Here is a 57671-nt window from a genome sequence, read left to right as displayed (position 1 = left end):
TCGACCACCCACACAAAAAGAACAATTGGCCCATGCGCTCATCCTCGATTTTGAAGTAGCTAATCTTCAACCGAAGCTCATCGTAACATTGGGCAATATCGGGTTGCAGCGATTGCTAGGAAAACATGCGAAGGTTACGGCTCTTCATGGACAAATATTGACGCAACCTGTGCAATATTTAGCGGAATTAGAAGATAAACAATATAGTTTAACGGATGAATCATACACTATAATACCGACGTTCCATCCAGCTTCAGTGTTTTATCGTCCATCCCTTAGACCTGATTTGGAGGCCGATTGGCATCGCATTGGTGAATATCTTCAAAGGCAAATGCAACATCCGTTTGAATGAGATAGAAAAGAGGAAACACCATGAATGATCAAGTAAAACCTAAAGGATCCGTAAAAAACTTTATGAGTCTGGTCAAGACATTGCGCTGGCCAGTTGCTGTGACAATCTTTGCACTGGTGCTATCTCTCGTTGAAACAGCCGCAGGACTAGCTGTGCCGTTGATTACCAAAGATTTAGTGGACTCCTTCACAAGTGAATTATTGAACTGGAAAACGGGCGTTTTTCTGCTCGTTTTATTCGTAGTGCAAGCAATTGCTGGAGGTTTCTCCTATTACATGTTGGCCTTTATTGGTGAGACGGTAGTGGCGGATTTACGTAATCAATTATGGCAAAAAGTATTGCGTTTACCTGTGCCATATTTTGATCGAAATGAAACGGGCGAAACGATGAGTCGCATTACACAAGATACGACTGTATTAAAATCACTTGTTTCAGAGCATCTAGTATCGTTCATCTCGGGTATGATCTCAATTATTGGAGCGGTCATTATTCTATTGGTGCTCGATTGGAAAATGACGATTATCCTGTTAATTAGTGTGCCTGTTAGTATGGCGATCTTGTATCCGCTTGGACGTTTAATGCACAAGGTAGCGAAAGCGACACAGGCTGAAATGGCAAAGTTCTCGGGACATCTCGGCCGTGTACTTGGAGATATCCGGTTAGTGAAAGCATATCGCGCAGAATCTACTGAAGGGGAGAAAGGCAAAGTAGCCATTCAATCGCTATTTCGATATGGGCTGAAAGAAGCAAAAATACAGGCTGTTATTTCACCTATCATGATGTTGACAATGATGGGTATCTTAGTAGTGATTCTCGGATATGGAGGAGCACAAGTTGCAAAAGGTGCATTATCTGCAGGAACGTTAGTTGCAATTATTTTCTTGCTATTTCAGATCATCGTACCGTTCGCGCAAATGGCTCAATTTTTCACTTCATTCCAAAAAGCAGTAGGGGCGACAGAAAGAATTCAAGGCATTCTGCGGATGGATTCAGAGTCCGCAGACGGTGAACGTACATCGAAAACAGAAGGAGCCATCGTATTTTCAAATGTTCATTTTTCATATGAAGAGGGGAAGAATGTAGTGAACGGAATTTCATTCACTGCAGAGCGAGGAACTGTAACGGCATTCGTCGGACCAAGCGGTGGAGGAAAGACCACAATCTTTTCATTGATGGAGAGATTTTATCAACCGACTTCTGGAGAAATACGGCTTGGAGCAGATCCGATTCAGATGATTCCGTTATCGGATTGGCGCCGGCGTATAGGCTACGTCTCACAGGAAAGCCCGTTATTGAGTGGAACAATCTTAGATAACATTGCGTACGGTCTTGAAAAGAGACCACCTCTTGAACAAGTTATTGAAGCGGCAAAAGCGGCCAATGCGTATACATTCATAAAAGATATGCCGGATCAATTCGATACGATGGTGGGAGAGCGCGGTATGAAGTTGTCAGGTGGTCAGCGTCAACGTATTGCAATCGCGCGTGCATTATTGCATAACCCAGAGATTTTATTATTGGATGAAGCGACGTCGAATTTAGATAGCGGATCGGAAACGCATGTCCAAGAAGCATTGCGCCACTTGATGCAAGGTAGAACTACGCTTATTATTGCACACCGATTGGCAACTGTACTGCATGCAGATCAATTACTCTTTTTAGAGAATGGTCAGATTACCGGTAGAGGAAATCACACCGAACTATTGAAAACACATAAACTCTATCGTGAGTTTGCAGAAGGTCAAGGATTGGCATGAGAACGGAAAGGAGAAGATTGTATGTATGAACCGATTGATTCATCTTTCTTCAATGTACCTGTACTAGAGCTTGCCCGTAATTTGGTCGGTCAATATATTGTCCATGAGGAACCCGAAGGACTATCAGTGGTTAGAATTGTGGAAACTGAAGCGTATCATGGAGCTGAGGACCGTGCTGCGCATAGTTATGGTAATCGTAGAACAAAGCGTACAGAAATTATGTTCGGTAAGCCGGGTTCCGTCTATACATATCAAATGCACACGCACACACTAATGAATGTGGTCTGTGCACAAGAGGGGACACCGCATGCTGTATTACTGCGAGCAGGTGAACCAATAGAAGGAGTACGTCATATGCAACAACGTCGTGGCATACACATTAAGAAAGAGACCGATCTTACAAATGGACCCGGGAAGCTCTCCAAAGCTCTTGGCGTGACGATGTCATACTACGGCCATCATTGGACACAGAAGCCTCTCTATATAGCAGAAGGCTTGCCTCAGGCTGAAATAGAAACGGGTCCTCGGGTCGGGATTGGCAACACTGGTGAAGCCGTGCATTATCCTTGGCGTTTCTTTGAAAAAGACAACCCATTCGTCTCTAAATATAGAAAATAGATGAATGAACATCTCGAATTTGCTTGGTTACAGAGAAGAATAGGGGAAATTATGAAGAAAATATTGAAAATGGGCAGTGCATTTATTGGGATTATCGTAGGGGCGGGATTTGCTTCCGGTAATGAAATTATGACGTATTTTACGAGTTTCGGTTACTTAGGCATGATTGGCGCAGTGATTTGTACGGCGCTGTTCGCTTACTTAGGAATGACATTAACGCGTCTTGGAAGTCGAATGCGAACACCTTCACACAAAGACGTAATCTACAAAATCAGTGGGCGCTATTTAGGTGTAATAGTGGATGGTATTATCATCTTTACATTATTTGGCGTGGGTGTGGTGATGCTGGCGGGTGCCGGTGCTAACTTACATCAGCAATTTGGCTTACCGACATTTGTAGGCAGTTTGCTTATGATGATTTTAGTGTTCTTGACGATATTATTAAACGTAGATAAAGTAGTTGCTGTAATAGGGAGTATAACACCCTTTTTAATTATTACAGTAGTTGTCGTATCTGTTTACAGTATCGTCACGATGGATACAACATTCGCGGTTCTAGACCCTGTCGCACAAGCATTGCCTACGACATTGCCTAACTGGTTCATATCTGCCATTAACTATGTGTCATTTAATATTGCGGTAGGTGCTTCGATGGCAATTGTTATGGGCGGTGCGGAAAGAGATGAAAAGATTGCAGCACGAGGTGGATTCGTAGGTGGTCTTGGATTAGGTATTTTAATACTGTTAAGTCACTTGGCGATTTTTTCACAGGTGGAAAATGTTGCAGGAGCAGATTTGCCGATGCTTGCAATTATCAATAATATTTCACCGATCTTTGCAATCTTCATGGCAGTTATTTTATACGGTATGATCTTCAATACAGCGGTCAGTATGTTCTATGCGTTTGGTGCTCGATTCATCCAAAGTGGAACGATGAAATTTAAGTTATTCATAGCATTTTCATTAGTAATTGGCTATGCATTGAGCTTTTTTGGATTCACGAAATTGGTCAATACACTATATCCGGTCGTCGGTTATTTAGGTCTATTTTTAGTAGCTGCACTCATTATGTCTTCAATCCGTATGCCTAATAAAGTATAAAAATACCCCCGCGAATTATTCACATTCGCGGGGGTTGTTTATGGTTAAACAGATTGTAATTGAAGTGCTACAGCTGGGCCGAAGAATTCGAAGTGAATTTTATCTTCTGGAATTCCCATTGCGTGAAGTTGTTGAATAACGAACTCCATGAAACCAGTTGGTCCACATACATAGACATCACTGTCTGCAATAACGTTTTCTTCTAAGAACTGACGTGTGAACATGCCGTCTCCCTCTTCTGAATATAGAGCTTTGTACGTAGAGTTTGGCAGTTTTGCATTTATATGCTCTAATTTATTCGCAAATGCTTGTTGACTACGTGTACGTGCAGAGTGCAAGAATGCTACTTCACGTTCTGGAGACAAGTCTGCAATAGTTGAATACATAGCTTTCATTGGTGTAATACCAACCCCACCGCTGATTAAAGTAACAGGTGCTGTGCCAGTAGGATCTAAGTAGAAGTCGCCTGCTGGAGCACTTACTTCGATGATGTCGCCTACACTTGCATTTTCATGCAAGTAGCAAGAAACTACGCCGTTTGGTGTTAATGTATCTTCACGTTTAACTGAGATACGGAAAGTCTCGTCATTTGATTTTTGAGACAAGCTGTACTGACGGTTGACAATATTTTTTGCGCCTGGGATTTCCAAACGAATCGTAATGTATTGTCCCGGTAAATAGTATGGCAATTTTTTGCCATCAACAGGTTTTAAGTAGAATGAAGTAATGACATCACTTTCTTCTACTTTGTCGACGATCTCGAAGTCTTTGAATAAGTGCCATCCGCCATCGGCTTTTTCTGTATTCTCATACATATCTTTTTCTACACCGATGAATGCGCCAGCGATTACACCGTAAGCGGCTTCCCATGCATCCATAATTTCAGGAGTCGCTGCATCACCAAGTACTTCTTTGATAGCTTTTAACAGATACTCTCCGACAATTGGATAATGTTCCGGCAAGATTCCAAGAGATACGTGCTTGTGCGCGATTTGTACAACAACCGGTAGAATGGCTTCTAGGTTATCGATATGTTGCGCAGCTGCGTATACTGTGTTTGCAAGAGCTGTCTGCTGACGTCCTTGCGACTGATTAGCGTGGTTGAAAATGTCTAGTAATTCCGGATGAGCCACGAACATATTTTTGTAGAACGCCGTAGTAATGGCTGTTCCGTGTTCCTCTAGTACTGGTACTGTGGATTTGATAATGTCGATAGTTTTTTGATCTAACATTGTGAATACACAACCTCTCCGTATTTGATATCTCTATCATAAATCATTTAGAATCTAAAAGATATATTTAAAATACATGTTTAAAAATAAAATGTGAATGTTGTCACATTCTATTCAAAAAGTAGCTAAGCTTATAAGTGTAACGCTCAGTGTCAATCAATGATTTTTCGATTGAAAATGCTATAATAAGGTGAGAGTAGAAAGTGGTGATATTATGCGTTTAACGATGTATACAGATTATTCGCTGCGTGTTCTGATTTTTTTAGCTTCCAAGCAATCGGATGAACTATCTACAGTTCAAGAAATCTCGGATGCTTATCAAATCTCGAAAAATCACCTCACCAAAATAGTCCATGAGTTAGGAAAACTGGAACTGATTGTAACCACTCGTGGTCGTGGTGGTGGAATCCGTCTCAGTGTAGATCCACATAGCATAAATGTAGGCGAACTAGTTCGAAAAACAGAAGACGATTTTCACTTAGTCGAATGTTTTGATCCGAGTAAAAATATGTGTGTGTTGTCTCAAGCCTGCCAGCTAAGAGGTGTATTATACGAAGCGCTTCAAGCTTACTTTGAAGTGCTAGACCGTTACACGATTGCAGATTTCCTTCATAATAAGGAAGAAATACAATCTTTACTATTTCCCACTAGTCAATCTTGAATAGTGTGGTAGAATATAGTCAGTAAACATAGTGAAATAGGAGGAATTAACAAATGTCAAAAGTGTTAGTTATTGGGCATAAAAACCCGGATACCGATTCCATTGCATCTGCGATTACGTATGCTTATCTTAAACAACAAATCGGAGTGGATGCAGAAGCTGTTCGTCTAGGTAATATTACAAAAGAAACAGCGTATGCGCTTGAAACTTTCGGTTTTGAAGCACCACGCTTAATTGAAAAAGCGGCACCTGAGACATCTCAAGTCATCTTAGTCGATCATAATGAGAAACAACAAAGTGTGGATGACTTGGATGATGTACAAGTGTTGGAAGTGATTGATCATCACCGTATCGCGAACTTCCAGACAAACGATCCATTGTATTATCGTGCGGAGCCAGTAGGCTGTACGGCAACGATTTTGAACAAATTATTCAAAGAGCATGGCGTTGAAATTCCAAAGAACATTGCGGGCTTAATGCTTTCTGCGATCGTATCAGATTCATTATTATTCAAATCACCAACATTTACAGATCAAGACCAGGCAGCAGCTGAAGAACTGGCTGCAATTGCAGAAGTAGATGCTGCTGTTTACGGTTTGGACATGTTGAAAGCTGGAGCGGACTTAAGCTCGGTATCTGTAAAGGATTTAGCTAATCTGGATTCGAAGGAATTTATTTTCGGCGATGTGAAAATGGTAATTGCACAAGTAAATGCAGTAGACTTGCAAGATATCCTTGGCCGACAAGATGAACTGGAAGCGGAATTAAATAATGTAATCAAGCAAAAAGAGCTAGACTTATTCCTGTTTGTTGTGACGGATATCATCAATAGCGATTCCGTAATCATTGCACTCGGAAAAGAAGCTGAACGTGCAGGATCTGCATTTAATGTAGCGTTCAATAATAATACGGCTTTGTTAAAAGGTATCGTTTCACGTAAGAAGCAAATTGTACCTGTATTGACTGAAGCACTTTCATAAACACCAGACTGTCACGGAAATCGGTAGCCCGATCTTCTGTGACAGTTTTTTTATCCTAAATCTAGGGGTTGTGTGGCAGGACCTTCCAACACGGTTCCATCTGCACGAAAACGGGATCCGTGACATGGACAGTCCCACGTTTGGTCTCCTTTATTCCAGCGGGTACGGCACCCCATATGCGTACAGATCGGCGAGTCGGTCCGGGCGATATGTCCTCCGGCAAATTCCTTTACGGTACGTCCAGCTAATAGTAGAGCACGGCTGGATAAAGAGCCGAAATCTGTTCTGCTAGGAGAAAATAATTCGCTTGCGGCATTCGATCGACCGACAATCGCATCCGAGATGATTTCCGCACAAGCTAAGGAATTAGATAGTCCCCATTTCCGATAGCCTGTACTAATATAGACGTCTGGCGACGAGTTTGAAATAGCTCCTGCATAAGGCACCAAATCAGGTGTGGACGGATCCTGAGCCGACCATTTGTAGACAACATCGGGATGCCCCAATGTCGTTTTAATATCCTCTGTCAAGCTGTCGTAATGAAGTTGTGTTTCTTTTTCCGAGCCCGCAGGATGAGATTGAGCGCATAGTAATAAGTAAGACTGGTCATCGATTGTCGCTGTCCGTATCGAGCGCTTCGGCTCATCTACCGAGATAAATTGATGATCAAATGGAGTCTCCGTTTTTGCCGCAGCAATATAGGAGCGCTCGACGTCCAGTTTAAGAATTTGCATGCCTTCTAGGGCCTCAATTGGATAATGTGAGCAGATAACTAGTTGTCGATAACTGACTACTTTAGATGAAGAGAGTTTGACAAAATGACGATCAGTATCCAATGCCGCTACTTGTGCATGTTCAAAGATGCGTGCACCTTCTTTCACAGCGAGCTGTGCTAATCGTTGTCCAAAACGCACTGGATGTATTTGTGCTTCGTCTTCAATCAGTAAAGTATGGGCTGTTTCAAAAGGTAAGTAGGAAGCACTGCCCGCAAGTATAAAAGGAATCCCAATCGCTTCATATGCCTTTTTCTCTGCCAGTAATCGTTCTGTACCTTCTGCCGTTTGGGAATATAGCGCGGAGTGTGCGGTTTGCAGCTGGTCTGACTCTGCAATGGATCGCGCAAAATCAACAGCTTGTTCATTTACATCGAAATATTGTTTTGCGCTCTCTACACCAAACTGTTCGATCATGTCCGCATATACCAAGTCATGTTGGGCAGTTAATTTACCTGTAGAATTTCCGGTTGCTCCATGCAACAAACTATTTTTCTCAAGCAACACAACGCTCTTTCCTTGCTTAGCCAAAAAATAAGCATTTGCTATCCCGCTCAGTCCGCCTCCTATGATTAATACATCGCAAGTTACATCATCATCTACTGTTGGATAGGTAGACTTCGGATAAGCGGTGGCAAGCCATAGAGATTCATTCATTCCGACACCTCATTCTGTATAATTATATAATCCAAGCATTAACATTGTTGCCAACTTTACTTGAATCTAAAATAGAGAATAGAAAGGTGGGGCAAAAAAATGAAAATTGAAGTATGGTCAGATTATGTTTGTCCGTTTTGCTATATTGGAAAAAGACGTTTAGAGCATGCCTTGAAACAATTAAGGCTGGAAGAAAAGTCGGAGGTTATATTCAAGGCGTATCAGCTAGATCCGAATACACCAGTAGCTTCAGACCAATCGGTAGTGGAAAGGTTAGCAGGAAAGTACAATGTCAGCAAAACAGAAGCGAAAAACATGCTGAATAATATAGAAGAGCAAGCAAAATCGGTTGATCTTCACTATCAAGTGGATAAAATGAAAACGTCTAATACGCTGGATGCACATCGTCTATCGAAATTCGCGGAGAAGCACGGTGTGGAAAAGGAAGTAACAGAGCGTCTCTTGCATGGCTACTTCGTGGAGGGAGAGCGCATTGATACGGAAGAAGTACTCGTAGCGATCGCGACAGAAGCTGGATTAGATGCAAAGAAAACTAGTGAGATGCTTCATAGTAATAATTTCGAGGATGAAGTAAAAATTGATATCAAAGAAGCGCAGGAAATTGGTGTCCAAGGCGTGCCATTCTTCGTAATTAATCGTAAATATGCTATAAGTGGAGCGCAGCCTACAGAGGCATTTGTTGAAGCGCTTGAAAAAATAGCTGAAGAAGAGGGTATGGCCAAACCTAAGTTACAAGTACTTGGTACAAATGATGGTGGGCAGTGTGATGATGAGACTTGTGATATCTAAATAATTGAGCTGTTTTATAGGACTGAAGAAAACTCTATAGAATTACGAGGCGTTTCGTCTTCAGTCTTTTATTTCATTTTGAAACAGTACGTTAGTGAATTGTTAATAGGGCACTTTCGTTACGAACGTCAATTCACGATGCTCCCGTTATTTTTCACCTTTGCAAATTACAACCGACATCTTAATATTTATCACCTCTCCAACCATCACACCGCCAGCTTCGATTGCCCGATTCCACATTAATCCGAAATCTTTTCGTTTGATCTCACCCTCAACAAAATATGTAGCTCCGAATACAGTCACTTCTTGAGGAGTGATGCAAAATATTGCTCTTTTGGTCGTATGTTTAACAGTCAAGTCTCCGGACATTTGATATCTACCGTCTGTATCGTTATAAATTGCACGAGAAGAGAATGTCATTTCAGGGAAAGTTTCAGCATCAAAAAAGTCCACCGAGCATAGATGTAGATCACGGTCTCTATTCTTTGTCTGGATTGAAGCGACGATTACTTGAAAACTAATCTTGGTTTTCGTCAGATCGGCTATGTTTCCTTGTAATTCTCCTGAAAATTCTTCAAACGTTCCCGTGACAGTTGATACCATCATATGTGGAACGGAAAAGCCGACAGTGGACGCACTCTTATCTACCTTCCATGTATTCACTTTCACTCCTCCTAATGGAAATTTAGTTAGCTAAACTGTAATTGAAAAAAGGTTGAAAGTCAAAATGAAAAACCTTGTCAAAAAGACGGATTGCAAGCATACTAATAGATGGATAAGATTGTTTCCGTAAAACTGGGGACACGTATACTGAAAGGACTTGATGTAGATGTCAAAACATCGATGGTTTGAAGATCTTCAAAAGAATATACAAAGCGGTTGGTTATTACTTGATGAGCCACTAAACAAATATACGAAAACACGTCTAGGTGGTAAAGCAGATGTTGTCGCGGCGCCTGGCACAATAGAAGAAGTGCAAGCCGTTGTTAGCTATGCTTTTACTAATGAAATTCCGATTTTATTACTGGGGAACGGTTCGAATATGGTCGTTCGTGACGGTGGTGTTCGTGGGATTGTAATGTATATGGCAAACCTCAACAATATTAAGATTGATGGTAATAGAATGATAGCGGAAGCTGGCGCGAATATTATTGACGCTTCCAAACAAGCGGCAATAGCTTGTTTAACTGGTCTGGAGTTTGCTTGTGGAATACCGGGTTCAATTGGCGGTGCAATGGCAATGAACGCTGGAGCGTACGGTGGAGAAATTAAAGATATTATTCATCATGCGACTGTAATGGATACTACTGGAAAAATTTTCGTGCTTTCAAAAGATGAATTAGAACTAGGATATCGTAAAAGCATTATTACTACAGAAGGCTACTATGTCCTATCTGCAGAATTCTGGCTCACTCAAGGTGAACAGTGTGATATCGATGCGGCAGTTGCCGACTTAACGTTCCAACGTGAATCCAAACAGCCACTTGAATATCCATCGGCAGGTAGTGTGTTCAAACGTCCGCCGGGCTATTTCGCTGGAAAATTGATCCAGGATAGCGGCTTGCAGGGTAAAGGGTTTGGTGGAGCAGAAGTGTCTACTAAACACGCGGGGTTCATCGTCAATAAAAATAATGCCACGGCGGCAGATTATATTCAGACGATTGAGATGGTCAAAGCGGAAGTGAAGAAGAATTTCGGTATTGATCTGGAGATGGAAGTGAAGATTGTAGGGGAAGAACTTTCTGAATAACAGAGGCGATAGAAATTGTCTGCGAAGTCATTATTTTCATGACCTCTCGGGATAACTCTTTTTTTTGATGTGAAAAGTTGGATATAGAGGCTGGCAGGGTGTTGGTGGTGAGGATTAGAACTACGGAGGGGACGCTTTCATTCCCCTCGTACTTACCACGTAACTCCCATTGTATAAATTCTTGGATCTTGAACTTACATACATACAAAAAGAGAGATGCCCCGTTCCGGGACATCTCTCGTAGTGTTAATTTTGTATCTTGCATTGAATCTTACTTGAGTCGAGCACTTGGTCGTCTTCTATTTGCACTTGGCATATCTTACTATTCTGCATGAACTTAAAAACCCCGTTGTTGAAGTCGGTCCCAATTTCCTTAAAGAAGATTCCTTCATATTGGGCGTGCTTCGAAAGCGTGAAGTTGATACGGAAGCTATCTCCATCTGGAATTAAATACGCGCGTACGCCTTTTTCAAACGATCCTTCTGTCTCACTCTTTATCGCCCGATCAACTGACACGACATGGAAATCAACAAATGGAATTTCTCTCAACAAGACGTTCATGAAAGAGCCTTTTGTTATTTCCTCCCAGCGACTTTGCGCGGTTTGTCCGATGATGATTTGTGTAATGCCGTATTGGTGAGCCACTTCTTTAATCACTTTTGCGGTTGGGCGCTTTTCATCGTCGCGAATAATGAACGCTTCCACGTCTAATTCTTCCGCAAGCTCTTTCCAACGATCAATATACTCAGACTTATCCACGTCGAAATCATCGAGTGGCGCAGGATCAACGGTCAAGATATAGAGCGGACAATCCATGATGGTTGCAATTTTATATCCTCTATTAATGAGACGTTCACCATTTGGACCGTAATACACACAAACGAGAATTCCCTCGTCCATACGGCTTTTCATTTTGCCCATAATGACTCATCACCTCTTCGAATTCTATGAATTAGTACTAACTGGTTCAAACTTCAGGGGAATGCTTTCCGCTGCAATTCCGCCAGAGAACCTCATCCTATATAGGATTCCGAACTTGGCCTTACAGTATGCTGACCGCGCTTTTTATGCGGTTTTTGATAAAGTAGTGTATACTTTCGAGTAGAGATTGTACTCTACGCTTAGAGTCCCATTATGCATAACGTACTGTATACAGTCAAGAGGCTCTACGCATTCTATTGACACTTATAATCAATTGATTCTGGGAGGTGTTAGATTGATAACCGTCTTACTAGCAATATTCATTCCTTTTATAGCCGCGTGTTTAGTTCCGTTCATACACAAAATTTTGACTGGAAGACGGATTGGCTGGTTTGTAATTACCATTCCACTGTTCTTGTTTATCTTACTGATTCGTCTTGTTCCTTCGCTTTCGAATGGGGCGTCTTATTTATATACGTTTCCTTGGATACCTTCTGCAGATGTCTATTTTTCCACACATTTAGATGGATTGAGTATGATTTTTGCGTTGCTGATCACGGGAATCGGTAGTTTAGTTGTATTGTATTCAATCTACTACCTTTCTGAACGGGAAGCGATTGGTCGATTTTATACATATTTACTATTGTTCATGGGGGCTATGCTTGGTGTTGTATTATCCGATAACCTAATCGTCCTGTATGTATTCTGGGAATTGACGAGTATTTCTTCCTTCTTACTAATTGCCTTCTGGTATCACCGAAAACAGTCAAGATACGGAGCGAAGAAATCGATGTTGATTACCGTCACAGGCGGTATTTTCATGTTAGTTGGATTTTTAATGCTTTATACAATAACAGGAACGTTCAATTTACAGGAACTAATTTCTATGCGGGAAGTGATTGCAGCGGATTCACTGTTCATACCTGCCATGTTGCTTGTTTTGATTGGCGCGTTCACTAAGTCTGCTCAGTTTCCATTCCATATTTGGCTACCTGACGCGATGGAAGCACCTACGCCTGTCAGTGCCTACTTACACTCCGCCACGATGGTTAAAGCGGGTATTTATTTAGTAGCGCGGTTTACCCCAGTCTTCGCAGGTGATACCACATGGTTTTATGTCGTATCTTGTGTAGGGTTACTGACGATGTTGTGGGGATCGGTTAACGCGGTGAAGCAAACGGATCTGAAAGCGTTGCTCGCGTTCTCTACAGTGAGTCAACTGGGAATGATCATGAGCCTGCTTGGTATCGGCTCATTAGCATTTGCTTCTTCTGAAAGTACACAGATTGCGTTATTTACCGCCGCTACATTCGCTGCATTATTTCATTTGATTAACCATTCTACCTTCAAAGGATCTTTATTTATGGTCGTCGGTATTTTAGATCATGAGCTAGGAACACGTAATATTAAACGACTTGGTGGCTTGGCAACCATCATGCCTATCACATTTACCATTGCACTGATTGGCAGTTTTTCCATGGCAGGACTGCCGCCATTTAACGGCTTCTTAAGTAAGGAATTATTTTTTGAAGCAATGCTATCATTAAAAGAAGCCAATCTATTATCAATGGATTCGTTGGTCTTATTGTTCCCAATTATTGCGTGGGTCGGCAGTATATTCACATTCATTTATTGTATGATCATCGTGTTTCAGACGTTTTTCGGTAAAGTACACGCACCGGCTCCTGGACAACGACCTGCTCATGAAGCACCGATTCAAATGTTAATCTCACCTATGGTACTTGGTAGTCTAGTTGTACTTATTTTCATATTCCCGAATTTGCTCGGTACGTATATTTTAGGGCCAGCAATGAATGCGGTATATCCGCAATATGAGGGGATGCCTGGACTAGTACCGGAAATACACGTGTGGCATGGTTGGGAGATGCCAATCTTCATGACCATCGGTGTCATTATCATCGGAATCTTATTATATGGTTTATTACGTTACTGGAAATGGATTTACAGTGTAGGTTTTTTACAATGGACGCTTGATCGCTTATATAATGCATTGTTACAGCGAATAGAACGTGTAGCTTCTGTTGTGACAAAAACATATATGACCGGATCGGTACGAGATTATGTTGCGTATATCATGTTGTTTTTCATTGCGCTTGTCGGAATAGGCTTGCTAGGTTTCCAGCAGTTCATTTTCGACTTCTCAGATGATGCCGTGATTGAAATCAATGAAAGTATTATTATATTCGTGATGATGTGTTCCAGTGTAGCGATCTTATTTGCTAAATCTAGGATTACTGCCATTATTCTTAACGGAGTACTGGGCTATTCAATCGCCATTCTATTTGTCGTATTCCGTGCCCCGGATCTGGCGTTGACGCAAATAATTGTCGAGACGGTTACAACGGTGCTGTTTTTACTGTGCTTCTACTATTTACCGGAGTGGAAAAACGAGTATAAGTCCGTTTCTATGCGAATACGCAATGGACTGATCGCGGTTGCGTCCGGGGTAGCTGTTACCGTTATCGCTTTGCTTGTGCAAGGCCATTCCATGTATCCGTCTATTTCTATCTATTATGAGACAGCGTCACGGCTTGCAGGCGGCTTGAATGTAGTGAATACAATACTCGGTGACTTCCGTGCATTCGATACGATGCTTGAAGTACTGGTATTGTTCATCGCAGGTCTTGGCGTTTATTCATTAGTCAAGCTGCGTCGCAAGAAGGGGGTGGATCACCCTGAAGAAAAATGATGTGATCTTACAGACGGTGACGAAGATTGTGTTTTTCATCATCTTGACGTTTGGTGTGGAGCTGTTTATATCGGGACATAATAATCCGGGGGGCGGCTTCATTGGTGGACTTGTGCTCTCTTCTGCGTTTGTATTATTGTATTTAGTTTATGACATAGAAACGGTTCACCGGGGAACGCCGTTTGATTTTAAGCGGGTGGCGGCACTTGGCGTGTTGCTTGCGGTAGGTACAGGAATGTTGTCAATATTGTTTGGTGAGTCCTTTCTTTCACAGACGACATGGCTTGTAGATTTACCGGTTTTTGGTGAAACAGAACTTGGAACGATGACGATTTTCGAAGCGGGAGTCGCACTGACTGTCCTCGGTGTTGTCGTGACGATTATTTTGGGAATCAGTGAGGATGTGGAGTAATGGAGACATTAATTACCCTTCTGGTTGGTGTGCTAGTGGCAGTAGGCGTTTATTTACTCTTATCAAAAGAGATGTTGCGAATTATTTTAGGGACAGCAATCCTGTCGCATGCCATTCATTTATTATTATTGACGATGGGCGGATTAAAAAAAGGCGATGTGCCTTTGCTTACGGAGACAGCTGCGGAATATACAGACGCCCTCCCGCAAGCACTTATTCTGACGGCGATTGTCATCAGCTTCGCGGTGACGGCATTTTTACTCGTACTATCTTACCGTGTGTACCAAGAGTCTGGCCGTGGACCTAGATTGCGAGGGCGACAAGATGAATAATATATTGGTATTGCCTATGATCCTGCCTGTTTTGGTAGGTGTGATTTTAGTATTCTTACGTCCATATATTCGCGTGCAACGTGTGCTTAGTGTACTAACGACGATGGCTTCTGCTGCTGTAGCTGCCTATTGTCTCCATCACATTCATCTAAATGGCATCATGCGCTTAGACTTTGGAGATTGGTTACCGCCGCACGGTATTTTGTTTGTAGGCGATTCATTTGCGATGTTACTCGTACTGGTTGCATGCGCCGTTTCCAGTATTATTTTGCTATATGCATTCGCTACGACAGGGATTGAGACAGAGACGATGTTCTTCTATCCATTCATCCTGTTTTTGGTAGCAGGAGTCAATGGCTCATTTCTGACTGGCGATTTATTTAACCTATTTGTTTGTTTTGAAGTCATGTTACTAGCTTCCTATGTGCTGCTGACTCTTGGAGGACGCAAAACACAGTTAAAGGAAGGTATTACGTATGTATTGATTAATGTGTTAGCATCTTGGTTCTTTTTGTTGGGCATCGCGTATATATACGGTGTACTGGGTACGTTAAACATGGCACATATCGCTGTACGTGTAGCAGAAACGGGACAAGGACCGCTACTGACGTTGATCGCAATTATTTTCTTGATTGTCTTTAGTTTGAAAGCGGGCTTACTACTTTATTTCTGGTTGCCAGGTTCTTATTCAGCACCACCTACTGCGGTCGCTGCACTGTTTGGCGCATTACTGACGAAAGTCGGTATTTATGCGTTGTATCGCATGTTTACATTAATATTTATACATGATCCAGTTATTTATAAAATCATTGGCGTCTTAGCCATTGTCACAATGGTTGCGGGTTGTCTCGGAGCTATAGCCTATTCAGATATACGTCAGATTGTCTCGTATAATGTCATCATTTCCGTTGGCTTTGTGTTGACAGGTCTGGCAATTGCTACGAATATTGCTTTCCAAGGTGCGAGCTATTATTTGATTCACGACATGATTAGTAAGGCATTGCTGTTTCTATTGGCAGGTACTGTCGTATATTTGACGGGACGTTCGAAGTTCAATGAGATCAGCGGCCTGATCCGAAACTACCCGCTAGTCGGTTGGTTATTTTTCTTGACGATGCTTGCAATTGCCGGAATTCCGCCATTCAGCGGATTTATTGGAAAAGTATATATAGGGTTAGGTGCAATTGAGACGGGATCTTACGTGTTGCTCGCTGTGTCGTTTTTATCAAGTATTGGCGTATTATATTCACTTCTTCGTGTTTTCCTCAATAGTTTTTGGGGAGAAACGATAATTAGTGAAGATGATCAGAAGCCATTTCAAAAGAAAATCGGATTGCCACTCGTATTGCTTGCGGTACTCATAGTTGGATTAGGTATAGGTGCAGAACTGCTGTCACCTTATATTCAGGATGCAGCAGATACATTAGCAGATCCCAAACAGTATATACGCGCTGTGATAGGCGACGATTTAGAGTAGGGAGGGGGAGACGACATGCCATTACAGCTTCTGCTGAATTTATTTATCGCCTTTTTATGGATGACACTGATTGATGAAGATGAACTATTATTCACAACGTTTTTCATGGGATTTTTAGTCGGACTCGGCATTATATTTGTCATGAGCCGTTTTTTCGATACGCATTTCTATTTACGCAGAGTATATGCTTCCTGCAAGCTCTTGTTAATCTTTATCAGGGAACTGACGCAGTCGAGCATTGTGGTCATCTCCCAAATCGTGCGGCCTACACTGCGTATCAAGCCGGGAATCTTTAAATACGAGACTATCTTGACGAGTGATGTGGAAGTGACCATGCTGTCTATGCTACTTACCTTAACACCGGGATCAGTCGTGATGGAAGTATCCGCTGAGGGCAATGAGTTATATATTCACGCAATGGACGTCGAAGAATCGCGCGACGGATTGATTAAGCAACTGAAGAATTTTGAGAAAGCGATTATGGAGGTGACGCGATGATAGCAGGTATGCTGACAATATCGGTCATACTATTCGCATTGACTATTTTGGTGGCCGTCATCCGAATTATCCTAGGTCCTTCGCTTCCAGATCGTGTGGTGGCACTCGATGTAATCGGAGTAAATTTAATTGCTACAATTGCCGTCGTGTCGGTGATTTTAAATACAAAAGCATTTTTGGAAGCGATCTTGATTCTGGGTATTCTTTCTTTTATTGGGACGATCGCATTTTCCAAATTTATCGAGAGGGGGAAAATAGTTGAACGTAAGCGAGATCGGTGAATTTGTAGGAGCTTTATTAATTTTGACAGGTGCTATTGCAAGTATCTTGAGTGTCTTTGGATTAATCCGCTTACCGGATGTCTACACTCGGTCACACGCTGCGACGAAAAGTTCGACACTAGCAGTATTATTGACACTATCCGGTGCGTTCGTCTATTTTCTTTTCTCCGAAAACTTTATCAGTGTACGGTTGCTTCTCGGTATTGGCTTTGTTTTTTTGACAGCACCAGTTGCTGGCCATGTAATTATCCGTGCTGCTTATCGATCGAAAGTGAAGCTAGCCGATATTTCTACGGAAGATGAATTATATGAAAAAATTCACGGAGAACATACAGATAAAATGTAGCAATGGTTGATTCAAATGAACATTAGAGTCAATTGATTTTTCAACTTCTTATCTATATAATTACCGTAATCTATAGTCGAATGAATGGGGTGAGAAAGTGGTAAATCAAGATGCTTGTGAAGTAACCATAGTGCACGAAGATGTAGTTCGTAAAATTCGGAAAGAGCTTCCTGATGTAACGGAGATGGTACAAATATTCAAAGCATTGGCTGATGAAACACGTTTAAGAATTGCTTATTCACTAACATTGGAATCGGAAATGTGCGTCTGTGATGTAGCGGCAGTGATTCAATCTTCATCTGCTACCGCTTCCCATCATTTACGTTACTTGCGGGATCATTCATTAGCTAAATCAGAAAGACGTGGAAAAATGGTATACTACTCTTTAGCAGACGAACATGTTGCGGACTTAGTGAAAATTGCATACGAACATGCAATTGAAGCACAGCAAAAGATGTAATATCACGTCAGGCGCTTGCATACGGGCAGACATGATGGAGGAGTTTTAATGCGCTTACAAGAATGGACGATAGAAGAACAAGATTTGCTTATTCAGTTTATGACGACAAACTCATGGCCTTATCACGATAGTAGTCAGCCAGGTCGCGAATTGCTTGAAAAGTCGATTGAAGAAGGCGGTTATGCATCGGATGATGTAAAGACGTTCTGGATCGAGAATAGTGAAAATGAAAAAGTGGGAATCGTAAAAGTCTATGATTTACAAGAAGATGTCCCATTATTTGACTTGCGGATTGCCGATGATTTCAGGGGTTATGGTTATGGTTCGCGGGCGCTAAAAAAACTTACGCAATACGTGTTTGAATTACCGGAGCATAAAATTCGTATAGAAGGACATACGCGTCACGACAATGCAGCCATGCGTAAAGCTTTCGAGCGAGCTGGTTTTGTAAAGGAAGCGCATTTGCGCCAAGCGTGGTTCCTTCCAAAAGAAAATACGTATTATGATGCGGTAACATATGGAATGACGAGAGAAGATTATGAGGCGGGTACGACAACGCCTGTGCACTGGGAAGATCGGGAACGTTATGTAAAGAGCATACCTGGTTTCAAAGAGCAGCTACAATCTGAACGGCTACATATTCGAGCGCCTGAATTAAATGACTCGATGGATGTTTGGGGTGCGGTATCACATTCAATGCCTACGTTGCGAAAGTGGACTGGGTGGGCGCAGAAGGAAATAACAATTGAATCAACAGAAGAATATGTTCGTCAATCAGTTTCGGAATTCATCGGCAGAAAATCTTTGAACTTTCATCTGTTTTTAAAGGAAACAGGTGAATTTATTGGTTGCGCTGGTTTCCATCGTATCGATTGGAACATTCGTAAATTTGAAGTAGAGTATTGGCTGGACACGAAGTTTGAAGGCGAAGGCTATATGACAGAAGCGATCAAAGAGCTTGTGAAGTTTGCATTTACAGATCTATCGGCTACGCGGGTAGAATTTCTTTGTGACGAGAATCACAGTAAAGGTCGTGCAGTTGCAAAACGAACAAGTTTTGAACTGGAAGGGATTTTACGTAAAAATGCTCCTTCTGCGAATGGGCAAGACTTACGCAACACATGTGTGTATGCGATCGTTACCTAATCACAAAAGGAGCACTATAAACTAGTTTTCACTATATCGAACGTCTACCAGTTATTAATTGAATGACAAAGATAATGCCGGCAATTACTAAAAGTGTGTGGATTAAGCCACCGCCAATATTTGCTACTAAACCAATTACCCATAATGCTAGTAGAACTACAATAACAAGCCATAATATACGACCCATAGCGAATCAACTCCTTTTCATTATTATCTGCTATGTAAGTAATTTACCCATGCTTTCAAATCTTAAACTTTAAAGATAGTAATTCGTAGATGTTGACTGTCAAATGAGGAGGCGATAGTTTGGCTACACCGAGTATGGAAGATTATATTGAACAAATTTATTTACAATTAGAAGCGAGAGGTGAAGCGCGTGTGTCCGACGTGGCAGAGGCACTTTCTGTGCTTCCTTCATCTGTAACTAAAATGGCTCAGCGCCTGGATCGTGAAGGCTATGTGCACTATGAGCGATACCGGGGGTTGGCATTAACAGACCGTGGTTTGCGTTTTGGTAAAAAACTTGTGCATCGCCATGAATTACTAGAGCAATTTCTGCGTATCATTGGTGTGGAAGAAGAAAATATCTACGGAGACGTAGAAGGGATTGAACATCACCTAAGTTGGAATGCGATGGATCGTATTACTGATCTAGTGGAGACGCTCGAGTCTGATCCTGAATTCGTAAAAAAATTAAAAAGTAAAGCACTCTAGAAAGGATTATCTTATATGACATTATTACAACCAGGTACACTCGCAACACTTGAAATTCTTCGCAAAGAAGGGTCACGCTTTGTATTGGACGCTGCCGGAGAAGAAATCTATATGAATGAATCTGAAGCACCGGATGCACAAGAACAATCGACAATCGAAGTTTTTCTTTACATCAATAGAAGGGGTGAGCTGACAGGCACTGCACAAATACCGTCAGTAACCGTTCATTCATTCGGCTGGGCAAAAGTGATTCGTTTGGAAAGAAGTGAAGGGGCCTATGTAGATATCGGCGCATCCTTTGAAGTGCTGATCAATCGGGCGGACTTCCCACAAATTAAAGAATTATGGCCGCAACCAGGCGATGAGCTGTATATGACGCTTCGTTCAGATCCAGGCGGCAACTTGTTCGGACGTCTAGTGACTGAAGAAAGAATCCAGGAGCACTATACAATGGCGGAAACAGATATGTACAATCAGAATGTCAAAGCAAGAGCGTACCGCCTGCTACCAATCGGTACATTTTTATTGACTGAAGATATCCAACGTATTTTCGTTCACGAAACAGAGCGTAAAGCAGAGCCAAGATTAGGTGAAGAAGTAGATGTTCGTATTATTGAAGTCCATGATGATGGCACGATGAACGGCTCGTTATTGCCGAGAAAGCAAGATCGTTTACAGTCAGATGGTGAACAGATTTTAGCCTATTTAGAACAGTCAGGCGGTAAAATGCCGTTTACTGATAAATCCACTCCTGAAGAAATTGATGAAATGTTCCAGATGAGTAAGGGCGCTTTCAAACGGGCACTTGGCACGTTGATGAGAGAACGAAGAATTACACAACAAGACGGTTGGACAACTCTTATATTATAATAAGCGCAACTTTTCTATGAACCTCAACGTATCTATACATATAGAACAAGGAGGAGTGACTGTATGAAAAAAGGATTAGCCTCTCTATTGGCTTTTATGATGATGGTTGCAATTATAGCGCCATGTGCAGTATCAGCAGATGAAGTCATCAATGAAAAGCTTGGAGTTCCGATTGTAGTATATGGTTCAAATTTATCGGATAGTGAAAAAGCGAGTGTGAAAGAAAGTCTAAAAGTAGCTGAGGAAGCTGAAGTGGAAGAACTATCAGTAGACGGCAATGATTTGATCAAATATATCCCTGGCGGCGACCGAAATGCCCGAATGTATTCTTCGGCTAAAATCACTAGACAAGAAGAAGGCGAAGGTCTTGTCATCAATATTGTGACACCGGATCATATCACACAAGTTACGGCGGACATGTATGCAACTGCTATGATGACAGCAGGTATTGAAGACGCCGTCGTTGAAGTGGCGGCACCCAAGAAAGTAACAGGTCACTCAGCTCTCGTTGGAATCTACAAAGCGTATGAAGTGTCGGGAGAGGTTCTCGATACCGAGCGTACGGATGTAGCAAATGATGAATTGAGTCTGGCAACGAGGCTTTCAGAAAAAGCAGGCGTTGATCAAGACGAAGTAGCCAATTTGTTGACAGAGATTAAAAAACAGATCTCGGAACAAAAGCCTGCGACAAAGGAAGACGTAGAACAGATCGTCCATGATCAATTGCAAAAATTCAATATAGAGTTAAATGAAGCAGATCGTCAATTGTTAATTGACCTAATGGATCGGATCTCAAAACTGGATATTGATTTCACGAAGCTTAATGAACAACTGTCCGACATGGCATCGAAAATTAAAGAAAAGTTAGGCGATATAGATCCAAGTTTCTGGGAAAAGGTAAAAGAGTTTTTCAGAAATATGGCAGATTCACTTAAATCTTTGTTTAGTTAAGTAGTCATTGTGGTACGTTATAGTTTAGAAGTATAACTATAAAGGAGAGATATGCATGAGTGAAAACAAAGACACAGAACAGCGCGAAGGAATGAATTTTGAGCTTGTTGATCTAGGTGGAACGAAGTATGCGTATCAGTATAAAGTGGCGGGAGATGTTAAGGCAGAAATCGAGTGGACTGAAGAAAGTGGGGTCATGACGATGACACATACCTATACAGACGACTCGTTGCGTGGCCAAGGAGTCGCAAAAAAGCTACTTGACCAAGCAGCTGAAAATGCACGTGAAAAAGGATTAAAGATGAAAGCGGTCTGTTCATATGTAGTGAATGCTTTCGACCGAAGTGATGATTATAACGATGTAAAAGCATAAGTCGTATGATGGAACGGGTACGTTCTAGATGTTCCACATCACTTTTTGAAACTTTTCTCAACTCCTTGCGTATAGGTAATAGAGAAATAAACTAGCAGAAGAGGATGACGTGGAATGATTAATCGTACAGCAGAGCGTGTGCTTGGAATCATATCAGCCATTTTATTGGCGCTTGGTGTGATCGGTTCCGCCCTCGTAGCATTCATTTGGAATATGGCAAGTACGGATCCAACGTTCATGGATGAATTCCGTGAAGGCATTGTAAGTGAGGGTGTATTAAACACAGAAGAAATAGACATGTTCATGTCGTTCATGGGCTCTTTTTCGACTGTCATTTGGATCTTGGTTGCTGTAGCTTTCATAGGCCTGGTATTGAATATTATTGGTCTAGTAAAAGTTTGGAACAATAAGAGTCCAAAAACTGCCGGTATATTATTCATCATTGCCGGCCTGCTAGGTGGAATCCTATCCTTGGCATCCATCTTACTCTACATTGCAGCCATCCTTTGCTTTACAAAGAAGCCGCCAATGGCTCCAGGACCTTCACCTGATGAGTACGTCTCAACGCAGTCCAATTGGATGAGCTAAATAGCTATAAACACGCAAAGACCCTTTTCCTAAAGAAAAGGGTCTTTGCTAGTAGATCAGTATTCACACTATATTACACAAAATAATCTACTTGATTAACGGTATAAGTACAATTCTGGCTTTTTATTTCATGTATGTGCATGCTGTGTAATAGGCAATGTATAATGAAGAGTATTTACGGAAATGCCTTCGAACAACTCGGAGAACGATTCTACAAAACTAAATCCTTGTTTTGCATAGAAGTCTTGGAGCGTCATATCATTCTGGTCTACATACACATCCACGTTTACGGCATCCTGCAACGTAGCCAATGCTGCTTTCAATAACGCATCTTCATATCCGCAGTTCAGATGTGTTGGAAGCATATGAAGTGCCGTTACCTCACTTTCGCCATCCACATCAATCGGTGTATAGCTTAAATATCCTACAGGATTTTCTTGCTCATCTAACGCAAGTAAAACCATTGTTTTTTCCAGTTGTTTCTTCAACATTAAATCAGAATAGGTTCGCTCGATAAATGTCTCGATCACGTCTGCGGGTATATGTTTTGAAAATGTATGCTGCCAAGCAGTAAGGGCAATCTCTTGAACATCTTGAATATCTTCTACTGTCATTTTACGAATCATAGTGATCTCACCTCTAGTTCTCTTTCTACATAGTATAACAAAATACACTTTGCAAAACTACTATGCGCCGAAAACGAAAATTACTACGTAGGCGATTGAAAAGTAGTAAAGTATGCATTAAGCATAAACAGTAAATAAAATAGTACATTTAAATTTACAATTACTAAGTAACTAACTGAACTGAAAACGTTTGAAAGTAAGACTACGGGGTATATTAAGCAGTAGATAGAAAATCGCTACAATTACATTACGACGGAGGATGGTAAATATGGCTAAAAAATCAAATGGTTTATTATTTGCAACACTTGCTGCAGGAGCTTACGCTTTCTTTAGCAAAAAAGAAAATCGAGATAAGGCAATGGAAACAGTAGGTGTGTTGAAGGAAAAGGTAGACACATTTGTTAATAACAATAAATTAGTTGACCAAGCGACTGAAAAAGTAGGTCATTCAGATCCGACAGATTTACGAGATAACAACATGGTATCCGAGGGAGCACAGACAAGTGTTCATTATTATAACCAAGCAGTACAGGATCCAGATAAAAAGGCTGCTGAAAAAGACGGCCTTTATAAGAAAAATGAAGACAAGAGCGATAATAAGCCACTATATAACAAGGACGAAACAACTAAGGAAGCGGAAAAAGACAATAAATCTAACTAAATCTAAACACAATAAAATACTAAAAGCGCCTCTTTTTAAGGGGCGCTTTAATATATATATAGCGTTAAATACATAAGGGGTAGATAATCCTGGGGAATAAGGTAAAATAATGTACATATAGTAATGCGTCTTGCGTAGTCATATATATATAGAATGAGTGGAGGGATACTCATGACTGGCAAGATAACAGAAGCCTCTAGTTTGGACTTGATCAGTGTTATTGACAAAGAGGGAAATACAGAACGAGCGAAGTTGTTTTTTTACCTGGAGCAACAATTTCTCCTACAGATCTTTAATTTGGAGCTAGGTAGCGCACGCTCTACGCTTAAGGAAATTCAGGGAGTTTTGTATGAGTATAAACCTAGATACTCATTCGAAGTCATAAAATACTATTTCATTACCCTCTCTTCCATCATGACAAGACGATTACAGAAAGCATCTATTTGTACTGAAGAAAATGCCTTGAGATTTAATGTAGCTTGTATAGAAATGATCCATACCAATTTACATACAGAAAACGTAAAGGAAATCGGAGATGAATTAGTCGAGTTCTACTACTATATCCTCAAGGGAAAAGTAAAACCTTCCCTTTCGCATGAAACGGTCAATGAAGTGATTCAGTACATAAATGCAAACGTTGAAAAGCCATTAATCGTTGAAGAAATTGCCAAACAGTTCAATGTTAGTACTAGCCACCTTTCTCGCATATTCCGAGAACATACATCTGTCACGTTGGTGGAATATATTACCATGCGAAAAATAGAAGAAATACAATTTTATTTACGTTTTTCTAATTTAAAAATTGCGGAAATTGCAGAGAGATTTCATTTCTGTAACCAAAGTTACTTCACACGTGTGTTTAAAAAGTATACGGGCTTAACACCTCGGCGCTTTCAGAAGGATTTGGACGGAAATTACTTTCGTTTTACTATAAAAAAAGGTGATTCGCTGTAAATTTATCGCTGTTTGCTGTATACTTTTCTTTAGTTTGAGATAGCGTAGGTGAAACCATTGAAGAAAAGAATAGGGCTCGTGAGTTTATTGGCAATTACTGCTGTGTTTTTGAGCGGTTGTTCCGGTGTGGAAAACAAAACAGGTATTTTCTACAGTACATTTGTAAGACCGATGGATTGGCTACTTCATTATCTAGGAGAAGCTTTTAATGGTAATTATGGTTTTGCAATCGTACTGATAACTGTAGCGATTCGTATAGTTTTGATGCCGTTGATGTTAAAAAACTATAAATCTCAACAAGAGATGAAGGTAAAGATGGATGGACTACGACCAGAAATGGAAGATATCCAAAAGCGTATGAAAGCATCGAAGGAATCTCAGGATAAAGAAGAGCAAATGAAGTTGCAGCAGGAAATGATGGGACTGTATTCTAAACATGGTGTCAATCCATTAAATATGGGTTGTTTACCGCTTGTAATTCAAATGCCAATCATTATGGGCTTGTACTTTGCTATCCTTTATGCACCACCTGAAGTGAAAGAACATGAATTCTTATGGTTTAAACTCGGTGAACCGGATATTATTATGATGTTAGTAGCCGGAGCTGTATACTTTGTCCAAGCGCGCGTGTCATTGTGGACAATGCCTGAACAGCAACAGAAACAAATGAAGTTATTCATTTACATGTCACCTATTATGATTATGTTCATTTCGTATACTGTAATGGCTGCTTTGCCACTGTATTGGGCAGTGGGAGGATTACTGTTAATCTTCCAAACGTATCTTGGACGTAAATTTTACTTTAAACATGTTGAACCACCAGTCGCGGAAGAAAAGTAAGGTACTGAGAAAGCTGGTGCATACCAGCTTTTTTTGTTGCCAACAATGGAGAGGAAGAGTCACATGAAATTGAAATGGATCATGGGCTTGGCAATTACAGCTTCTGCAGCAGCAGCGTTGTATTTTATCATCAAGTTAAATTTAGAATACGCCATTCTGTTCATGCTGATCATGTTTACCTTTACTAATGCCGCACGAACTATTATGTATAGAAATCAAGGTCTAATGCGTGAAGCGAAATGGATGCTTTGGATGGCGTTATTTTTCGGGGTAGGTTCACTTGGAGCATTAGCGTACATCTTACTGTTTTAACAAAAAGAAAGGCCGCTTTGGAATTAGCGACCTTTCTTTTTTTCAATATCGTGAGAAATAAGCTGCTTTGTCCAAAAAAGTACAATTAGTGCACCAGTGGAACAAACGGCCATACTTAAAAATGCCAAGCGCGGGGACTGGTCGTATAAATATCCAGCAGGGAAGGTCAGAAGTGCAGTACTCAAACTCAACGCTACTGCTGCATAGACACCTTGTGCAGAAGCAATGAGATGATGTGGTAAACTTTTTGATATGTATTGAATGAATGCAAAATGTGCCATGCCGAAAGATAGGGAGTGGAGAATCTGTGTTACGATAAATACACTAGTTATAGGGAAGAGGAAGATGGAAATCCAACGAATGGTAGAACCGGCTGCCGCTACTATGAATAAAGTCGACGTTTTGGCTCCTGAAAGCAACCGGTCTGCCTGCGTGAAAAATATGATTTCAAACAGTACAGCGATATTAAGGATCACCCCGACATAAAAACCGTTGATTCCCATCTCATCCAAAAAAATAAAACCATAGTTATAATAAGAAGCATGCGAGCCTTGAAGTAATATCGCAATACATAGCACGGTGACATAAGGTTTATTCGCAAACAAAGCCCGCAATTGACCCTTTTGGGCAACCGAACCTGTAACGGGGTGTTGTTGTAACACGGCTGGAGCAGATTGAAAGAAAAATATCAATCCCACACCGAGACCGATCATCATCATATACAAAATGGCTTGTTCATTCCAAATTGCCGTTACCGTACCGATCAATAGTAAGGCGACAGTGTAGCCGATTGAACCGAATGAGCGACTCTTACCGTAATGGATTCGCTCATGTTGCATCAATAATGAAGCGCCACTCTCAGCGCTTGGGAGAATGATAGGATATATGGCACTAAATAAAACCGTTAATACAAATAGGATCCCAAAGGGACTTTCCGGAAGATAAGCAAGCGCGAGAATGAAAGATAAAAAAGTAGTCCAACGTATAACGCGCAGAAGTGATATCTTTCGTGTAGCGTACGGAAATAGAAAAAACGTTGAAAAAGACCTAGCGATCATACCAACACCCATTATGAAGCTAGCTTGTGTCACGGATAGACCTTTTGATGAAGTCAACCAACCTGTCCAATAAGGTAAGAAGATGCCCCATGTAAAGAAAAATACGAAAAAGCTCATCGAGAGCCAACGTTGATTATTCAAATGCAAGACCTCACAATAATGACTGAATCTTTAGTTACGTAAATACTAGCATAAACAGACGTAAAAGAAAAATGGTGATACACTAGAATACGTAGTTTAAAACAGACTGTAAAATGTATATAAAAGAGAGTAGCAATTTAATAAGCGAGTCAGAAAGAAAGCAGGGTATAGCATGAGAAATAAAAAGGATGAATCGTTTGCCAGAAAGCGCAGAGGGAATAATAGATGGATAGATGGAGTTATTGTTCTACTCTTTATTATCCTTGTGGGCAGTGTGATATGGATCGGAACGAACGGGTGGAGTATGCAAAAGGCCGTTGACACTATTCGAAATGAAGCAGACCCGACGGCTGACTTTGCAGAAATAGAAAAGCCTTCGGATTCAGATAGTGCGGATACAACAGAACGTAGTGAAGAAAACACATCCTCATCTGACGTTTCAAGTGAAGAGCGACTTCGAGAGGTAGAAAAACCATTAATTGAAGAAGAACAGGAGGAAGAGGCAGTACAAGAAGAAAAGTCTCAAGGGAAAGCAGTGCCGCCAAATTCAGTGAAACCTTCTAATCCCACTAGCTATATAAAAGGACAAAAATTACCTGAAGAACCGAAGCTTGTTCAAGGTATATTGCTAGTCAATAAACAATACCCTTTGCCGGAGGACTATGCACCTGGAGAAAGCGAAGAAGCGAGAGAAGCGTTCAATGAATTAGCAGCATCGGCCGTTACATCGGGCATTAATTTGCAGGCATTCAGTACGTATCGTTCGTATGACTATCAAGTCACCTTATATAACCGATACGTGGAAAGAGACGGGCAAGAAGCGGCTGATCGTTATAGTGCGCGTCCTGGTTACTCAGAGCATCAAACCGGTCTTGCATTTGATATCGGCGAAGTTAATCATGAAAAACATTGGGCGTCGAATTCATTCGGTGATACTGAAGCAGCTAAGTGGCTTGCTGCCAATGCCCATCAATACGGATTTATCCTTCGTTACCCTGAAGGAAAAGAAGATAAGACTGGGTATATGCATGAATCTTGGCATTATCGTTATGTAGGAAAAGATAAGGCAGAACACATATTTAAACAAAATATTACTTTAGAAGAGTATTTAGGTGTACGATAAAAACGGTCGACAGAAGATAAATCTTCTGCCGGCCGTTTTGGTCTATAAGATGGGTGAAAGTAAGCGAGAGATGGATTCCTTTATTTTAATCAATCGTTCACGCTCCAAATAAGCATCCAGTGTCAGCTCGGTTGAAATTTGGATATCTTGCTCAAAAATTTCTGCCAACTCATGTGATTTTTCTCGATCATAGATGAAAGCATTCACTTCAAAATTCAAGCGAAAACTACGAACGTCTATATTCGCTGTTCCAACAGACGATACTTGATCATCCACTACAATTTGCTTGGCATGGATGAAACCATTTTCATAAATGTATACTCTTGCACCAGCTTTTAATAGAATGCCGACGTTCGAATAGGTTGCCCAGTAAACGAACATATGATCCGGTTTGTTGGGAATCATTATTCGTACGTCTACGCCTGATAGACATGCGATCCGAAGCGCATCCAACATACTTGTATCAGGAATAAAATAAGGTGTCTGAATATAGATGTAGTCTTTTGCCAGAAATATCATTTTCAAATAGCCATCTTTAATATCTTCCCACTCGGAATCAGGTCCGCTAGATACAATTTGCAAGCCGACATCTCCTTTGCGAGGAATGGCTGGGAAGAATCGTTCATTGTATTGAATATTCGTTTTAGGTGATGCTTGATTCCAATCGAGTATAAAGCGAGTCTGTAATGGATGAACCGCACTTCCTTCGATTCGGAGATGCGTGTCGCGCCAGTATCCGAACTTCTTACTGAGCCCCAAATATTCATCCCCGACGTTAAATCCTCCGATGTAACCAATTCGCCCGTCGATAATGACGATTTTCCGATGGTTTCGGTAATTTAAGCGAGGATTGATTAATGGTAGCAAGGCGGGGAAGAACGCAGCTACTTCACCACCGCTCTCCATCAATTTATGAAAGTTTTTCACATGCAAACCACGTGAACCAATATCGTCAAACAGCATCCGTACTTTCACACCTGATTTTGCTTTATTGATTAGAATCTCTTCAATCTGCTTTCCTATACCGTCTAGTCGGAATATATAATACTGAATATGGATATGATCACGAGCGTGTTCCAAGTCTTCAAGCAATGCGTCAAATTTATCGCGACCGTCCGTATATACTTGCACATCATTATCTTGTGTTAGTACGGAATGATTATTGCGTAAATGCAAATAAATCATATCATCATATTCTTCTGTGTCATTTTTTAGAAACTCAAACGTCTCGTTTTCTATGGCCTCGAGCTGATAATTAATCAGTTTCTCAATACCGATCTTATTTCTACCTTCCCAGCGGAATAAGTGTTTTTGACGTAATTGCCGACCGAGTAATAGATAGATAATGAAACCTAAAATAGGAATAAAAAACAGCACAAGCAACCATGCCCAAGTACTTGTAGGATCCCGACGCTCTAAAAATATTAAAGCAATCGCGAGAAATATGTTAATAATCAACGTGCTTGTGATAATCAAACTTATTACTTGCGTCATATGCTTCCTCCCGTAGGGTATATACTATTCCTTTACTATAGCGGAGTTGACGATAATAACCTATTTATAAAGGAAGGTGAAGTATCTTTTGCTCTATTTCAAGCAATTGCATCTGGTATATTTCGCAGAGAGCGAGGGGATTTCCGGAAAATAAATACCAGCCCTATGGATAGTAGCGCTATGATAGCGGAAACAAAGTACATATTACCTGCTTGCATTGTGAATACCCAGGTAAATAACAAGGGTCCAATAATACGCCCCATATTATCCATCGAGTATGAGAGACCTGCTGCGGTGCCATACATACCACCTGATTCTTTAGTTGTGAGAGATACGAGTACGGTCCGGACGAGTGCGTTACCAGCAGTGAACACGCTCATCGCAAAACCTGCCCAAAGTAAGCTTGTGGAAAATGGAATGAGTATGAGGCCAATTGCCGTAACGACCTGCGCAACGATAATCCACGAAGTTTCGGTACCATTTTTCACCCGTCGTACTACACCGCCTTGAATTGCTGCATCTACAAGACCGCTAGCCATAAACAAATACCCAAGTTGCAATGGTGTAATTTGAATTTTATCGATTTGGAAGAGTTGGAATGTCGCTTCTACACCGGCAAGTAAAAATGTGATTATGAATGAAGTAATAAATAGATAACGTATACGATACGTCCACAATGTAGAGGCGCCTTTCGGAATAATCGCCCGTTTATTTCCTTCACTATGACGATTAGGCTCTTTCAAAATAATCATAGCGTATACTGTTAATAATAATGTTAAAGTCCCAGAAGTGATGAATGGTAATTGTAAATGAACATCGCCCAGAATGCCGCCAATGGCTGGGCCGAAAATGAAGCCAAGACCAATTGACATACCGAGCAGACCCATATACTTATTTCGATTTTCCTCTGTCGTGATATCAGCGACAAAACCAGTTACGGCCGTATACAGCGCACCTGAGAAGATCCCACCTACTACGCGTGAAACATACAGCAATACAATATGGTGCATGAATGCCGCGAATAAAAAGAAGCTGACGCTGAAGCCGAGCAACCCGATCATAATTAACTTCTTTCTGCCAGTGCGGTCAGATAGCGCGCCCCATAATGGTGCAGTGAAAAACGAAGACAATGCATAAATCGTTAGCAAGCCACCGACATGTACTTCTGAAAAACCTTCGGCGAGGATAACCTCAGGTAAAATGGGAATGATGATGCCGAAGCCAAGATAAACGAAGAACTGAACGGACATTAGTAATAAGATCGTTTTCTTCATATGTAACCTGCTTTCTGAATGAATAGTTTCTTTCTCATCGTACGATGAATAAGGTCAGCATTCAAGTCTTAGCGGAGAATAGGGAGCTAGTATCGACGAGGGGATTGCACCTCCAGCAGAGAACACTTTCCGATAGGCGTGGCTTACCATATGTAGTTTATGAAAGCAAAGCGCAAGCTCCTAAAGCTTCGACTTTACTCGCAAAAGCTCTCCTTAGCTACGTCTCTCGTTGATCCATCGAAAGTCGCCGCTAACTTCCACTTCATTCCTAACTTCAAAGTGCAACGACGCAGATTACTCACTAACAATTGTGTGTCATTACAGTTGTCTTTGAACTTAGTTAAGGTCAAGTGCGTTTCAAGCTCATGAGCAAATTCAGAACAAACTACACCCCTAACTTTAATGTACAACAATAAGAAATCCCCACCCCGACACCACTGCCAGCTTTCCCATATATTATAGGGCAAGAACTCCAGCAAGGAAAAAACTGCCCCAAGAAGTCATGAATGACTCCCAGGACAGCCTAATACTTTTCTTAATGCAACTTCACACGCTGCAAACGTAAAGCGTTCAACACAACAGACACCGAACTAAACGCCATCGCAGCGCCTGCTAGCCATGGGGCCAACAAACCGACTGCCGCAATCGGAATACCAATTGAGTTATACGCCAACGCCCAGAACAAGTTCTGCTTTATATTCCGGACCGTCAACTTACTCATTTTCACCGTATCAACTACACGCAACAAATCACCATGCATGAGCGTCACGTCAGCCGCTTCCATCGCGACCGCCGTTCCAGTCCCCATTGCCATACCAATATCGGCTACCGCAAGAGCGGGCGCATCGTTAATACCGTCACCGACCATAGCTACACGCTTACCCTCAGCCTGTAAGGAGCGGATGACCTCCGCTTTACTGTCTGGCAATACGCCTGCAATGACTTGATCGATGCCTGCGGTATGTGCAATTGCTTGCGCTGTCATATGCTGATCTCCTGTTAACATGATGACATCAAGGTCCATCGCACGAAGCTCGGCAATTGCTTGCTTCGACGTATCTTTAATTGTGTCTGCGACTGCAATGATTGCTTCGTGTACGCCATCCACCGCCATGAACATAACGGTCTTGCCGTCGCCTTCCATTTGTTCTACAGAAGCAATCGTAGAATCAAATTCCACATTATGGTGAGAAAGTAGATTTCTTGTTCCTAGCAAAATATTTTGTCCGTCAATTACTGTTTGAATTCCGTAACCAGGAATCGCTTCGAATGACTCCACAGTAGGCAATGTAGAAAACTGTTGTAATCCGTGAGCCGTAATGGCTTTTGCAACGGGATGCTCGGAGTCACTTTCAGCCGCAGCAGCAAGGGAAAGCAAAGACATACGCTGTTTTTCATTGCGAACGTGGAAATCTGTTAATTCTGGATGACCTTTTGTAATTGTTCCTGTCTTATCAAACACAATGGTATCAATGGAACGGGTTTGTTCCATTGCTTCAGCAGTTTTAAATAACACGCCTTCTTCCGCTGCCCTTCCTGAACCTGCCATAATAGAAGTAGGGGTAGCAAGACCGAGTGCACAAGGACATGCGATGACTAAAACTGCAATCATGCTCGTTAGAGAAGCTTCGAAATTACCAGGTGCGACTACGAAATACCATATGATGAACGTAATGATCGCAATCCCGACGACGATAGGTACGAACACTCCGGATATCCGGTCAGCTAGTCTCTGAATTGGAGCCTTTGAACCTTGTGCTTCTTCTACGACGCGAATAATAGTGGAAAGCATCGTGTCTTTGCCGACATTCGATGCTTTTATCCGTAATGAACCATTAGCGTTCACGGTAGCTGCAAACACTTCATTGCCTGGTTGTTTATCTACAGGTAAACTTTCGCCCGTTAGCATCGATTCATCTACCGCGGAAGATCCGGATAATACCAGTCCATCTACGGGAATAGAAGCTCCTGGTCGAATGACTAGAATGTCTCCGTGCGTTACTTCATGGATGGATATTTCCACAGTTTCTCCGTTGCGCTCTAAGATAGCCACTTGCGGTTGCAACTTCATAAGATTTTTGATTGCATCTGAAGACCGACCTTTTGCTCGTGCCTCAAATAATTTACCTAATAAAATTAATGTAATCAACACTGCGCTTGTTTCGAAATATAAGCCGTGATCCAATGCGTAACCTGTCAACACAAGGTAAACGGAATAGAAATATGCGGCAGACGTACCCAGTACAACAAGTACATCCATATTGGCACTGCCGTTACGTAGTGCTGCATACGCGCCTTTATAGAACGTAGCGCCAATCCAAAACTGTACAGGTGTTGCTAATATCCACTGGAAATATGGATTCATAAAGATTTCAGGCACATACATCCAAGAAGTGAAGGAAAAATGTGCAAACATGGTCCATAAGAGCGGCAGTGAAAGAATAGATGAAATAATTAGCTTGCGCGTCTTGTCATTAATATCTTTCTGACGATGATCAGTTTGACTATCGGCCTCTTCTGTACGAGGTACTGCTTCATAACCGACCTTTTTGATTTTTTGTAAAATATCTGTCAATTCTAAAGCGGCAGGATCATAGTTTACGTGAGCTGTTTCAAGTGCTAAGTTGACGGTGGCGTTTTGAACGCCAGGCATTCGTGACAACACTTTCTCAATCCGTGCGGAACAAGCAGCACATGTCATGCCGCTAATATTGAGGTTCGCTTCTTCCATCAATACATCATAACCTAGCTTGCGAATTCGTTCTTCCACGTCAGTTAATCCGGTTTGGTTAGAATCAAATGTAACAGCCGCTTTTTCTGTAGCAAAATTGACAGTAGCTGTCGAAACACCGTCCATACGTTGCAAACCTTTTTCGATGCGGTTAGCACAAGCAGCACACGTCATGCCTGTAATAGCAATTTCCTTTTTTTGCTCATTCATGATGCAAGTCACCTTTCTTGTTACGCTTCGACGTCATATCCTTGATCTTCAATAGCCTCTGTCATTTGTTCAACGGTAACAACAGATTCGTCATACTCCACGGCTACGCTATTCGCTTTCAAATCAACCAAAGCACGCTCCACTCCCGATAATTCTGTTAATGCTCCCTCTACTGCTTGTACACAGTGATTACATGTCATACCTTTTACGTTCAATGTAGTTGTAGTCATTTACAATTCCTCCTATTTTCTAATTAATTTAGCTATAGTTTTAGCTAGTTCGTCTAACACTTCTTCGTCACCTTCAGCTAACCTGTTTTTCACACAGCCTTTTAAGTGTCCATCCAATAAAACATTCGCCACACTGTTTAAAGCGGATTGTGTAGCGGAAAGTTGAGTGATAATATCATCGCAATAAACATCGCGCTCTACCATACCTTTTATACCTCGTATCTGACCTTCGATACGGTTCAGGCGATGAGTCAAGTTCGTCTTAATTTCTTCCGGATGATGACTCTTACGGCAAGAAGTTTCCACTTTATTTAGAGAATTATCTTCAGGTAGTAACGTCATTCGTGATTCTCCACCTTTCGTATATATCCACTTTAATATACGTATAGGGGGTATGTCAAAGCATTCGTTTTTACATATTGAGGATAAAAACTTGTGTAAAAGATGAAAATTTTACATAAATGAAAGATTTAAAAGGCAATTAAAGTGGTATAATAAAGACCATAAGAAACTTTTGAAAATCTAGAACTTCACGAGCGATCAAACGTCTATATAACTAACTAGGAAGGTTGAGGTGGAAGAAGTGGCTAAAGAGATGGATTTTAAGAAGATTATTTCCAATTTGGCAAAGCTTGGTGTTTCCGCAAAACTCACAAAATCCAGAAGTGATATGTTGCAAGCATTGGCGCCTGCCGTACAAGCACCACCCGTTCAAGCAAATTAAATAAGAAAGTATACGAAAAGCTCACCCCCGAATATATTCGAGGGTGAGCTTTTCGCGTTAGTTTATGCTTTAAATTTTCTTAACAAACTCCGATTTTAGTTGCATAGCACCAAATCCATCAATCTTACAATCGATATTATGGTCACCGTCGACCAAGCGAATACTTTTCACTTTCATTCCCATTTTCAAAGCGTTGGAACTTCCTTTTACTTTCAAATCTTTAATGACCGTCACAGAATCTCCATCCTGCAACACATTGCCATATGCGTCCTTGATCTCCGGCATACCTGGTTGATCGGATTCTTCCATCGATCCAAGTGTCCATTCATATGCACATTCAGGGCAAACGAGAAGGTTCCCATCTTCATATGTATATTCGGATTGGCATTTTGGACAATTTGGTAAAGTTGACATAAAAAAACCTCCCTTTCCTATACATTCTACACAAGTTGTGAATGTTCGGAAAGGGAGTCGGTATTCATTTACATTTAGTCATTGTCATCCGCATCGAATAAATACGTTCGCTGATGGAACTTCATGCTGAAAATTAAGCCGATCGCCAGCATATTACTAAATAAAGAACTTCCCCCATAACTTATGAAAGGGAGAGGGATACCTGTAATAGGTAACAGCTGAATATTCATTCCAATATTTTCAAATACGTGGAACGTGATCATCGCAATGACGCCAGTACAGACATATACGCTGAACGTATCATGCAATGATAAAGCAACTTTCGTTAAGTGGTAAATTAAAATGAAATACAGTGTGATTACTAAACAAGCACCGATAAAACCATACTCTTCTCCTATTACACTGAAGATAAAGTCCGTGTGATTCTCAGGGATGTATACAACGCGTTCTAGAAAACCTTTACCTGTCAGTTGTCCTGAGCCTATTGCGGTCATCGCATTAATCAAGTTATACCCTTCATCTGTAGGGTAAGAGTACGGGTCGAGCCAAGAATAGACACGTTTGAACTGATAAGGTGAAAAACCAAATTTGTCGAGCATATCTTGTGCAAACAGTGACATCCACAGAATGCCTCCTGCGGCTGCCGCTCCAAATGTAAAGACGGGCACAAGTATTTTCCATGATATCCCCGAAACGATGACGATGGCAGCAGTAATCGAAATGAAGACGAGTGAAGTTCCGAGGTCGGGCTGCTTCATGATGAGACACAATGGAACGACAAGCATTAGCGCGATTTTACCGAGCAACAGTAGGTCTGTAGTAAACGTCCTGTTTAACGAGCGTTCGTTATGTGTGCTAACCAACTTGGCAAGTCCAATAATAAAGAATGTCTTAATGAACTCGGCAGGCTGGATGGTCCCAATGACGGGTAAATGCAACCATCGTTTTGCGCTGTAGCGCATTTCTGCAATTTGCCCCGGACCACCGGGTGCTAACATAAGAAAAACTAACAAGAAAATACCAAAGCCATAGAAATACCAAGCGAACTTTTTATACTGATCGGGTTCAAAATACATGACCATCGCTACGATGAAAGAACCGAGTATATACCATCTCACTTGTTTTAAAACGAAGTTCTGTGTATATTGCTCAGAGGTTTGAGCAGATCCAATGACGAAAAAACTGACAATCGCGAAAAGCAAAATGATAAAGGCAAGTGTCCAGTCAAATCGTTCACCTAGCCTGTTTGTTTGTTTCAATTATGAACTCACCTTTTCTTAAGCTAGTATTCTCTTACTATAATCACCTATTATATCGCAAAACTTTTTAAGAAGTACACCCATTACTAGACGAGTTGTGAAATGATTGGTTTCTACGAGAAGTAAAAAGAATGAAGAACGTGGGTTTTTCATTCATGAATTGGCTCTGTTCGTGGTAAACTGTATGAATGAAAACTACGGAATGTGAGGAGATTACATGAAAAAACGGTTAGGTTTAGTATACGGCGGGAAATCCGCAGAGCATGAAGTGTCGCTTTCTACAGCGCGTGCAGTAACAGAGGCGCTAGATTTAGATAAATATGAAGTACTGCCAATCTATATTACTATGCAAGGTGAATGGTTGAAAGGCGATCCGTTAACTGGACCTGTTTCAAATATTGAGGCATTACGTCTGAAAAGTGAACAACCAAAGCCTGATCATATTGAAAGTTTTTTACAAGGGGATATGCCCGATGTCATTTTGCCGCTACTTCATGGAACGAACGGAGAAGACGGAACAGTACAAGGGTTGTTTGAAGTGTTAAATATTCCATACGCAGGTAACGGAGTTCTTGCTTCTTCAGCAGGCATGGATAAAGTTGTAATGAAACAATTATTCGCTCAAGCGGGGTTAGCGCAAGTTGCATACGTCCACTTCATTCGCAGTATGTGGAAAGAACATGCTGAGCAATTACTAGATCAGGCGGAACAAGAACTTTCTTATCCAATGTTCGTTAAACCAGCCAATCTTGGATCAAGCGTCGGCATCAGTAAAGCGGATGATCGTGAATCGCTCGAAAAAGCGATTGAGCTGGCATTGAAATTTGACCGCAAAATCATTGTGGAACAAGGAATTGTGGCACGTGAGATTGAAATGGCGGTTCTCGGTAACGACCACCCTAAGGTATCGGTAGCAGGGGAAATTCGTCCGGTTGCAGATTTTTACGATTATGAAGCAAAATATAAAGATCAAAGCACGGAGTTATCTATTCCGGCTGAAATGCCGGATACCGTTGCAGAGCATATGAAAGACATGGCAATCCGTGCATTTAAAGTTCTAGACTGTTCAGGACTCGTCCGAGCAGACTTTTTCGTGACAGCGGACGATGAAGTATGGATCAATGAAGTGAATACATTACCTGGCTTCACGCCAACTAGTATGTTCCCGTTACTGTGGCAGAAGTCTGGGTTGACTTATTCTGAATTAATTGATCAGCTAATTGAACTGGCAGTAGAACGGCATACGGAAAAACAGCAACTACAATATACAATGGACTGAGTGGAGGAAGTAACGTGAAACGAAATCTAGTAACGATCCAGCAATGGCTTCAAGCTGAAGGACAGCATATCGCGAACCAACAAGTGACAGGTGTCTGCATCGATTCACGGAGTGTGCAAGCGGGTGACTTGTTTATCCCATTTAGAGGGGAACAAGTGAATGGCCATCAATACGTCAAAGGGGCAATCGAACAAGGTGCAATTGCGGCACTTTGGCTGAAAGACGAACCGAATCCACCAGCCGATATCCCGCTACTGTTCGTCGAGGATTCAGAGCTTGCATTGCAGCAAATGGCCCGTAGCTACCGAAGTGAATTGACGTGTACTGTTATTGGAGTCACAGGGTCGAATGGTAAAACATCGACAAAAGATCTGATTGCGGGCGTCCTGTCACCTTATCGCAAAGTAAAAAAAACAGAAGGTAACTTCAATAATGAACTCGGCTTGCCGCTGACTTTACTGTCTGTTGAAGACGACACGGAAGTTGCGATCCTTGAAATGGGGATGAGCGGCTTTGGAGAAATCTCTTTCTTGTCAACACTTGCTAAACCACAGTTTGCTGTCATAACCAATATCGGTGAGGCACATATGCAAGACCTCGGTTCTCGTGAAGGCATTGCAAAGGCGAAGTTTGAAATCATCGATGGTCTGGTAAATGAGGGTATGTTGCTGTACGACGGCGACGAGCCGTTATTACAAGGATTAGTCAATAGACAATCCGATTTACGTAGCATGTCATTCGGCTACGATCAAGCAGATCTGACTGCGCAGCAAATCACATCTACCGATAAAGGTAGCTCGTTTACTGTAGTTGGTAAACTCGAAGCTCACTTCACGATTCCTGTATACGGTTCTCATCAGGTGAAGAATGCACTGGCTGCGATTGCGATCGCAACAGAGTTGGGTCTGACGGAACAGCAAATCGAAGAATCATTAAGTGAAACAACCTTAACGAATATGCGTATGCAACCTGTTGCGGGAAAAAAAGGTTCACTGATTATTAATGATGCATACAATGCAGCACCTACTTCCATGCGTGCAGCATTCCGTTTTATCGAGGGTACATCCGTTAAAGAAAACAAATGGCTTGTTCTAGGTGATATGCTTGAGCTTGGCACTAATGAACAGCGCTATCACGAAGAGTTGGCGGACGAACTGAAAAAAATGGACCTAAAAGGTATCGCGTTGTTTGGGCCACGTATGAAGTGGTTGTCGGATCAGTTGAAAAATCATCCTATAGATATCATGTGGACAGCGAATGATGCCGAGTTGCTTGCAGATGCGTTGCGCCCAAAACTAACGGATCAGACAGTGGTGCTATTCAAAGGGTCTAGGGGAATGAAGCTAGAACGGATTGTAGAGTTGCTCGCTGAGGAAGAATTGTGACGACAGGCGTCCTCATCATTCACGGATTCACGGGCGGTCCTTTTGAAGTCGCTCCGTTTAAACGATTTCTAGAAAATCATACCCATTGGAAAGTAGTAGTGCCTGTGTTACCGGGGCATGAAATGGATCCAGGCGTACTAAGAGGCTCAGCCAAGTCATGGATGATGGTCGCTGAATTAGAGTTAAGAAGACTACAAAAAGAAGTAGATGAAGTCATAGTTGTCGGCTTCTCCATGGGCGGCTTGATCGCCATGTATTTGGCCATGCGCTATCCGATAAAAAAGCTTATCTTATTAAGTGCTGCGGCGAAATATATTAATCCACGTATTTTATTGGAAGACGCGAGAATCATGATGAGGTCCTTAAAGCGTAAAGCTTATCCTCCCAACTCGTTCTATCATCTGTATAACTATAAGCTGACACATACACCAGTTCGTATGGCCCTAGAGTTTTTACGTGTCGTTCGCTTAGTGCGACCGTATCACCATCAAGTCAAAACGCCTGTTTGTATCGTGCAGGGGAAGCAAGATGGCATCGTTCCTGCATTCACAGCAGACTTATTGTACGAACAACTAGGGTCAAAAGAAAAACATCTGATTTATTCTGAACATGGCAAACATCATATTTGTTATAGCGAAGATCGCCACGTATGGTTCGCAAAAGTACTGAAGTTCATGGATGAAGACTGATTAATGGAACTTAAGCGGATTCGTTGCAGTCTTGTGTAAGCCATGGTAGAATGATAAAAGGAATTGGATACATTTACACGGCACTCTTCCGTTTTAGTTTACGGAGAGTACTTTTTTTGAATAAAACGGTGATTAGTAGGCAAACTAGCAATGACTTGCCGTTATCACCGCTCGGCAAGGACCGAGCTTTCCTTGTATGTCACAGATTTTACATTGTGCTGTATAAAAATCTGGACGCAATTACGATAAGTGTAATTGATATGACTTCTCTCGACCACAAGAATCCTTCTAGAAGATTCTTTTTATAAACCAGAGATGGATATATCGGAAACGCTCCCAATTTTCAAAGTACATGGCTCGAATTTGCCGCGCTTTCATTTGCAGATGTAACCAATTGTCAAATGGAGAAATAAAGGAGATTGAATATTTTGACGAAGTTTTCAGAATTGAATATTAACGAAACAACACAAAAGGCTTTAATACGCATGGGGTTTGAAGAGGCGACGCCAATCCAAGAGGGGACAATCACTTTTGGTATGGAAGGCCGCGACGTAATCGGGCAAGCACAAACAGGTACTGGTAAAACGGCAGCATTCGGTATTCCAATCATTGAAAAATTGGATCCAAAGAGCACGGCAGTTCAAGCTTTGGTCATCGCACCAACTCGTGAATTGGCAATCCAAGTATCAGAAGAAATTTATAAAGTAGGCTATGGTAGCCGCGCGAAAGTACTTTCCGTTTATGGCGGTCAAGAAATCGGACGTCAAATCCGTGCACTTCGTAATAATCCAAATATCGTAGTCGGTACACCGGGACGTATTTTGGACCATATCAACCGTAAAACATTGAAGCTTGATCACGTTCAAACACTTGTCTTGGACGAAGCGGATGAAATGTTGAACATGGGATTCATCGAAGATATCAATACAATTCTTGCAAGCGTACCGGCTGAGCGCCAGACGTTGCTATTCTCAGCAACTATGCCAGCTCCAATCCGTAAAATTGCAGAAACTTTCATGAAAAACCCAGAAATAGTTAAAATTAAGTCCAAAGAAATGACTGTTGAGAACATTGAACAGTTCTTCGTAAAGTCTCATGAACGTGAGAAATTTGATGTGTTATCAAGATTGTTGAACGTTCAACAGCCTGAATTGGCTATCGTATTCGGACGCACAAAGCGCCGGGTAGATGAGTTGGCTCATGCACTAAGTATTCGCGGCTATATTGCTGAAGGAATCCACGGTGACTTGACACAAGCAAAACGTATGTCAGTTTTGCGTCAGTTTAAAGACAATAAAATCGATGTACTTGTAGCGACAGACGTAGCTGCACGTGGATTGGATATCTCGGGCGTAACACATGTTTACAACTTTGACATTCCACAAGATCCAGAGAGCTATGTTCACCGTATCGGCCGTACTGGCCGTGCTGGTAAAAGTGGAGTGGCTGTTACATTCGTAACGCCACGTGAAATGGGTTACCTTCGCATCGTTGAGGAAACGACTAAGAAGCGTATGACTCCCCTACGTCCACCAACTTCTGATGAAGCATTGCTTGAGCAGAAGAAAAATGCAGTGGATTCACTGATTGAAGTAATTGACCAACAAAACTCAGAAGACTACGCTGGATTAGCAGCGCAATTGCTTGAAAAGCATGATGCGAAAGAAATTGTGGCGGCAGCTCTTAAATCATTGACTAAAAATATTGATGAAACACCTGTAAGCATTACAGAAGAGCGTCCATTACCTTCACGCAGACCTTCTTCATCCCGTTCAGGTGGAGGCTATAAAGGTGGTAATCGCAGCGGCGGACGTTCACAAGGCGGACGCAGCAGAAACTTCAGCGGTGGCGGTTCTGGCGGCGGTTCAAGACGTAGCAGCGGACCTCGTGATAGCGCAAGAAGAGATGGCGGTTCAAGACGTAACAGCAGTAACCGTTCAGAACGATAAGAATAGAAAATATAAAATCCGGGTCTGCATTATAGCAGCCCGGATTTTTTTGTCGTGAATATGATATGATCGACTAGAGTAAAATATTTTCATGGTAGTTTGATAAGTATAAGTAGAAATCTGAAAAGAGGTGGATCTGTGAGGCAACAACCTTCAAATCAAATTTCCAGAAAAGGGTTAACTGTTTGGAGATTATATGGAACGATTCAAAGTGTGATCATACTGGCAGTAGCAGTCGGATTAGGTTTTTTATCGTACTTTTTTGATTGGCCAATTTGGATTATGATCGTCGTTACGGTAGTTGTACTATTACATGCATTTTTATCGATTTACTTATTCCCGAAAATTCGTTGGCAACGCTGGCGTTATGAAGTACGTGAAGCGGAAATTGAACTTCAACACGGATTATTCATCGTCAATCGCACACTCATTCCGATGGTCCGCGTTCAGCACGTGGATACAGCAGAAGGACCAATTTTACGTAAGTACGGTCTAGCTTCCATCACGATCTCTACTGCAGCGACTAATCATTCCATTCCTGCGCTCGTGACGGAAGAGGCAGATGAACTACGCAACCGTATATCCACGTTTGCAAGGGTGGCGAAAGACGATGTCTGAACCACGTTATAAACTTCATTGGATATCTGCTGTCGTTGAGACTGCGAACACGCTGAAAGAATTGATTGGTCCATTCGTGATTTTGGTTTTCGTGAATGGTTTCAAAGGAGAAAGTACAGCTCCATGGTATATCCAGTATTGGTCGTTGATTTTATTTGGCGTGCTGATCGTATTCACGTTAGTTTCAGGTATTGTAAAATGGCGTCGTTTTGATTACTGGTTTGAGGATCAAGAATTGCGCATCGTATCGGGTTTGTTTGTGCGGAAAAAGCGTTACATTCCATTCGATCGTATTCAAAGTCTGGATTACACAGAAGGTATTTTTCACCGGCCGTTCCAGTTGGTGAAAGTCAAAATAGAAACAGCAGGCTCATCTTCAGGTAAAGATGCCGAAGCCGAATTAACTGCCATCACGAATGAAGCGGCGCAACAGATTGAAAAAGAAATCAAGCGGGCGAAAAAAGAGAAAGTCCTAGGTCCGGAACCGGCAATATTTGATCAAACAGAGTGGCAATTGATTAGAGACCCGGCGGAAGAATTGCGGGTAGCAAAACAACCAGCGCCAGTAATTTTCTCCATGACGACAGGTGACTTGCTTATGCTTGCGACAACTTCAGGTGGGATCGGGGTTATTTTATCTGGTGCAATCGTATTTTTATCACAAATCGAAGAACTCATTCCGTACGATTGGTTGTTCGGAGAGCTGAAATCGTTCATCCGTATCGGTGTCTTCGTCATTGCGATTTTAGTAGCACTCGGTTTTCTTGTCGTTTGGATACTATCCGTTGCGATGACATTTCTTGCAAATTATGATTTCAAGGTCATGCGTGAGAAAGATGATTTAGTCATCACGCGAGGGTTGCTCGAGAAAAAAAGAGTTACTGTGCCGTTGAAACGAGTACAGAATATCACGATCACTGAAAATCCTCTCCGTCAACTATTCGGCTATGGAGCGGTCATCATCAATAGCGCAGGGGGAGTGGGAGAAGGTTCTAGAATCAAACTTTTCCCGCTAGCGAAACGAAACCGCATCATTGAACCGTTACAGGAGCTATTTCCAAATATAGAATTCAGTGAACCGACAGAAAGAATTGGTGGTAGAGGAAAACGTTTCTACTATCGTTTTAAGTTACTTGTGACATTAATACCGATAGCGATTGTCTCGTACAAATTTTTCCCATTCGGCTTGCTGATGTTGTTACTGCTGCCGTTGGTAGGTTTGCACGGTATTTGGCAATACAAGACAGCGGCTTACACCATCTTGCCGAAACAGTTAACGATGCGTTTTCGGACAATCAGCCGGCAGACGGTGTTTACGGAGAAGAGTCGGATCCAGTCAATGGAGTTGGATCAGAATTATTTCCATCGCAGAAAAAAGGTTGCGACCGTCACGGTCAATGTCAAATCCGGCATGTCACTTGATGCCCCAGCCATTCGCCACATGCCTCAGGAAGACGCAGAAAAGTTCCTGTCTTGGTATGAGTTCCACTTAGAAAGCGCAGAATCGCAAACAAAGCCAGACAACTAAACCTGTCTGGCTTTTGATGCTTAATGAAAGTAAATAAACTGACGGGATAGGGGATTTGCGCTTCGGAGGGGACGTTTCCTGAGGAGTCCCGCTCCTACGATTCAATCCCAGCAGTATAAGTGGAAGATACTCCTTGTTGCGCTTTGAGACTCTGGACAGGTGCTTTAATTTCTGGAAAATACACAGAAAACGGCCAAGCGAACCCTCGCCTGGCCTTGCGTGATACTATTTCTTTCGCCAACTGACGATGTTCTTCGGGTTGAAGAAGCTCAGTCCAATTAGGAATCCTGTGAGCAATCCTGCTATGTGCGCAGTCACGTTGATATTCGTTCCTACAAACGTCATCACAACACTAATGACGATAATCGGCAAAATTACTTGTCTCAACTGCGGAAACGCATGCTTCGTGTAATACACAAGTGCACCAAACGCACCGAACACACCGAAAATCGCACCACTTGCACCGACGTGCGTATAAGCGGCAGGCTGCACGAAGTATGTTGCGATATCGCCGAATAAGCCGGCTAACATATACACTGTAATAAACCGTGCTTTCCCCGCGATTTTCTCAAGCTCTGGTCCGAAAACGAAAAGCGAGAACATGTTAAATAGTAAGTGCATAAAACCGCCATGCAAAAACATCGGGGTTATTAAGCGCCAATACTCTCCATTCGCAATGAGGAAGTTATCTCCCAGGCCAAATAAAAAGAGTTGATTACCAATACCGGGAATCAATGTGTAGATAAATATCCCGATATTTAAGGCAAGCAAAAATGTCACGACGGGATAGGCGCGAACATATTGTGAAAAATTTTCCGTTCGTATAAACATGGTTTCACCTCAATCTTCTGTACTGATTATACATATTATTTAACTTGAAGGGAAAGGAGTTGTTCATTTTGATTCAAGGAATTGGATTAGACATCGTGGAATTGGACCGTGTAGCCCGTTTGGATGGCCGCAATACCAAATTCAGAGAACGGATATTGTCCGAAAGAGAACTACATGTATATGAAACACTAAGTGGCCGCCGTAAAATCGAATACTTGGCAGGCCGGTTTGCCGCCAAAGAGGCATTCTCTAAAGCGCGAGGTACTGGAATAGGAGCAGATTGCAGTTTTCTGGACATCGAAGTCATTTCAGAAGCAAGTGGTCGTCCTGTACTGTACTTTCATAGTCAGCTGGTTCAGGGGTTCGTTAGCATTACACATACCCAAACTGTAGCTGCTGCACAAGTGGTCTTAATGGAACTCTGAAAGCATCTAATTAGAATTTAAAACAAGCTCGCATAATCGATTCATCCCTCTCATAAGATAAGCTACCCGAATTGATTGGAGAAAGGATGAAAAGAATGCGGAAAAAAATTATCTTGTTAACAGTCATCGCAGTTATGTTAGTACTAGGAGGATGCGGTAAACCCTCCAAAGAAGATGTCATGAAGAAACTTAGTAATAAGTGGAACGAAACAAAAGGCTACGAGTTAAATGCTTCGATGGAAATCAAAACAGGTTCAGAGCCTCGGGTGTACAATGTGGAAGTATGGCATACTAAGCCGGAGTTTTACAAAGTAAATGTGACACAATCGGGGAATGAAGAGTCACAAATGATCGTTCGTAACGAAGAAGGCGTATTCGTCATTACACCGTCACTCGGCAAAACCTACAAATTCCAAAGTGACTGGCCGGCACAAAACAGTCAGGGGTATCTGATCGGAACGCTTGCTGAAGATATTAAGGCAGACAAGGCGGCAGTCATGGAAGAAAAGGAAAAAGAGTATATCTTTGAAACGGCGACACGCAATAATCATAAGTCACTTTTACCAACTCAGAAAATTCATATCGATAAAAAGACTTTGTTACCAAATAAGGTGACGATCCATGATGAAGCAGGTGAAGAAAAGATCTCCATTAAGTTCGATAAAATTGCATTGGGTGTAGAGCATAAAGTTGCTGAATATAAGGTGGAAATGGATAAACCAAAAGCAGACGGCGATAAAGCGGATTCTGAAGAAGAAGCAACAGAAGGTGATGGGGAAGCCCAGGCTAAGGTAAATCAACAAACGTACTATCCGGTTGCTAATTTACAAGGTACTACATTGTCAGAAGAAAAGAGTGTGGAAATTGAGAATGGTCAGCGTGTTATCATGACATTCAGTGGGGATAAGGAATATGTTGTGATTCAAGAACCAGCTGAAAAGCCATTGAATGAAATGCCTGTATCCATAGAAGGTGATCCGGTTGATCTAGGATTCGCAGTAGCGGCATTGACAGACCAATCCATTCACTGGGAAGCAAATGGCATGGCGTTCTTTGTTGCATCTGACATGTTAAGCAAGGAAGAACTGATTACTGTAGCGAATTCAATGACAGCAACTGAATCGAAGTAATCAACGGCTGAATCAATTGACTAGACTGTGCCTTTGGATAGATAATTATTGCATGCTACAGTCTATCCTATAACGAGGTGGAAGGAAATGTTCAACGAAACACAATATCGGCCAACACGAGCGGTTATTAACACGGCGGCTATTAAACACAATGCAGAACAGCTTATTTCTTATTTACCTAAAAAAACTAAGTTGATCGCGGTCGTCAAATCAGATGGATATGGTCATGGAGTCGCGCAGGCTGCTTCCGTTGCATTACAAGCGGGAGCAGAAATGTTCGCTGTTGCTACTCCGGATGAAGCTATGACGCTCAGGAAGACACAGCCGACAGCGGATATACTCGTGCTGGGACTTTCACCGGTATCATTTGCGGCAGTAGCAGCACAACATCGCATTATATTAACGGTCACGAGTGAGAGTTGGGTAAAACAAGTGATTGCTCAACAACCATTTGATAATAAATGCAGGATTCATGTAAAAATCGACAGCGGAATGGGTAGAATTGGAGTACGGACTGAAGAAGAGCTTGCTCAATTGGTGAAGTGTATTCAACAGTCCGATCTATCTATTGATGGTGTATTCACACATTTCGCACGTGCAGATGAAGAAGATCGAGAACCAACACGGCGACAGTTTGAGCGATTCATGCGCCTAGTAAATTGTTTGCCTGAAAAACCGCGTCTTATTCATGCGTCCAATAGCGCGGGGGCATTGTTGTTTCCTGAATATGCACTAGATGCTGTCCGTTTTGGCATAAGTTTATACGGAATACCGCCGTCTGATACTGTGGCAAAGCAGCTACCATTTAAACTTAAGCGAGCATTAGCGCTTGAAACTGAATTAACTTACGTGAAACAGATGACTGCTGGTGAGGCGATTAGCTATGGTGGTACGTATGAGGCTGTTGAAGGAGAATGGATCGGTACATTACCGGTGGGCTATGCGGATGGTTTAAAGCGTTCGCTTACAGGTCAGGAAGTACTAATTGACGGCAAGAGGGTACCGATTGTTGGCACCATTTGCATGGACCAATGCATGATCCGATTACCTCGTGAATATCCTGAAGGTGAAAAGGTGGTACTGATCGGTAAACAAGGCAAAGAAGAAATAGCTATAGAAGAATGGTCTGAACGCTTAAACACGATACCCTATGAAATAGCTGTAACATTTTCTACACGGATACCGAGAGTCTATACGTAAAAAAGTCGAAACTATCTATTGGAATATATGACGCAACGATCATTCAATTCGACATTCTACTGACGAAACTAGTATTTCTTGTCAAAACACTTCAAACCTTGTCTTTTCATATTCCAATATAAGTGGTAAGATAGAATTGATATAGAAATAGAGGGATGGGTTTGTCGGAGGTGCTCGATTTGCGTACGGATAAAAACGATAAAAGAATACTTAGTATAGCCTCAACCAGATTGCAACAGCAAAATGAAGACGCAATCTTTCAATGGGAGCAAGTGCAAGAAGATTTCGTTTATACGACAGATGTGAAACATATCGAACATGGTGAAGCTTCCTTATTACGTGAAGCCATGATAAGAGGTTATGTGGAAATGTCGCAAATCAACCTCAACATAGCGGCAGAATGTTTATATGCGGAATTTGAAGCTCAGCATACCGTAGAACGTTGCGTCAGCGGAGGATGAAAAGTTGGCAATTAAACGCGGAGACGTCTTTTTTGCAGATTTGTCACCTGTAGTCGGTTCTGAACAGGGTGGGACTAGGCCGGTACTGATCATCCAAAATGATATTGGTAACCGATTCAGTCCCACAGTGATTGTAGCAGCCATTACTGCACAAATTCAAAAAGCAAAATTGCCGACACATGTCGAAATTACTGCGGCCCGGCATGGATTCGAGCGGGATTCAGTCATCCTGCTCGAGCAAGTCCGCACAATCGACAAGTCAAGGCTTACAGACAAAATAACTCACTTAGACGATGCGTTAATGAAACAAGTCGACGAAGCGTTACAAGTAAGCTTCGGACTTATTAAATTTTAGCATACATATTCCAACAAATTTTATTGCGGATGGCGCCAGTAACTAATGGCTGCTTGAAACACTATAGCCAATTGGTTATAGTGTTTTTTTATAGTAAATTCGAAAAAAACGACAAAATACATGTAGTTTGCAGCGAAATTCGATACAATGGAGATAACTGAAGATGTAGGGAGGAACAAATAACGATGAACGAAGTCATGAGAAAAGGTATAGTTGAAAATATAGATACAATTACGACGCGTTGGGTAGAGGAGATGAAAGAGAACGCAGATGAACGTTTTCTGGAATTAATGCCAGCGCCTGTAGTAGCAACAACTAGTAGGGAGTTTACAGAACTGATGACATCCAATCTAACGTACCGCGATACAGTGGACAAGGCACGTTTGGATGAGTTCACGGAAAAAATCATTCATTTTGGATGGTCTATTAAATTCATCAATCGGGCAATTGATACGTTTTCTTCTGTCGTATATAATCTATTCTTTGAAACGGGGATTTTACAAGAGTCTAACTTACGCGAAGGGATTAACATCTTCTCGAACTGGATCAATCCGTTAAGAGAAAGCATTATTGAAGAATACTCCACAAAGTGGGAACGTACGGATATTTTGCAGAAGATTGCATTGCAAGAACTATCGGCTTCATTAATTCCTGTTTTCGACAAGATATCTGTCATGCCGTTAGTCGGTACAATCGATACGGAACGTGCGAAATTGATCATGGAGAATTTATTGGAAGGCGTTGTCAAGCAGCGAGCTGAAGTCGTATTACTTGATATTACAGGTGTTCCAGTAGTAGACACGATGGTTGCACATCATATCATCCAGGCGGCAGATGCTGTTCGTTTAGTAGGTGCAAAATGTATGCTAGTCGGTATTCGTCCGGAAATTGCGCAAACTATTGTAACGCTTGGCATTAATCTTACAGATTTCTCGACGACTAGCACGTTACGCAGAGGTATGCAAAAGGCGCTTGAAATGACAGGTCGAACAATTGTGGAGGAGGAAATGTAGTATGAAGATGCGAATCCCGATTCTAAAGCTAAAAGACACATTGATTGTATCTATTCAAGTAGAGCTTGACGATCAGACAGCATTACAATTCCAAGAAGATTTATTGAATCAACTGCATAAAACGTCTGCACGAGGCGTTGTGATTGATTTGACGCCAATCGACTTTATTGATTCATTCATCGCTAAAGTACTTGGAGATGTTATTCATATGACAAGTCTAATGGGTGCGAAAGTTGTTATCACAGGTATTCAACCATCTGTAGCTATCACGCTAATTGAATTAGGCATCCGTTTAGAGAACGTGACAACTGCATTAGATCTAGAGAATGGGCTAGAGAAATTGACTAGAGAAATTGACTAGAGAATTGGAGGCCTGACCATGGAACACAGGTCTTCTATAGAGATCAAGACAGAATGGGATATTGTTGCTGCTAGACAATTAGGACGTAATGAGGCGAAAAGTACGGGTTTTGGGACAGTCGACCAAGCTAGAATTACGACTGCCATTAGTGAATTAGCAAGAAACATATATCTTTACGCAGGAAAAGGTCGAATCGAAATTGTGCCTATTACAGTAGGTGTACGGGTGGGATTACTAATTACCGCTACCGATGAAGGACCGGGAATTTCTGATTTACAAAAAGTTATGACAGATGGATACACGACGTCTGGAGGGCTAGGTGCAGGAATGCCAGGAGTCAAACGATTGATGGATGATTTTCGTGTAGAAACAGAAGTGGGCGTAGGTACCACTATTACAGCGACTAAATGGTTGCACTAGGAGTTGAAGGGTATTGCCACAAGAGGCGGGTAGGCAGTATAAGCAAATGCTGGAGAATTATCTGCACTCCAAAGGGGAAGAAGCTCTCTATTTGGGACAGCAATTCAGCCGCAGCTTCATAGAAAAGAATATCGCGCCGGAAGATGTCATCAGTATTCATAAAACGTCTATTGAAGAACTGATTAAAGATATGCCGGCCGATGTCAGCGTATCTTTCGATTTTTTAATTGAAATGATGATTCATTATGGACTAGCGCTAAAAGAACACCAGAGCTTAATCCGCAAACAAGAAGTCATTCAAACAGAGATGGATATTGCGGTGAGAGTACAAAGTACTTTGCTACAAACAACAACTCCTATGTTGGAGGGTCTGGATATAGGTTGGATCTCCAAGCCATCGAAGCAAATGAACGGTGATTATGTATACTTTCTAAAAGAAACTGAACAAGAAGTTTGCTTGGCGGTTGCCGATATTATCGGCAAAGGCATGTCTGCAGCTATGCATATGTCCATGGTGAAGTTTGGCATGGATAGCTTGCGGTATGAGAAAAGAAGTCCTTTTGAAGTATTGAGCTTTATCAATAAAATGGTGGAGCAAAGCATTGCTGATTCTATGTTCATTTCTATGTTTTATGGAAAATACGATACAGAAAACTCGGTATTCCGTTATTCTTCAGCTGGGCATGAGCCCGCTCTCTTTTATCGTGCTTCTGAAGATTCGTACAGTTTGCTAGAAAGTAAAGGTCTGTTACTTGGCGTTCAAGCAGAAGCGGTGTATGAAGAACGTACTGTGCGTCTCGAAGAAAATGACTTTATTGCGATTATGACGGATGGTGTAACGGAAACTAGAACAGATAAAGGCTTCATTGAAATGGATGTTATAGAGAATCTATTGCACGAAGTACGTTTGGAAAGTGCACAAGCAATGGTTGACTATTTATTTAATGAGCTATCTAAAATGCAGAATTATGAACTGCACGATGACTTCACACTTGTGATTTTGAAAAAAACAAATTGAAGGTTTAAGAAGTCTAAGAATGGGTATAAAACAATGAGTGTGTAGTGGATATAACTATGCTATACATTCATAGAAAATAGAGAAAGCGATCGGGGTGGCGAAATGAATTTACAAGTTGAGCAAGTTGATAAAGATCTCGTACATAATTTTAAAGTTATCGGAGAAATCGATATATATACAGCGCCAAAATTGAAAGAACATTTGGCTACTTTAGAGTTAGTAGAAGGAATCGAAGTGGAATTAGACTTATCTGAAGTAAATTATATGGACAGTACAGGTTTAGGCATATTTGTCGGATTCTATAAAGAAGTAAAAGCGCATAACGGGAAATTAGTTATTAAAGGACTAAACCAACGCCTTTACCGATTGTTTGAAATTACGGGCCTCAGTGACATTATGGAGATTGAACAATCTAAAGGTGGCGAAGATAATGCAAGCGTTTGATTACATTGAAATAAAGGTTCCGGCAAAAGCCCAGTATGTAGGTGTAGCTCGTTTAGCTATATCAGGTCTTGCAAGTCGTATTGGATTCACATATGACGAAATTGAAGATTTGAAGATCGCGGCAAGTGAAGCAGTGACAAATGCTGTGCAACACGCGTATAATGATGAAAAAACAGGTGAAGTGATTTTGGGGTGTGCCCTTTATAAAGATCGCCTGGAAATTGTTGTGACAGATCATGGTCAAAGCTTCGACTTTGAAGAAACAAAGAAAAAAGTCGGCCCATATCAAGATTGGAATGAGGATTCACCTCTTAGAGAAGGTGGCTTAGGACTTTACTTGATGGAAACATTAATGGATGAAGTCAAAGTTGACCATGGGGAGGGTGTCATTGTTTTCATGACCAAATATTTGGGCAGAGAGCGGGGAGAGGACCATGTCAAATCAACAGTCTTCTCGTGACAGTGAGACAAAAGAGCAAGTCATTAAATGGATACATGAATATCAAGAGAATAATGACGACCATGCGCAAACACAACTAGTCCTGCATTATGAGCGACTAGTACACTCCATCGCGCGCAAATATTCCCGTGGGCAATCTCATCATGAAGATATTGTGCAGGCGGGAATGCTCGGACTGTTAGGAGCAATTCGGAGATATGATCCTGAGCAAGGACGGAACTTCGAAGCGTTTGCCGTACCGACAATCATCGGGGAAATTAAGCGATTCCTTCGTGATAAAACCTGGGCAGTTCACGTACCGAGACGAATCAAAGAGTTAGGGCCGAAGATAAAAGCGGCTGTTGAAACGTTAACGACTGAATTTCAGCGTTCGCCAATGGTCTATGAAATAGCAGAATATCTTGGTACCGACGAAGAATTAGTACTTGAAGCGATGGAAATGGGCAGAAGTTACCAAGCGCTGTCGATTGACCATACACTGGACGCGGATTCAGAAGGTGGAACCATTACACTGCTTGATATCATTGGTGAAACTGATGGCGGTTTTGAAAAGACAGATCAGCGTATGCTTGTTTTGAATGCACTGAACGTTTTAAGTGAACGCGAACGTCAAATTATCCAGTATACATATATCGATCAGATGAGCCAGAAAGAAGCTGGAGAATTACTGGATATTTCCCAAATGCACGTTTCAAGACTGCAACGCAAAGCAATTAAGAAGTTACAAGAAGTAATCCTAACAAGTGGTGGTGCAAATTAGTGGAGACTTTTGAGAATGACTATGTAGAGGCATATATATATCAACAGTCTAAAAAGGGTAATAAAGATTCAGGGGATGCATACTACATTCATTCAGAAGAAGATTATTTTATTTGTGCTATTGCAGACGGTTTAGGCAGTGGAACAGAAGCAAAAGAATCGGCTGAAATTATTCCACAGGTCTTACAGATGTATCATCATGAATCACCTGACGATTTGTTACTGCGTTGCAATAAACAAATGTTGCATAAACGCGGAGCGGCAGTAGGGATTGTAAAAGTGTATTTTAAACAGCAGACCATAGAATATAGTTGTGTCGGTAACATCCGGATCTATATTCTACAATCCAATGGTCAGATGATTTATCCCTTACCAGTAATGGGCTATCTGTCCGGAAGACCCCAATCGCCTCGTACACAAAGATACCCTTATAATAAGAATGATCGGTTCTTTCTTCATTCTGACGGTGTGAATTTGCGAAGTCCTAAAAAGTACTTACAAGAAAACTCCACTCCGTATCAATTGTATAAAAAGGTTGAACGGACGATTGAAGATGACGACGATGCAACATTCATCGCAGCTAGCCTGCTTCATTAGGTTGAAGCGGCTTTTTTGTGTTTGAAAATAAATAGTTGCAGAAGGAAAGCGTATTGGAAACATGCTATTATATGGAAAGGGGAAAGGGTGATGGAATTGTCAAAAGATTATATGGAAGCAACAGCAAGTCGTGCGGGAGTTAGTAAGCACCAAACGGCAAGTGTCATCGCACTATTAGAGGAAGGCAACACTGTACCTTTTATTGCGCGGTACCGGAAGGAAGCAACTGGCTCGCTCGATGAAGTACAAATCAAGGATATTGAAGATGCTTATCATTATATAAAGTCGCTTGAACAGCGAAAAGAAGAAGTTCTGCGTTTAATCGATGAACAAGGAAAGTTGGATGATACGTTAAAGGCAGAGATTGAACGTGCAACTGTATTGCAGCGAATCGAGGACTTGTATCGCCCTTATAAACAGAAACGACGTACTAAAGCAATGATTGCGATTGAAAAAGGCTTGGAACCTCTCGCTGATCAATTAATGCAACAGTCATCCGAGAACATTGATTCTGCAGCACAAGCCTATATCAATATTGAAAAAGAAATCCTTACCGTAGAGGATGCGTTAGAAGGTGCTAAGTTCATCATTGCGGAGAGAGTATCGGAAGACGCAACAATACGAGAGAAAATCCGTAAAATCACATGGGCATCTGGGAAATTAACAGCTACTATTAAAAAAGGTGCAGAAGATGAGCGGAAAGTTTTTGAAAACTACTACGAATATGAAGAGCCACTCAGTAAAATCGTGCCTCACCGCGTTTTAGCGATTAATCGGGGAGAAAAAGAAGATGTATTGCGTGTGGGGGTAAGTTTCCCAGCAGATCGTGTCATTGGAGATCTCGAGCGTGTGTATCTAAAACGACACCCTTCTTCATCTGCAACGTATATTAAAGAAGCGTTAGAGGATTCTTTTAAACGGTTAATTGCGCCTTCGATAGAAAGAGAAGTACGAACGACGTTAACCGAAAAAGCAGAAACGCAGGCAATTCATGTGTTTTCGGAAAACCTGCGTAGCCTTTTATTACAACCACCATTGAAAGGTAGAACAGTACTTGGTGTAGACCCTGCATTTAGAACAGGGTGTAAACTTGCGGTAGTGGATGAAACAGGAAAGTTACATGATATCTCTGTCATCTATCCCCATCCACCAAAGCCACAAAAAGAGGCATCAAAAAAAGTACTACGCGATTTATTAAATAAATATCCAATATCCATTATCGCGATTGGTAATGGAACTGCTTCCCGTGAGACAGAAAAGTTCATCGTCGATCTAATTAAAGAAGTGGACGAGCCGATTTCCTATGTAATTGTCAATGAAGCAGGTGCGAGTGTCTATTCAGCATCTGCAAAAGCACGAGAAGAATTCCCAGACTTGCAGGTAGAGCAAAGGAGTGCTGTATCCATCGCACGAAGACTGCAAGATCCGTTGTCTGAACTTGTTAAAATTGATCCTGAATCTATCGGCGTGGGACAATACCAGCATGACGTTGCGAAAAAAAATCTGACCGAATCACTTTCATTTGTTGTGGAAACAGCGGTGAACCGAGTGGGGGTTAATGTCAATACCGCTTCCTCTTCGCTGTTACAGTATGTGTCGGGTCTGTCAAAAGCCGTTGCGGAGAACATTGTTAAAGCAAGAGATGAAGCAGGTAAGTTCACAAAACGTACAGAGCTGAAAAAGGTACCAAGACTCGGTGCGAAAACTTACGAACAGGCAATTGGCTTCTTGCGTATACCAGAATCAACAGAGCGCTTCGACTCGACAGGCATTCACCCAGAGAGTTATAAAGTGGCAGAAGCTGTATTGAAAGAATTGCAACTCGACAAATCACAGCTTGGAACAGAAGGAGCAACGGCTGCTCTCGAACACGTCGATATCCCGCAACTTGCTGCGCAGCTGGACGTAGGAGAAATAACATTGCAAGATATTATCCAAACATTGCAGCGTCCGAATCGCGACCCGCGAGATGATTACCCGCAACCTTTATTAAAAGCAGATGTACTTGATATCAAAGATGTATATGAAGGAATGGAAATGCAAGGAACAGTGCGCAACGTAGTGGATTTCGGTGCATTTGTAGACATTGGCGTATCAGAAGATGGGTTAGTGCACATCTCCAAAATGAAAAAAGGTTATGTGAAACATCCATTAGACGTAGTTGCATCCGGTGATATTGTTACTGTATGGATTGATTCTGTCGATCGTCAAAAAGGGCGAATCGCATTATCTATGCTTCCTCTTAAGAAATAAAGGAGAGAATCAGCATGTCAGAAGAATATTTACAGCAGCTGGTTGAGCAGATCTCATTGGAAATCTTCCACAAACCGTTTGTCCATCAAGCGATTTTTAATAGTAGGCTGCGGACGACGGGTGGTCGCTACAAGTTAAGTAATCATTTTATAGAGATCAACCCATTGGTTATTAAACTTCATGATGAAGAAGAATTGATCGGGATCATTAAACATGAACTTTGTCATTATCACCTTCATATAGAAGGAAAGGGATATAAACACGGGGATCCGGATTTTAAACAGCTACTGAAAGAGACAAATTCACCCCGTCATTGCAAACCGCTTACGGAACGTAGAGCGAAAAGTACAATCATCCATCTATATCGTTGTACGGCTTGCGGGCTGGATTATCCTAGGCGCAGAAGAATGGATTGCACGAAGTATCGCTGTGGAAAATGTGCAGGGGAGATCTCGAAAGTGAAGTAAAGCGTGAAAGGCATTCAATCATAACGATTGGATGCCTTTTATACAATCTGATAAAAAGAAGTGAAAGACGGCTTTGTAGCTTATAAAAATTATAAACGGAAAGGTTGTCATATCAACGTTTTAAGGCATATTGAAAAGTTATTTAAAAAAGATTGTCCAAAAAGGTTGACGAACGGCAACACCCTGTCTATAATAGTAAAAGTCGACTAAGACAAGCGCAACAAACCATTCGCTTGCTGAACCGACATTACCATTAAGGCCCCTTGGTCAAGCGGTTAAGACACCGCCCTTTCACGGCGGTATCACGGGTTCGAATCCCGTAGGGGTCACTTTTAATAAAACGAACAAATCCCTGAAGATTTGATAGCGAGTTATCATTGATGGGGTATAGCCAAGCGGTAAGGCAACGGACTTTGACTCCGTCACTCGTTGGTTCGAATCCAGCTACCCCAGCCATTTCTATTGCGTGGTACATGCTTTAGAGAGATCAAAGGTATTTGGGACAAATTGTTCCTTTCATTTTAACATGAGCCGTTAGCTCAGTTGGTAGAGCATCTGACTTTTAATCAGAGGGTCACAGGTTCGAATCCTGTACGGCTCACCATTCATTTTAAAAAGAATTCAAGAAAGTTCTTGACTTATTAAACTGAAGGTGTATACTAGTAATTGTCGCTGAAACAAAGCGGTAGTGGCGGAATGGCAGACGCGCTAGGTTGAGGGCCTAGTGGGGGTTAACCCCGTGGAGGTTCAAATCCTCTTTACCGCACCAAACATTCTCAACCGTTACAATTTAATTACAACTTATACGCGGGTATAGTTTAGTGGTAAAACCTCAGCCTTCCAAGCTGATGATGGGAGTTCGATTCTCCCTACCCGCTCCATTATTTTAAAGAATAAATGAACCTTGAAAACTGAACAGCAAAACGTTAACGAAATACAGTTTATGCATCTAACGATGACATAAACAAAATGAGTATCTTAATTGATGCCAGCAAATGAAACTCGAGCTAATCGAATTTCTCTTATGGAGAGTTTGATCCTGGCTCAGGACGAACGCTGGCGGCATGCCTAATACATGCAAGTCGAGCGAACTGTTGGAAGCTTGCTTCCTTCAGTTAGCGGCGGACGGGTGAGTAACACGTGGGCAACCTGCCCTTCAGATGGGGATAACTCCGGGAAACCGGGGCTAATACCGAATAATCCATTCT

The 57671-nt window shown here is 41.7% G+C and carries 64 protein-coding genes, 5 tRNA genes and 1 rRNA gene (1 of these 70 running past the window's edge); 55 read left to right on the top strand and 15 right to left on the bottom strand.

Annotated elements, in window-relative coordinates:
• The 4 genes in view from H605_RS0113810 to H605_RS0113795 are tightly spaced (at most 51 nt apart) and all read left to right on the top strand, a layout consistent with a single transcriptional unit that may run on beyond the window.
• Positions 1 to 352: the 3' portion of a uracil-DNA glycosylase gene (locus tag H605_RS0113810; RefSeq protein WP_029054770.1), read on the top strand. It extends 311 nt beyond the left edge of the window; only the last 352 of its 663 coding nucleotides appear in the window; its start codon lies off the left edge, out of view; its stop codon occupies positions 350 to 352.
• Between the two features lie 20 nt (positions 353 to 372).
• The gene (locus H605_RS0113805) at positions 373 to 2109 is read left to right on the top strand and encodes an ABC transporter ATP-binding protein (protein ID WP_029054769.1); all 1737 of its coding nucleotides are present in this window, start codon (positions 373 to 375) and stop codon (positions 2107 to 2109) included.
• A 21-nt stretch (positions 2110 to 2130) separates the two neighbouring features.
• Positions 2131 to 2727, top strand: a complete 597-nt coding sequence (locus tag H605_RS0113800; RefSeq protein ID WP_029054768.1) for a DNA-3-methyladenine glycosylase — start codon at positions 2131 to 2133, stop codon at positions 2725 to 2727.
• A gap of 51 nt (positions 2728 to 2778) precedes the next feature.
• Complete coding sequence (locus tag H605_RS0113795; RefSeq protein WP_029054767.1) at positions 2779 to 3828, top strand: YkvI family membrane protein; 1050 nt, start codon at positions 2779 to 2781, stop codon at positions 3826 to 3828.
• 44 nt (positions 3829 to 3872) lie between these two features.
• On the opposite strand, the gene hmpA is transcribed toward H605_RS0113795, so the two are convergent.
• Positions 3873 to 5084, bottom strand: a complete 1212-nt coding sequence (gene hmpA / locus H605_RS0113790) for an NO-inducible flavohemoprotein (protein WP_420804873.1) — start codon at positions 5082 to 5084, stop codon at positions 3873 to 3875.
• Positions 5085 to 5274: 190 nt separating this feature from the next.
• On the opposite strand from hmpA, the gene H605_RS0113785 reads away from it, so the two are divergent.
• Positions 5275 to 5721: an RrF2 family transcriptional regulator gene (locus tag H605_RS0113785; protein ID WP_029054765.1), complete on the top strand. Its 447-nt coding sequence runs from the start codon at positions 5275 to 5277 to the stop codon at positions 5719 to 5721.
• A 53-nt stretch (positions 5722 to 5774) separates the two neighbouring features.
• Entirely contained in the window at positions 5775 to 6701 is a 927-nt protein-coding gene (locus H605_RS0113780; RefSeq protein ID WP_029054764.1) for a manganese-dependent inorganic pyrophosphatase, read from the top strand.
• A gap of 50 nt (positions 6702 to 6751) precedes the next feature.
• Here the strand turns inward: H605_RS0113780 and H605_RS0113775 are convergent, their stop codons facing one another.
• The gene (locus tag H605_RS0113775; RefSeq protein WP_029054763.1) at positions 6752 to 8131 is read right to left on the bottom strand and encodes an FAD-dependent oxidoreductase; all 1380 of its coding nucleotides are present in this window, start codon (positions 8129 to 8131) and stop codon (positions 6752 to 6754) included.
• Positions 8132 to 8230: 99 nt separating this feature from the next.
• On the opposite strand from H605_RS0113775, the gene H605_RS0113770 reads away from it, so the two are divergent.
• A complete protein-coding gene (locus tag H605_RS0113770; RefSeq protein ID WP_029054762.1) occupies positions 8231 to 8941 on the top strand; it encodes a DsbA family oxidoreductase in 711 nt (236 codons plus the stop codon).
• A 147-nt stretch (positions 8942 to 9088) separates the two neighbouring features.
• Here H605_RS0113770 and H605_RS0113765 read toward each other — a convergent pair whose 3' ends face one another.
• A complete protein-coding gene (locus tag H605_RS0113765) occupies positions 9089 to 9604 on the bottom strand; it encodes a YceI family protein (protein WP_037562101.1) in 516 nt (171 codons plus the stop codon).
• 166 nt (positions 9605 to 9770) lie between these two features.
• On the opposite strand from H605_RS0113765, the gene murB reads away from it, so the two are divergent.
• Positions 9771 to 10691, top strand: coding sequence for a UDP-N-acetylmuramate dehydrogenase (gene murB / locus H605_RS0113760; RefSeq protein ID WP_029054760.1), 921 nt, complete (start codon positions 9771 to 9773; stop codon positions 10689 to 10691).
• Between the two features lie 246 nt (positions 10692 to 10937).
• On the opposite strand, the gene H605_RS0113755 is transcribed toward murB, so the two are convergent.
• Positions 10938 to 11612, bottom strand: coding sequence for an adenine nucleotide alpha hydrolase family protein (locus tag H605_RS0113755; protein WP_029054759.1), 675 nt, complete (start codon positions 11610 to 11612; stop codon positions 10938 to 10940).
• 295 nt (positions 11613 to 11907) lie between these two features.
• On the opposite strand from H605_RS0113755, the gene H605_RS0113750 reads away from it, so the two are divergent.
• The 9 genes from H605_RS0113750 to H605_RS0113710 all read left to right on the top strand — a co-directional run bounded on the left by H605_RS0113750 (position 11908) and on the right by H605_RS0113710 (position 19274).
• Positions 11908 to 14322 carry a Na+/H+ antiporter subunit A gene (locus H605_RS0113750; protein WP_029054758.1) on the top strand — a complete coding sequence of 805 codons (2415 nt, stop codon included), beginning with the start codon at positions 11908 to 11910 and terminating at the stop codon, positions 14320 to 14322.
• Entirely contained in the window at positions 14309 to 14734 is a 426-nt protein-coding gene (locus tag H605_RS0113745) for a Na(+)/H(+) antiporter subunit B (RefSeq protein WP_029054757.1), read from the top strand. Before H605_RS0113750 ends, H605_RS0113745 begins: the two co-directional genes overlap by 14 nt.
• Positions 14734 to 15066, top strand: coding sequence for a Na(+)/H(+) antiporter subunit C (locus tag H605_RS0113740; RefSeq protein WP_029054756.1), 333 nt, complete (start codon positions 14734 to 14736; stop codon positions 15064 to 15066). Before H605_RS0113745 ends, H605_RS0113740 begins: the two co-directional genes overlap by 1 nt.
• Positions 15059 to 16543 carry a Na+/H+ antiporter subunit D gene (locus H605_RS0113735; RefSeq protein WP_029054755.1) on the top strand — a complete coding sequence of 495 codons (1485 nt, stop codon included), beginning with the start codon at positions 15059 to 15061 and terminating at the stop codon, positions 16541 to 16543. The genes H605_RS0113740 and H605_RS0113735 overlap by 8 nt, the downstream gene beginning before the upstream one ends.
• Before the next feature lie 15 nt (positions 16544 to 16558).
• Positions 16559 to 17041, top strand: a complete 483-nt coding sequence (locus H605_RS0113730; protein WP_029054754.1) for a Na+/H+ antiporter subunit E — start codon at positions 16559 to 16561, stop codon at positions 17039 to 17041.
• Positions 17038 to 17322, top strand: coding sequence for a Na(+)/H(+) antiporter subunit F1 (locus H605_RS0113725; protein WP_029054753.1), 285 nt, complete (start codon positions 17038 to 17040; stop codon positions 17320 to 17322). The genes H605_RS0113730 and H605_RS0113725 overlap by 4 nt, the downstream gene beginning before the upstream one ends.
• The gene (gene mnhG / locus H605_RS0113720; RefSeq protein WP_029054752.1) at positions 17300 to 17668 is read left to right on the top strand and encodes a monovalent cation/H(+) antiporter subunit G; all 369 of its coding nucleotides are present in this window, start codon (positions 17300 to 17302) and stop codon (positions 17666 to 17668) included. The genes H605_RS0113725 and mnhG overlap by 23 nt, the downstream gene beginning before the upstream one ends.
• A 97-nt stretch (positions 17669 to 17765) precedes the next feature.
• Positions 17766 to 18128, top strand: coding sequence for an ArsR/SmtB family transcription factor (locus H605_RS0113715; RefSeq protein ID WP_029054751.1), 363 nt, complete (start codon positions 17766 to 17768; stop codon positions 18126 to 18128).
• A 48-nt stretch (positions 18129 to 18176) separates the two neighbouring features.
• Entirely contained in the window at positions 18177 to 19274 is a 1098-nt protein-coding gene (locus H605_RS0113710; protein WP_029054750.1) for a GNAT family N-acetyltransferase, read from the top strand.
• Positions 19275 to 19305: 31 nt separating this feature from the next.
• Here H605_RS0113710 and H605_RS19015 read toward each other — a convergent pair whose 3' ends face one another.
• Positions 19306 to 19461 (bottom strand): lmo0937 family membrane protein, encoded by a 156-nt coding sequence (locus tag H605_RS19015; RefSeq protein ID WP_143560758.1) that lies wholly within the window; start codon positions 19459 to 19461, stop codon positions 19306 to 19308.
• A gap of 119 nt (positions 19462 to 19580) precedes the next feature.
• Between H605_RS19015 and mntR the strand changes: the two genes are divergently transcribed.
• The 5 genes from mntR to H605_RS17935 all read left to right on the top strand — a co-directional run bounded on the left by mntR (position 19581) and on the right by H605_RS17935 (position 22770).
• On the top strand, positions 19581 to 19988 hold the full coding sequence (mntR, locus tag H605_RS0113700) for a transcriptional regulator MntR (RefSeq protein ID WP_029054749.1): 408 nt from the start codon (positions 19581 to 19583) through the stop codon (positions 19986 to 19988).
• A gap of 15 nt (positions 19989 to 20003) precedes the next feature.
• Entirely contained in the window at positions 20004 to 20858 is an 855-nt protein-coding gene (locus H605_RS0113695; RefSeq protein ID WP_029054748.1) for a CvfB family protein, read from the top strand.
• Between the two features lie 63 nt (positions 20859 to 20921).
• Positions 20922 to 21809 carry a DUF1002 domain-containing protein gene (locus H605_RS0113690; RefSeq protein WP_029054747.1) on the top strand — a complete coding sequence of 296 codons (888 nt, stop codon included), beginning with the start codon at positions 20922 to 20924 and terminating at the stop codon, positions 21807 to 21809.
• Between the two features lie 91 nt (positions 21810 to 21900).
• Entirely contained in the window at positions 21901 to 22182 is a 282-nt protein-coding gene (locus tag H605_RS0113685) for a GNAT family N-acetyltransferase (RefSeq protein WP_029054746.1), read from the top strand.
• 114 nt (positions 22183 to 22296) lie between these two features.
• Positions 22297 to 22770, top strand: coding sequence for a DUF4064 domain-containing protein (locus H605_RS17935; RefSeq protein ID WP_051210597.1), 474 nt, complete (start codon positions 22297 to 22299; stop codon positions 22768 to 22770).
• A gap of 128 nt (positions 22771 to 22898) precedes the next feature.
• Here the strand turns inward: H605_RS17935 and H605_RS17930 are convergent, their stop codons facing one another.
• Complete coding sequence (locus H605_RS17930) at positions 22899 to 23396, bottom strand: GNAT family N-acetyltransferase (RefSeq protein ID WP_051210596.1); 498 nt, start codon at positions 23394 to 23396, stop codon at positions 22899 to 22901.
• Positions 23397 to 23664: 268 nt separating this feature from the next.
• On the opposite strand from H605_RS17930, the gene H605_RS0113670 reads away from it, so the two are divergent.
• The 4 genes from H605_RS0113670 to H605_RS0113655 all read left to right on the top strand — a co-directional run bounded on the left by H605_RS0113670 (position 23665) and on the right by H605_RS0113655 (position 26163).
• Complete coding sequence (locus H605_RS0113670; protein ID WP_232321190.1) at positions 23665 to 24057, top strand: hypothetical protein; 393 nt, start codon at positions 23665 to 23667, stop codon at positions 24055 to 24057.
• A 171-nt stretch (positions 24058 to 24228) separates the two neighbouring features.
• Positions 24229 to 25011 carry a helix-turn-helix domain-containing protein gene (locus H605_RS17925; RefSeq protein ID WP_051210595.1) on the top strand — a complete coding sequence of 261 codons (783 nt, stop codon included), beginning with the start codon at positions 24229 to 24231 and terminating at the stop codon, positions 25009 to 25011.
• Between the two features lie 57 nt (positions 25012 to 25068).
• Positions 25069 to 25851, top strand: a complete 783-nt coding sequence (gene yidC / locus H605_RS0113660; protein ID WP_029054744.1) for a membrane protein insertase YidC — start codon at positions 25069 to 25071, stop codon at positions 25849 to 25851.
• 63 nt (positions 25852 to 25914) lie between these two features.
• On the top strand, positions 25915 to 26163 hold the full coding sequence (locus tag H605_RS0113655; RefSeq protein ID WP_029054743.1) for a hypothetical protein: 249 nt from the start codon (positions 25915 to 25917) through the stop codon (positions 26161 to 26163).
• A gap of 23 nt (positions 26164 to 26186) precedes the next feature.
• Here H605_RS0113655 and H605_RS0113650 read toward each other — a convergent pair whose 3' ends face one another.
• Positions 26187 to 27362, bottom strand: coding sequence for an MFS transporter (locus tag H605_RS0113650; protein ID WP_029054742.1), 1176 nt, complete (start codon positions 27360 to 27362; stop codon positions 26187 to 26189).
• 172 nt (positions 27363 to 27534) lie between these two features.
• Between H605_RS0113650 and H605_RS0113645 the strand changes: the two genes are divergently transcribed.
• Positions 27535 to 28485, top strand: a complete 951-nt coding sequence (locus H605_RS0113645; protein WP_029054741.1) for a M15 family metallopeptidase — start codon at positions 27535 to 27537, stop codon at positions 28483 to 28485.
• A 42-nt stretch (positions 28486 to 28527) separates the two neighbouring features.
• On the opposite strand, the gene cls is transcribed toward H605_RS0113645, so the two are convergent.
• From cls to H605_RS0113620, 5 genes are all read right to left on the bottom strand, one after another.
• Positions 28528 to 29979 carry a cardiolipin synthase gene (gene cls, locus H605_RS0113640; RefSeq protein WP_029054740.1) on the bottom strand — a complete coding sequence of 484 codons (1452 nt, stop codon included), beginning with the start codon at positions 29977 to 29979 and terminating at the stop codon, positions 28528 to 28530.
• Positions 29980 to 30077: 98 nt separating this feature from the next.
• Positions 30078 to 31253, bottom strand: a complete 1176-nt coding sequence (locus tag H605_RS0113635) for an MFS transporter (protein ID WP_029054739.1) — start codon at positions 31251 to 31253, stop codon at positions 30078 to 30080.
• A gap of 535 nt (positions 31254 to 31788) precedes the next feature.
• Positions 31789 to 34194 (bottom strand): heavy metal translocating P-type ATPase, encoded by a 2406-nt coding sequence (locus H605_RS0113630; protein ID WP_029054738.1) that lies wholly within the window; start codon positions 34192 to 34194, stop codon positions 31789 to 31791.
• 20 nt (positions 34195 to 34214) lie between these two features.
• The gene (copZ, locus tag H605_RS0113625) at positions 34215 to 34424 is read right to left on the bottom strand and encodes a copper chaperone CopZ (RefSeq protein ID WP_029054737.1); all 210 of its coding nucleotides are present in this window, start codon (positions 34422 to 34424) and stop codon (positions 34215 to 34217) included.
• 12 nt (positions 34425 to 34436) lie between these two features.
• Entirely contained in the window at positions 34437 to 34766 is a 330-nt protein-coding gene (locus H605_RS0113620) for a metal-sensitive transcriptional regulator (protein WP_029054736.1), read from the bottom strand.
• Positions 34767 to 34998: 232 nt separating this feature from the next.
• Here H605_RS0113620 and H605_RS19010 point away from each other — a divergent pair, with 232 nt between their 5' ends.
• Positions 34999 to 35148: an Lmo0850 family protein gene (locus tag H605_RS19010; protein WP_155979540.1), complete on the top strand. Its 150-nt coding sequence runs from the start codon at positions 34999 to 35001 to the stop codon at positions 35146 to 35148.
• Positions 35149 to 35217: 69 nt separating this feature from the next.
• On the opposite strand, the gene H605_RS0113610 is transcribed toward H605_RS19010, so the two are convergent.
• Both H605_RS0113610 and H605_RS0113605 read right to left on the bottom strand, forming a co-directional pair.
• The gene (locus tag H605_RS0113610) at positions 35218 to 35562 is read right to left on the bottom strand and encodes a zinc ribbon domain-containing protein YjdM (RefSeq protein ID WP_029054735.1); all 345 of its coding nucleotides are present in this window, start codon (positions 35560 to 35562) and stop codon (positions 35218 to 35220) included.
• A 74-nt stretch (positions 35563 to 35636) separates the two neighbouring features.
• Positions 35637 to 36821 carry an FtsW/RodA/SpoVE family cell cycle protein gene (locus H605_RS0113605; protein ID WP_029054734.1) on the bottom strand — a complete coding sequence of 395 codons (1185 nt, stop codon included), beginning with the start codon at positions 36819 to 36821 and terminating at the stop codon, positions 35637 to 35639.
• 217 nt (positions 36822 to 37038) lie between these two features.
• On the opposite strand from H605_RS0113605, the gene H605_RS0113600 reads away from it, so the two are divergent.
• The 6 genes from H605_RS0113600 (at position 37039) to H605_RS0113575 (ending at position 44269) form a co-directional block, all read left to right on the top strand.
• Positions 37039 to 38100 (top strand): D-alanine--D-alanine ligase, encoded by a 1062-nt coding sequence (locus H605_RS0113600; protein ID WP_029054733.1) that lies wholly within the window; start codon positions 37039 to 37041, stop codon positions 38098 to 38100.
• A 14-nt stretch (positions 38101 to 38114) separates the two neighbouring features.
• On the top strand, positions 38115 to 39485 hold the full coding sequence (locus H605_RS0113595) for a UDP-N-acetylmuramoyl-tripeptide--D-alanyl-D-alanine ligase (RefSeq protein WP_029054732.1): 1371 nt from the start codon (positions 38115 to 38117) through the stop codon (positions 39483 to 39485).
• Entirely contained in the window at positions 39482 to 40174 is a 693-nt protein-coding gene (locus H605_RS0113590) for an alpha/beta hydrolase (protein ID WP_029054731.1), read from the top strand. Before H605_RS0113595 ends, H605_RS0113590 begins: the two co-directional genes overlap by 4 nt.
• A gap of 428 nt (positions 40175 to 40602) precedes the next feature.
• Complete coding sequence (gene cshA, locus H605_RS0113585) at positions 40603 to 42123, top strand: degradosome RNA helicase CshA (RefSeq protein ID WP_029054730.1); 1521 nt, start codon at positions 40603 to 40605, stop codon at positions 42121 to 42123.
• Between the two features lie 138 nt (positions 42124 to 42261).
• Positions 42262 to 42741: a PH domain-containing protein gene (locus H605_RS0113580; RefSeq protein ID WP_029054729.1), complete on the top strand. Its 480-nt coding sequence runs from the start codon at positions 42262 to 42264 to the stop codon at positions 42739 to 42741.
• Positions 42734 to 44269 (top strand): PH domain-containing protein, encoded by a 1536-nt coding sequence (locus tag H605_RS0113575; RefSeq protein WP_029054728.1) that lies wholly within the window; start codon positions 42734 to 42736, stop codon positions 44267 to 44269. Before H605_RS0113580 ends, H605_RS0113575 begins: the two co-directional genes overlap by 8 nt.
• 225 nt (positions 44270 to 44494) lie before the next feature.
• On the opposite strand, the gene H605_RS0113570 is transcribed toward H605_RS0113575, so the two are convergent.
• On the bottom strand, positions 44495 to 45100 hold the full coding sequence (locus tag H605_RS0113570) for a rhomboid family intramembrane serine protease (protein ID WP_029054727.1): 606 nt from the start codon (positions 45098 to 45100) through the stop codon (positions 44495 to 44497).
• A 68-nt stretch (positions 45101 to 45168) separates the two neighbouring features.
• Here H605_RS0113570 and acpS point away from each other — a divergent pair, with 68 nt between their 5' ends.
• The 21 genes from acpS to H605_RS0113465 form a co-directional block, all read left to right on the top strand.
• Positions 45169 to 45525, top strand: a complete 357-nt coding sequence (acpS, locus tag H605_RS0113565) for a holo-ACP synthase (protein WP_029054726.1) — start codon at positions 45169 to 45171, stop codon at positions 45523 to 45525.
• A 95-nt stretch (positions 45526 to 45620) separates the two neighbouring features.
• A complete protein-coding gene (locus tag H605_RS0113560) occupies positions 45621 to 46655 on the top strand; it encodes a LolA family protein (RefSeq protein WP_029054725.1) in 1035 nt (344 codons plus the stop codon).
• Between the two features lie 87 nt (positions 46656 to 46742).
• Positions 46743 to 47855: an alanine racemase gene (gene alr, locus H605_RS0113555; RefSeq protein ID WP_029054724.1), complete on the top strand. Its 1113-nt coding sequence runs from the start codon at positions 46743 to 46745 to the stop codon at positions 47853 to 47855.
• 155 nt (positions 47856 to 48010) lie between these two features.
• Positions 48011 to 48316, top strand: coding sequence for a hypothetical protein (locus H605_RS19585; protein ID WP_029054723.1), 306 nt, complete (start codon positions 48011 to 48013; stop codon positions 48314 to 48316).
• A 4-nt stretch (positions 48317 to 48320) separates the two neighbouring features.
• A complete protein-coding gene (locus H605_RS0113545) occupies positions 48321 to 48671 on the top strand; it encodes a type II toxin-antitoxin system PemK/MazF family toxin (protein WP_029054722.1) in 351 nt (116 codons plus the stop codon).
• Positions 48672 to 48856: 185 nt separating this feature from the next.
• On the top strand, positions 48857 to 49684 hold the full coding sequence (locus H605_RS0113540) for an RsbT co-antagonist protein RsbRA (protein WP_029054721.1): 828 nt from the start codon (positions 48857 to 48859) through the stop codon (positions 49682 to 49684).
• A gap of 1 nt (position 49685) precedes the next feature.
• A complete protein-coding gene (locus tag H605_RS0113535) occupies positions 49686 to 50045 on the top strand; it encodes an STAS domain-containing protein (RefSeq protein ID WP_029054720.1) in 360 nt (119 codons plus the stop codon).
• Positions 50046 to 50063: 18 nt separating this feature from the next.
• The gene (locus H605_RS0113530; protein WP_029054719.1) at positions 50064 to 50465 is read left to right on the top strand and encodes an anti-sigma regulatory factor; all 402 of its coding nucleotides are present in this window, start codon (positions 50064 to 50066) and stop codon (positions 50463 to 50465) included.
• A 13-nt stretch (positions 50466 to 50478) separates the two neighbouring features.
• On the top strand, positions 50479 to 51483 hold the full coding sequence (locus H605_RS0113525) for a PP2C family protein-serine/threonine phosphatase (RefSeq protein WP_029054718.1): 1005 nt from the start codon (positions 50479 to 50481) through the stop codon (positions 51481 to 51483).
• 102 nt (positions 51484 to 51585) lie between these two features.
• Entirely contained in the window at positions 51586 to 51927 is a 342-nt protein-coding gene (locus H605_RS0113520; RefSeq protein ID WP_029054717.1) for an STAS domain-containing protein, read from the top strand.
• Positions 51914 to 52387, top strand: coding sequence for an anti-sigma B factor RsbW (gene rsbW / locus H605_RS0113515; RefSeq protein ID WP_029054716.1), 474 nt, complete (start codon positions 51914 to 51916; stop codon positions 52385 to 52387). Before H605_RS0113520 ends, rsbW begins: the two co-directional genes overlap by 14 nt.
• Positions 52362 to 53147, top strand: a complete 786-nt coding sequence (gene sigB, locus H605_RS0113510) for an RNA polymerase sigma factor SigB (RefSeq protein ID WP_029054715.1) — start codon at positions 52362 to 52364, stop codon at positions 53145 to 53147. The genes rsbW and sigB overlap by 26 nt, the downstream gene beginning before the upstream one ends.
• A complete protein-coding gene (locus H605_RS0113505; protein WP_029054714.1) occupies positions 53147 to 53743 on the top strand; it encodes a PP2C family serine/threonine-protein phosphatase in 597 nt (198 codons plus the stop codon). Before sigB ends, H605_RS0113505 begins: the two co-directional genes overlap by 1 nt.
• A 90-nt stretch (positions 53744 to 53833) precedes the next feature.
• Positions 53834 to 55996 (top strand): Tex family protein, encoded by a 2163-nt coding sequence (locus H605_RS0113500; RefSeq protein ID WP_029054713.1) that lies wholly within the window; start codon positions 53834 to 53836, stop codon positions 55994 to 55996.
• Positions 55997 to 56010: 14 nt separating this feature from the next.
• Positions 56011 to 56463: a SprT family protein gene (locus H605_RS0113495; RefSeq protein ID WP_029054712.1), complete on the top strand. Its 453-nt coding sequence runs from the start codon at positions 56011 to 56013 to the stop codon at positions 56461 to 56463.
• A gap of 257 nt (positions 56464 to 56720) precedes the next feature.
• Positions 56721 to 56792: transfer RNA gene (locus H605_RS0113490), tRNA-Glu, on the top strand.
• A gap of 52 nt (positions 56793 to 56844) precedes the next feature.
• Positions 56845 to 56919 (top strand) — tRNA-Gln (locus H605_RS0113485).
• A 72-nt stretch (positions 56920 to 56991) separates the two neighbouring features.
• Positions 56992 to 57067: transfer RNA gene (locus tag H605_RS0113480), tRNA-Lys, on the top strand.
• 78 nt (positions 57068 to 57145) lie between these two features.
• Positions 57146 to 57232, top strand: a tRNA-Leu gene (locus H605_RS0113475).
• Positions 57233 to 57270: 38 nt separating this feature from the next.
• Positions 57271 to 57344, top strand: a tRNA-Gly gene (locus tag H605_RS0113470).
• Positions 57345 to 57484: 140 nt separating this feature from the next.
• Positions 57485 to 57671 (top strand): 16S ribosomal RNA (locus tag H605_RS0113465); the annotation flags it as partial.

Origin of the sequence: Sporosarcina ureae DSM 2281 (assembly GCF_000425545.1) — a bacterium.
GTDB lineage: Bacteria > Bacillota > Bacilli > Bacillales_A > Planococcaceae > Sporosarcina > Sporosarcina ureae.
This window is presented reverse-complemented; position numbering and strand designations above follow the sequence as displayed.

Excerpts from the sequence above, each read along its gene's own strand:
- H605_RS0113805 (WP_029054769.1), top strand. The coding sequence starts at position 373 with ATGAATGATCAAGTAAAACCTAAAGGATCCGTAAAAAACTTTATGAGT.
- H605_RS0113800 (WP_029054768.1), top strand. The coding sequence starts at position 2,131 with ATGTATGAACCGATTGATTCATCTTTCTTCAATGTACCTGTACTAGAG.
- H605_RS0113795 (WP_029054767.1), top strand. The coding sequence starts at position 2,779 with ATGAAGAAAATATTGAAAATGGGCAGTGCATTTATTGGGATTATCGTA.
- H605_RS0113785 (WP_029054765.1), top strand. The coding sequence starts at position 5,275 with ATGCGTTTAACGATGTATACAGATTATTCGCTGCGTGTTCTGATTTTT.
- H605_RS0113780 (WP_029054764.1), top strand. The coding sequence starts at position 5,775 with ATGTCAAAAGTGTTAGTTATTGGGCATAAAAACCCGGATACCGATTCC.
- H605_RS0113775 (WP_029054763.1), bottom strand. The coding sequence starts at position 8,131 with ATGAATGAATCTCTATGGCTTGCCACCGCTTATCCGAAGTCTACCTAT.
- H605_RS0113770 (WP_029054762.1), top strand. The coding sequence starts at position 8,231 with ATGAAAATTGAAGTATGGTCAGATTATGTTTGTCCGTTTTGCTATATT.
- murB (WP_029054760.1), top strand. The coding sequence starts at position 9,771 with ATGTCAAAACATCGATGGTTTGAAGATCTTCAAAAGAATATACAAAGC.
- H605_RS0113755 (WP_029054759.1), bottom strand. The coding sequence starts at position 11,612 with ATGGGCAAAATGAAAAGCCGTATGGACGAGGGAATTCTCGTTTGTGTG.
- H605_RS0113740 (WP_029054756.1), top strand. The coding sequence starts at position 14,734 with ATGGAGACATTAATTACCCTTCTGGTTGGTGTGCTAGTGGCAGTAGGC.
- H605_RS0113735 (WP_029054755.1), top strand. The coding sequence starts at position 15,059 with ATGAATAATATATTGGTATTGCCTATGATCCTGCCTGTTTTGGTAGGT.
- H605_RS0113730 (WP_029054754.1), top strand. The coding sequence starts at position 16,559 with ATGCCATTACAGCTTCTGCTGAATTTATTTATCGCCTTTTTATGGATG.
- H605_RS0113725 (WP_029054753.1), top strand. The coding sequence starts at position 17,038 with ATGATAGCAGGTATGCTGACAATATCGGTCATACTATTCGCATTGACT.
- H605_RS0113710 (WP_029054750.1), top strand. The coding sequence starts at position 18,177 with ATGCGCTTACAAGAATGGACGATAGAAGAACAAGATTTGCTTATTCAG.
- H605_RS19015 (WP_143560758.1), bottom strand. The coding sequence starts at position 19,461 with ATGGGTCGTATATTATGGCTTGTTATTGTAGTTCTACTAGCATTATGG.
- H605_RS0113695 (WP_029054748.1), top strand. The coding sequence starts at position 20,004 with ATGACATTATTACAACCAGGTACACTCGCAACACTTGAAATTCTTCGC.
- H605_RS0113690 (WP_029054747.1), top strand. The coding sequence starts at position 20,922 with ATGAAAAAAGGATTAGCCTCTCTATTGGCTTTTATGATGATGGTTGCA.
- H605_RS0113685 (WP_029054746.1), top strand. The coding sequence starts at position 21,901 with ATGAATTTTGAGCTTGTTGATCTAGGTGGAACGAAGTATGCGTATCAG.
- H605_RS17935 (WP_051210597.1), top strand. The coding sequence starts at position 22,297 with ATGATTAATCGTACAGCAGAGCGTGTGCTTGGAATCATATCAGCCATT.
- H605_RS17930 (WP_051210596.1), bottom strand. The coding sequence starts at position 23,396 with ATGATTCGTAAAATGACAGTAGAAGATATTCAAGATGTTCAAGAGATT.
- H605_RS0113670 (WP_232321190.1), top strand. The coding sequence starts at position 23,665 with ATGGCTAAAAAATCAAATGGTTTATTATTTGCAACACTTGCTGCAGGA.
- H605_RS17925 (WP_051210595.1), top strand. The coding sequence starts at position 24,229 with ATGACTGGCAAGATAACAGAAGCCTCTAGTTTGGACTTGATCAGTGTT.
- H605_RS0113655 (WP_029054743.1), top strand. The coding sequence starts at position 25,915 with ATGAAATTGAAATGGATCATGGGCTTGGCAATTACAGCTTCTGCAGCA.
- H605_RS0113645 (WP_029054741.1), top strand. The coding sequence starts at position 27,535 with ATGAGAAATAAAAAGGATGAATCGTTTGCCAGAAAGCGCAGAGGGAAT.
- cls (WP_029054740.1), bottom strand. The coding sequence starts at position 29,979 with ATGACGCAAGTAATAAGTTTGATTATCACAAGCACGTTGATTATTAAC.
- H605_RS0113635 (WP_029054739.1), bottom strand. The coding sequence starts at position 31,253 with ATGAAGAAAACGATCTTATTACTAATGTCCGTTCAGTTCTTCGTTTAT.
- H605_RS0113630 (WP_029054738.1), bottom strand. The coding sequence starts at position 34,194 with ATGAATGAGCAAAAAAAGGAAATTGCTATTACAGGCATGACGTGTGCT.
- copZ (WP_029054737.1), bottom strand. The coding sequence starts at position 34,424 with ATGACTACAACTACATTGAACGTAAAAGGTATGACATGTAATCACTGT.
- H605_RS0113620 (WP_029054736.1), bottom strand. The coding sequence starts at position 34,766 with ATGACGTTACTACCTGAAGATAATTCTCTAAATAAAGTGGAAACTTCT.
- H605_RS0113610 (WP_029054735.1), bottom strand. The coding sequence starts at position 35,562 with ATGTCAACTTTACCAAATTGTCCAAAATGCCAATCCGAATATACATAT.
- H605_RS0113600 (WP_029054733.1), top strand. The coding sequence starts at position 37,039 with ATGAAAAAACGGTTAGGTTTAGTATACGGCGGGAAATCCGCAGAGCAT.
- H605_RS0113575 (WP_029054728.1), top strand. The coding sequence starts at position 42,734 with ATGTCTGAACCACGTTATAAACTTCATTGGATATCTGCTGTCGTTGAG.
- H605_RS0113570 (WP_029054727.1), bottom strand. The coding sequence starts at position 45,100 with ATGTTTATACGAACGGAAAATTTTTCACAATATGTTCGCGCCTATCCC.
- H605_RS0113560 (WP_029054725.1), top strand. The coding sequence starts at position 45,621 with ATGCGGAAAAAAATTATCTTGTTAACAGTCATCGCAGTTATGTTAGTA.
- alr (WP_029054724.1), top strand. The coding sequence starts at position 46,743 with ATGTTCAACGAAACACAATATCGGCCAACACGAGCGGTTATTAACACG.
- H605_RS19585 (WP_029054723.1), top strand. The coding sequence starts at position 48,011 with ATGGGTTTGTCGGAGGTGCTCGATTTGCGTACGGATAAAAACGATAAA.
- H605_RS0113540 (WP_029054721.1), top strand. The coding sequence starts at position 48,857 with ATGAACGAAGTCATGAGAAAAGGTATAGTTGAAAATATAGATACAATT.
- H605_RS0113535 (WP_029054720.1), top strand. The coding sequence starts at position 49,686 with ATGAAGATGCGAATCCCGATTCTAAAGCTAAAAGACACATTGATTGTA.
- H605_RS0113530 (WP_029054719.1), top strand. The coding sequence starts at position 50,064 with ATGGAACACAGGTCTTCTATAGAGATCAAGACAGAATGGGATATTGTT.
- H605_RS0113520 (WP_029054717.1), top strand. The coding sequence starts at position 51,586 with ATGAATTTACAAGTTGAGCAAGTTGATAAAGATCTCGTACATAATTTT.
- rsbW (WP_029054716.1), top strand. The coding sequence starts at position 51,914 with ATGCAAGCGTTTGATTACATTGAAATAAAGGTTCCGGCAAAAGCCCAG.
- sigB (WP_029054715.1), top strand. The coding sequence starts at position 52,362 with ATGTCAAATCAACAGTCTTCTCGTGACAGTGAGACAAAAGAGCAAGTC.
- H605_RS0113500 (WP_029054713.1), top strand. The coding sequence starts at position 53,834 with ATGGAATTGTCAAAAGATTATATGGAAGCAACAGCAAGTCGTGCGGGA.
- H605_RS0113495 (WP_029054712.1), top strand. The coding sequence starts at position 56,011 with ATGTCAGAAGAATATTTACAGCAGCTGGTTGAGCAGATCTCATTGGAA.